Origin of the sequence: Rhodococcus chondri (genome assembly GCF_036327435.1) — a bacterium.
Lineage (GTDB): Bacteria > Actinomycetota > Actinomycetes > Mycobacteriales > Mycobacteriaceae > Rhodococcus > Rhodococcus chondri.
In genome coordinates this window covers 1-57,671 of the sequence record NZ_JAUZMZ010000002.1, presented here as the reverse complement: position 1 = coordinate 57,671, position 57,671 = coordinate 1, and the positions used below count along the sequence as shown (strand labels likewise).

Annotated in this window: 52 protein-coding genes and 1 pseudogene (1 of these 53 running past the window's edge); 27 read left to right on the top strand and 26 right to left on the bottom strand. The window is 66.1% G+C overall.

Annotation, left to right across the window (positions count from 1 at the left end; all coding sequences use genetic code 11):
• From Q8814_RS00895 to Q8814_RS00870, 6 genes are all read right to left on the bottom strand, one after another.
• Positions 1-579 carry the 5' end (the start) of a thiolase C-terminal domain-containing protein gene (locus tag Q8814_RS00895; RefSeq protein WP_330150132.1) on the bottom strand. Its footprint begins 1,080 nt before the window's first position, so 579 of the gene's 1,659 nt are visible here — the first part of the coding sequence; its start codon is at positions 577-579; its stop codon lies off the left edge, out of view.
• A gap of 57 nt (positions 580-636) precedes the next feature.
• Positions 637-1,986 (bottom strand): cytochrome P450, encoded by a 1,350-nt coding sequence (locus Q8814_RS00890; RefSeq protein WP_330150105.1) that lies wholly within the window; start codon positions 1,984-1,986, stop codon positions 637-639.
• A gap of 49 nt (positions 1,987-2,035) precedes the next feature.
• Complete coding sequence (locus Q8814_RS00885; protein WP_330150104.1) at positions 2,036-2,227, bottom strand: ferredoxin; 192 nt, start codon at positions 2,225-2,227, stop codon at positions 2,036-2,038.
• Positions 2,228-2,289: 62 nt separating this feature from the next.
• A complete protein-coding gene (locus Q8814_RS00880; protein ID WP_330150103.1) occupies positions 2,290-3,150 on the bottom strand; it encodes a mycofactocin-coupled SDR family oxidoreductase in 861 nt (286 codons plus the stop codon).
• Between the two features lie 68 nt (positions 3,151-3,218).
• Positions 3,219-3,923: an SDR family NAD(P)-dependent oxidoreductase gene (locus Q8814_RS00875; RefSeq protein ID WP_330150131.1), complete on the bottom strand. Its 705-nt coding sequence runs from the start codon at positions 3,921-3,923 to the stop codon at positions 3,219-3,221.
• Positions 3,920-4,726: a TauD/TfdA dioxygenase family protein gene (locus Q8814_RS00870; RefSeq protein ID WP_330150102.1), complete on the bottom strand. Its 807-nt coding sequence runs from the start codon at positions 4,724-4,726 to the stop codon at positions 3,920-3,922. Before Q8814_RS00870 ends, Q8814_RS00875 begins: the two co-directional genes overlap by 4 nt.
• 222 nt (positions 4,727-4,948) lie before the next feature.
• On the opposite strand from Q8814_RS00870, the gene Q8814_RS00865 reads away from it, so the two are divergent.
• The 10 genes and pseudogenes from Q8814_RS00865 to Q8814_RS00820 all read left to right on the top strand — a co-directional run bounded on the left by Q8814_RS00865 (position 4,949) and on the right by Q8814_RS00820 (position 17,397).
• The gene (locus Q8814_RS00865) at positions 4,949-6,460 is read left to right on the top strand and encodes an aldehyde dehydrogenase family protein (RefSeq protein WP_330150101.1); all 1,512 of its coding nucleotides are present in this window, start codon (positions 4,949-4,951) and stop codon (positions 6,458-6,460) included.
• Positions 6,457-7,660, top strand: a pseudogene (locus Q8814_RS00860) (CaiB/BaiF CoA transferase family protein). The gene Q8814_RS00865 and the pseudogene Q8814_RS00860 overlap by 4 nt, the downstream one beginning before the upstream one ends.
• Before the next feature lie 18 nt (positions 7,661-7,678).
• Positions 7,679-8,908 carry an OB-fold domain-containing protein gene (locus Q8814_RS00855; protein ID WP_330150100.1) on the top strand — a complete coding sequence of 410 codons (1,230 nt, stop codon included), beginning with the start codon at positions 7,679-7,681 and terminating at the stop codon, positions 8,906-8,908.
• Positions 8,905-10,062: a thiolase C-terminal domain-containing protein gene (locus tag Q8814_RS00850; protein WP_330150099.1), complete on the top strand. Its 1,158-nt coding sequence runs from the start codon at positions 8,905-8,907 to the stop codon at positions 10,060-10,062. Before Q8814_RS00855 ends, Q8814_RS00850 begins: the two co-directional genes overlap by 4 nt.
• Before the next feature lie 256 nt (positions 10,063-10,318).
• Positions 10,319-11,272: an ABC transporter permease gene (locus tag Q8814_RS00845; RefSeq protein WP_330150098.1), complete on the top strand. Its 954-nt coding sequence runs from the start codon at positions 10,319-10,321 to the stop codon at positions 11,270-11,272.
• The gene (locus Q8814_RS00840; protein ID WP_330150097.1) at positions 11,269-12,171 is read left to right on the top strand and encodes an ABC transporter permease; all 903 of its coding nucleotides are present in this window, start codon (positions 11,269-11,271) and stop codon (positions 12,169-12,171) included. Before Q8814_RS00845 ends, Q8814_RS00840 begins: the two co-directional genes overlap by 4 nt.
• Positions 12,172-12,393: 222 nt before the next feature.
• Entirely contained in the window at positions 12,394-13,812 is a 1,419-nt protein-coding gene (locus Q8814_RS00835) for an ABC transporter substrate-binding protein (RefSeq protein WP_330150096.1), read from the top strand.
• A gap of 95 nt (positions 13,813-13,907) precedes the next feature.
• A complete protein-coding gene (locus Q8814_RS00830; RefSeq protein WP_330150095.1) occupies positions 13,908-14,855 on the top strand; it encodes an ABC transporter ATP-binding protein in 948 nt (315 codons plus the stop codon).
• Entirely contained in the window at positions 14,845-15,891 is a 1,047-nt protein-coding gene (locus Q8814_RS00825; protein WP_330150094.1) for an ABC transporter ATP-binding protein, read from the top strand. Before Q8814_RS00830 ends, Q8814_RS00825 begins: the two co-directional genes overlap by 11 nt.
• Before the next feature lie 66 nt (positions 15,892-15,957).
• Positions 15,958-17,397: an MFS transporter gene (locus tag Q8814_RS00820; protein WP_330150093.1), complete on the top strand. Its 1,440-nt coding sequence runs from the start codon at positions 15,958-15,960 to the stop codon at positions 17,395-17,397.
• Positions 17,398-17,441: 44 nt separating this feature from the next.
• On the opposite strand, the gene Q8814_RS00815 is transcribed toward Q8814_RS00820, so the two are convergent.
• The 4 genes from Q8814_RS00815 to Q8814_RS00800 all read right to left on the bottom strand — a co-directional run bounded on the left by Q8814_RS00815 (position 17,442) and on the right by Q8814_RS00800 (position 22,046).
• Entirely contained in the window at positions 17,442-17,732 is a 291-nt protein-coding gene (locus tag Q8814_RS00815) for a DUF3263 domain-containing protein (protein WP_330150092.1), read from the bottom strand.
• 124 nt (positions 17,733-17,856) lie between these two features.
• Entirely contained in the window at positions 17,857-19,290 is a 1,434-nt protein-coding gene (locus Q8814_RS00810) for a FadD3 family acyl-CoA ligase (RefSeq protein ID WP_330150091.1), read from the bottom strand.
• The gene (locus Q8814_RS00805) at positions 19,287-20,468 is read right to left on the bottom strand and encodes an amidohydrolase family protein (protein WP_330150090.1); all 1,182 of its coding nucleotides are present in this window, start codon (positions 20,466-20,468) and stop codon (positions 19,287-19,289) included. The genes Q8814_RS00810 and Q8814_RS00805 overlap by 4 nt, the downstream gene beginning before the upstream one ends.
• 39 nt (positions 20,469-20,507) lie before the next feature.
• On the bottom strand, positions 20,508-22,046 hold the full coding sequence (locus Q8814_RS00800; RefSeq protein WP_330150089.1) for an AMP-binding protein: 1,539 nt from the start codon (positions 22,044-22,046) through the stop codon (positions 20,508-20,510).
• Between the two features lie 137 nt (positions 22,047-22,183).
• Here Q8814_RS00800 and Q8814_RS00795 point away from each other — a divergent pair, with 137 nt between their 5' ends.
• The gene (locus Q8814_RS00795) at positions 22,184-22,900 is read left to right on the top strand and encodes an enoyl-CoA hydratase/isomerase family protein (protein ID WP_330150088.1); all 717 of its coding nucleotides are present in this window, start codon (positions 22,184-22,186) and stop codon (positions 22,898-22,900) included.
• A 69-nt stretch (positions 22,901-22,969) separates the two neighbouring features.
• Positions 22,970-24,328 (top strand): cytochrome P450, encoded by a 1,359-nt coding sequence (locus tag Q8814_RS00790; RefSeq protein WP_330150087.1) that lies wholly within the window; start codon positions 22,970-22,972, stop codon positions 24,326-24,328.
• A gap of 45 nt (positions 24,329-24,373) precedes the next feature.
• On the opposite strand, the gene Q8814_RS00785 is transcribed toward Q8814_RS00790, so the two are convergent.
• Complete coding sequence (locus tag Q8814_RS00785) at positions 24,374-25,183, bottom strand: SDR family oxidoreductase (protein WP_330150086.1); 810 nt, start codon at positions 25,181-25,183, stop codon at positions 24,374-24,376.
• A 315-nt stretch (positions 25,184-25,498) separates the two neighbouring features.
• Between Q8814_RS00785 and Q8814_RS00780 the strand changes: the two genes are divergently transcribed.
• Positions 25,499-26,296 carry a M23 family metallopeptidase gene (locus tag Q8814_RS00780; RefSeq protein ID WP_408015794.1) on the top strand — a complete coding sequence of 266 codons (798 nt, stop codon included), beginning with the start codon at positions 25,499-25,501 and terminating at the stop codon, positions 26,294-26,296.
• A gap of 61 nt (positions 26,297-26,357) precedes the next feature.
• On the opposite strand, the gene Q8814_RS00775 is transcribed toward Q8814_RS00780, so the two are convergent.
• The 3 genes from Q8814_RS00775 to Q8814_RS00765 all read right to left on the bottom strand — a co-directional run bounded on the left by Q8814_RS00775 (position 26,358) and on the right by Q8814_RS00765 (position 31,384).
• Positions 26,358-27,347 carry a phytoene/squalene synthase family protein gene (locus Q8814_RS00775; RefSeq protein ID WP_330150085.1) on the bottom strand — a complete coding sequence of 330 codons (990 nt, stop codon included), beginning with the start codon at positions 27,345-27,347 and terminating at the stop codon, positions 26,358-26,360.
• Positions 27,340-28,977, bottom strand: a complete 1,638-nt coding sequence (gene crtI / locus Q8814_RS00770) for a phytoene desaturase family protein (RefSeq protein WP_330150084.1) — start codon at positions 28,975-28,977, stop codon at positions 27,340-27,342. The genes Q8814_RS00775 and crtI overlap by 8 nt, the downstream gene beginning before the upstream one ends.
• Before the next feature lie 436 nt (positions 28,978-29,413).
• Entirely contained in the window at positions 29,414-31,384 is a 1,971-nt protein-coding gene (locus Q8814_RS00765) for a M13 family metallopeptidase (protein ID WP_330150083.1), read from the bottom strand.
• Positions 31,385-31,613: 229 nt separating this feature from the next.
• Between Q8814_RS00765 and Q8814_RS00760 the strand changes: the two genes are divergently transcribed.
• Positions 31,614-32,768, top strand: coding sequence for a serine hydrolase domain-containing protein (locus tag Q8814_RS00760; RefSeq protein ID WP_330150129.1), 1,155 nt, complete (start codon positions 31,614-31,616; stop codon positions 32,766-32,768).
• A 36-nt stretch (positions 32,769-32,804) separates the two neighbouring features.
• Here Q8814_RS00760 and paaK read toward each other — a convergent pair whose 3' ends face one another.
• The 10 genes from paaK to Q8814_RS00710 form a co-directional block, all read right to left on the bottom strand.
• The gene (gene paaK / locus Q8814_RS00755; RefSeq protein ID WP_330150082.1) at positions 32,805-34,106 is read right to left on the bottom strand and encodes a phenylacetate--CoA ligase PaaK; all 1,302 of its coding nucleotides are present in this window, start codon (positions 34,104-34,106) and stop codon (positions 32,805-32,807) included.
• Positions 34,107-34,327: 221 nt separating this feature from the next.
• Complete coding sequence (gene paaE / locus Q8814_RS00750) at positions 34,328-35,425, bottom strand: 1,2-phenylacetyl-CoA epoxidase subunit PaaE (RefSeq protein ID WP_330150081.1); 1,098 nt, start codon at positions 35,423-35,425, stop codon at positions 34,328-34,330.
• Position 35,426: 1 nt separating this feature from the next.
• Entirely contained in the window at positions 35,427-35,945 is a 519-nt protein-coding gene (paaD, locus tag Q8814_RS00745) for a 1,2-phenylacetyl-CoA epoxidase subunit PaaD (RefSeq protein ID WP_408015790.1), read from the bottom strand.
• Positions 35,939-36,856 carry a 1,2-phenylacetyl-CoA epoxidase subunit PaaC gene (gene paaC, locus Q8814_RS00740; protein ID WP_330150079.1) on the bottom strand — a complete coding sequence of 306 codons (918 nt, stop codon included), beginning with the start codon at positions 36,854-36,856 and terminating at the stop codon, positions 35,939-35,941. The genes paaD and paaC overlap by 7 nt, the downstream gene beginning before the upstream one ends.
• Before the next feature lie 10 nt (positions 36,857-36,866).
• Positions 36,867-37,235 (bottom strand): 1,2-phenylacetyl-CoA epoxidase subunit PaaB, encoded by a 369-nt coding sequence (gene paaB, locus Q8814_RS00735; RefSeq protein ID WP_330150078.1) that lies wholly within the window; start codon positions 37,233-37,235, stop codon positions 36,867-36,869.
• Positions 37,232-38,167 carry a 1,2-phenylacetyl-CoA epoxidase subunit PaaA gene (paaA, locus tag Q8814_RS00730; RefSeq protein WP_408015793.1) on the bottom strand — a complete coding sequence of 312 codons (936 nt, stop codon included), beginning with the start codon at positions 38,165-38,167 and terminating at the stop codon, positions 37,232-37,234. Before paaA ends, paaB begins: the two co-directional genes overlap by 4 nt.
• Before the next feature lie 123 nt (positions 38,168-38,290).
• Positions 38,291-39,088, bottom strand: a complete 798-nt coding sequence (locus Q8814_RS00725; RefSeq protein ID WP_330150076.1) for an enoyl-CoA hydratase/isomerase family protein — start codon at positions 39,086-39,088, stop codon at positions 38,291-38,293.
• Positions 39,085-39,966 (bottom strand): 3-hydroxyacyl-CoA dehydrogenase family protein, encoded by an 882-nt coding sequence (locus Q8814_RS00720; protein ID WP_330150075.1) that lies wholly within the window; start codon positions 39,964-39,966, stop codon positions 39,085-39,087. The genes Q8814_RS00725 and Q8814_RS00720 overlap by 4 nt, the downstream gene beginning before the upstream one ends.
• On the bottom strand, positions 39,963-40,700 hold the full coding sequence (locus tag Q8814_RS00715) for an enoyl-CoA hydratase/isomerase family protein (protein WP_330150074.1): 738 nt from the start codon (positions 40,698-40,700) through the stop codon (positions 39,963-39,965). The genes Q8814_RS00720 and Q8814_RS00715 overlap by 4 nt, the downstream gene beginning before the upstream one ends.
• Positions 40,697-41,917: a thiolase family protein gene (locus tag Q8814_RS00710; RefSeq protein ID WP_330150073.1), complete on the bottom strand. Its 1,221-nt coding sequence runs from the start codon at positions 41,915-41,917 to the stop codon at positions 40,697-40,699. Before Q8814_RS00710 ends, Q8814_RS00715 begins: the two co-directional genes overlap by 4 nt.
• A gap of 112 nt (positions 41,918-42,029) precedes the next feature.
• On the opposite strand from Q8814_RS00710, the gene Q8814_RS00705 reads away from it, so the two are divergent.
• The 5 genes from Q8814_RS00705 (at position 42,030) to Q8814_RS00685 (ending at position 47,115) form a co-directional block, all read left to right on the top strand.
• Positions 42,030-42,641, top strand: a complete 612-nt coding sequence (locus Q8814_RS00705; RefSeq protein ID WP_330150072.1) for a TetR/AcrR family transcriptional regulator — start codon at positions 42,030-42,032, stop codon at positions 42,639-42,641.
• Positions 42,642-42,742: 101 nt separating this feature from the next.
• Positions 42,743-44,788, top strand: a complete 2,046-nt coding sequence (gene paaZ, locus Q8814_RS00700; protein WP_330150071.1) for a phenylacetic acid degradation bifunctional protein PaaZ — start codon at positions 42,743-42,745, stop codon at positions 44,786-44,788.
• Positions 44,785-45,099, top strand: a complete 315-nt coding sequence (locus Q8814_RS00695; protein ID WP_330150070.1) for an EthD family reductase — start codon at positions 44,785-44,787, stop codon at positions 45,097-45,099. The genes paaZ and Q8814_RS00695 overlap by 4 nt, the downstream gene beginning before the upstream one ends.
• A gap of 81 nt (positions 45,100-45,180) precedes the next feature.
• Positions 45,181-45,597 carry a hydroxyphenylacetyl-CoA thioesterase PaaI gene (gene paaI / locus Q8814_RS00690; RefSeq protein WP_330150069.1) on the top strand — a complete coding sequence of 139 codons (417 nt, stop codon included), beginning with the start codon at positions 45,181-45,183 and terminating at the stop codon, positions 45,595-45,597.
• A gap of 204 nt (positions 45,598-45,801) precedes the next feature.
• The gene (locus tag Q8814_RS00685; protein ID WP_330150068.1) at positions 45,802-47,115 is read left to right on the top strand and encodes an MFS transporter; all 1,314 of its coding nucleotides are present in this window, start codon (positions 45,802-45,804) and stop codon (positions 47,113-47,115) included.
• 54 nt (positions 47,116-47,169) lie between these two features.
• Here Q8814_RS00685 and Q8814_RS00680 read toward each other — a convergent pair whose 3' ends face one another.
• A complete protein-coding gene (locus Q8814_RS00680) occupies positions 47,170-48,096 on the bottom strand; it encodes a PaaI family thioesterase (protein ID WP_330150067.1) in 927 nt (308 codons plus the stop codon).
• 151 nt (positions 48,097-48,247) lie between these two features.
• Between Q8814_RS00680 and Q8814_RS00675 the strand changes: the two genes are divergently transcribed.
• Positions 48,248-48,709: a VOC family protein gene (locus tag Q8814_RS00675; protein ID WP_330150066.1), complete on the top strand. Its 462-nt coding sequence runs from the start codon at positions 48,248-48,250 to the stop codon at positions 48,707-48,709.
• A gap of 36 nt (positions 48,710-48,745) precedes the next feature.
• On the opposite strand, the gene Q8814_RS00670 is transcribed toward Q8814_RS00675, so the two are convergent.
• Positions 48,746-49,792, bottom strand: coding sequence for a sigma-70 family RNA polymerase sigma factor (locus Q8814_RS00670; protein ID WP_330150065.1), 1,047 nt, complete (start codon positions 49,790-49,792; stop codon positions 48,746-48,748).
• A gap of 241 nt (positions 49,793-50,033) precedes the next feature.
• On the opposite strand from Q8814_RS00670, the gene Q8814_RS00665 reads away from it, so the two are divergent.
• The 7 genes from Q8814_RS00665 to Q8814_RS00635 form a co-directional block, all read left to right on the top strand.
• On the top strand, positions 50,034-51,470 hold the full coding sequence (locus tag Q8814_RS00665; RefSeq protein ID WP_408015792.1) for an ABC1 kinase family protein: 1,437 nt from the start codon (positions 50,034-50,036) through the stop codon (positions 51,468-51,470).
• A gap of 106 nt (positions 51,471-51,576) precedes the next feature.
• Positions 51,577-52,386: a crotonase/enoyl-CoA hydratase family protein gene (locus Q8814_RS00660; protein ID WP_330150064.1), complete on the top strand. Its 810-nt coding sequence runs from the start codon at positions 51,577-51,579 to the stop codon at positions 52,384-52,386.
• Between the two features lie 53 nt (positions 52,387-52,439).
• The gene (locus tag Q8814_RS00655; protein WP_330150063.1) at positions 52,440-53,597 is read left to right on the top strand and encodes an acyl-CoA dehydrogenase family protein; all 1,158 of its coding nucleotides are present in this window, start codon (positions 52,440-52,442) and stop codon (positions 53,595-53,597) included.
• Between the two features lie 2 nt (positions 53,598-53,599).
• On the top strand, positions 53,600-55,168 hold the full coding sequence (locus tag Q8814_RS00650) for an acyl-CoA synthetase (RefSeq protein ID WP_330150062.1): 1,569 nt from the start codon (positions 53,600-53,602) through the stop codon (positions 55,166-55,168).
• On the top strand, positions 55,165-55,785 hold the full coding sequence (locus Q8814_RS00645) for a TetR/AcrR family transcriptional regulator (protein ID WP_330150061.1): 621 nt from the start codon (positions 55,165-55,167) through the stop codon (positions 55,783-55,785). Before Q8814_RS00650 ends, Q8814_RS00645 begins: the two co-directional genes overlap by 4 nt.
• Positions 55,782-56,894, top strand: coding sequence for an acyl-CoA dehydrogenase family protein (locus Q8814_RS00640; RefSeq protein ID WP_330150060.1), 1,113 nt, complete (start codon positions 55,782-55,784; stop codon positions 56,892-56,894). The genes Q8814_RS00645 and Q8814_RS00640 overlap by 4 nt, the downstream gene beginning before the upstream one ends.
• Positions 56,891-57,671: acyl-CoA dehydrogenase family protein (locus Q8814_RS00635; RefSeq protein ID WP_330150059.1), on the top strand; the 781-nt coding region annotated here is incomplete at its 3' end. The genes Q8814_RS00640 and Q8814_RS00635, both read left to right, overlap by 4 nt.

Sequence of the window (57,671 nt, the reverse complement as noted above, 5' to 3'; positions counted from 1 at the left end):
CAAGGTGAGTTCCATCGGAGACCGCATCAGTCGGCGGCCGATATCGGACATTCCGACGCCGGTGAGCGCGGCCTTGTCCTCGAACTTCTCCGGCGTGGCCATCGGCCGCACGTGCAACCGGATCTGCTCGGGACCGATCTCGTCCACCGGTAGGGGAGCGGGCGGGCCCTGCTCCCCTACCGGACGGAACAGTGGAAGCCATACATCCGCGTCCTGCTGGAAGACGACCTCCATGCGCATGCCCAGTTCGAGTTGACCGGGATCGCATTCGACCGCATTGGTCGTCAGCCGGACCCGGGGGTCCTCCTCGATCGCGACCTGCGCCACCACGTAGGGGGCGGGCATGCCGGGCATGCTGAAGCGGTGGTTGACCGTGAAGCCGATGAGCGTCGCGAAGCCGGACACCTCGCGGACGCCCAACTGCTGCCCGCGGCAGTACCGGCAGATCGGCTGGGGCGGATGGATCAGGGCCGCACAGGATTCGCATTCCTGTATGCGCAACCGCCCGTCCGCGCCGGACGTCCAGAAAAACCGGTTCTGTCGGGTCACCACGGGCAGGGGACGACCCGACGCTTTCACCGCGTCGGGTGCCGACTCCACCGGATCGACCACCGCTGAATCAACCACGGATCCTCGTTATCCCTTTCGTGCGGTGATCGGCTCGGCGAGGCCCTGCTCGTCGCAGCTCTGCTGCAACTTCACCAAAGTGGTGGCGAGATCGTCGCCGAGACGCGGTCCCGGAGTGAAGGTCGCGGGAAGCTTCCGCATTCCCTGGATGACACCGATGGTGTCGTAGTGCACTGTACCTTCGGGATCGCACTTGTAATCCGGCATGCGGTCGAGCACGGCGAGAAGCATGCGCTTGAACACCATGCGGGCCATGTTCGATCCGACGCAGCGGTGAATGCCGAGCCCGAAGCTGAAGTGCCGGTTACCCCGTCGCTCCAGATCGATGCTGTTCGGATCGTCGAACAGTGCCGGGTCGCGGTTGGCCATCGCCCAGGACAGCCACAGGCGCTCGCCTTCCTTGAACTCGGTGCCGTCGAACTCGGTGTCGGCGGAGAACGTGCGTCCGTCGCCCGGCGCGGGGGTGAAGTAGCGCAGGAACTCCTCGGTCGCCGGGTCCACCAGCGTGTCGCGCTCGCGGCTGAGCCGCTCCCGCTCGTCCGGATTCTGGCCGAGCCACTCGAGCGAATGTGCCGTCAGCGCGGTGGTTGTGTCGAAACCGCCGCCGATGAGCAGGCTGAGGATGCCGAGCAGTTCCATGTCGTCGGGCTTCTCACCCAGTACCTCGACATTGGCGATCGCATCGATCAGGCCGGGGCGCGGATTCTCGCGGATCTCGAAGAGATTGGTGAGAAGGTCCAGGCCCATGGCACGGTGCAGTTCGCCGATACGCGGGATATCCGGGGAGTCCGGCGGCGTGTAGACGGCGGCGTGCACCGGCTCGTTGTAGATCTCCCACTTGGCGATCGGGATGCCCATCATCGCAAGGGTGAGGACCGCGGGCACGATGTTCGCGAGATCGTCGACGAAATCGATTCTGCCGCTTTCGATCTTCTCGTCGATGGCCGCGCGCACGACCTCGTCGACGAACGGGATCCACCGCTGCACCGCGGCGGGCGAGAGATACGGGTTGAGCAGAGAACGGAAGGCGGTATGTTCGGGATCGTCCATCTCGAGGATGCCACCGCGTACGCCCGACGCGCGCTCCATCGTCGGAATGGCAATGCCCTTGTAGCCCTTGCGCTTACCGTGAAGATCGTGGTCGTTGGATACATTCGCGGAGCGGGCGAGGCCGAACACCTCGCGGCTGCCGGCCGCGACCCAGTGCCCACCGTGGGTGTCGGACCATGCCATCGGGCACTTCGAGTGCATTTCCTCGGTCACGTCGAGGAAGCGATCACGGTAATCCGGGGCATGGCGGTCGAACTGATACTTGATCTTCTTGCGAGTGTCTTCCGATATAACGTCGTCGGCGCTCACGGTGTCACATCCCTTGCTTCGGGTAACATCGGCTTCGAAACGGCATGGCTCAGAAAATGGTGATTGCCTGCTCGGGGCAGGATTTGGCGGCTTCGCGGACCCGATCCTCCTGGTCTGCGGGCACGTCTTCGTTCACGGCCGTCGAATGGCCGTCGATTTCACTGAGTTCGAATACATCTGGAGCAGCCATCGCGCACAGTGTGTGGCCCTGGCAACGCTCGGGATCGACCCGTACCTTCACAGCATTCCCTTCCGGTGACGATTGAAATTGTCATGCGTTGTCGCGCTGGATATTTCGGGGATTCAGATGTGGTAGTCGTACCACTTGAGGTAGCCACCGCCGTCGACGCGCATCTGCATACCGGTCACGTACCGGGATTCGTCCGAGGCGAGGAACAACACCATGTTGCTGCTGTCCTCCGGCTCGATGTACGGGATCGGCATAGCCTGCTGCACACCGAAGACCGGTTCGGCATCCTGCCGGGTCGGGTGCTCGAGGTCGGGACGGAACGAGCGGTACATCGGCTCGCTCTGCAGCATGTCGGTGTTGCAGTTGGTCGGGTGAAGGGTGTTCACCCGGATCATGCGAGGTGCGAGATGGGTGGCCAACTCGTGGACGTACTGTGCGATCGCGCGCTTCGAGAACACGTACGCGACGCCGCCGAGGTCCTTGCCGGGGACGTCGACCTTGGCGATGTCCATGAGCGCGGCGGTCGAGCCGGTCGCGATGATCGACGCGCCCTTCCCGAGGTGGGGAAGTGCGGCCTGGACCGCGTTCATGGTGCCGACGAGGTTGGTGTTGACCACGTCGGTCCAAGCCTGGGTCTGCGGCTCACCCTTCATGCCGGCGACACCGGCCTGCGCCACGACGACGTCGATCTTGCCGAACTCGGCGATGCCCTGCTCGACCGCGGCGTTCATCTGCGCGGCGTCGCGGACGTCGGCCTGCACCGCGACGATGCGGCGGCCTTCCTTCTCCACCAGCCGGACCGTCTCCTCGAGGTCCTCCGGCGTGGCCATCGGGTACCCCATCGAGTCGATGTTCCGGCAGAGGTCGACCGCGATGATGTCCGCGCCCTCGGACGCGAGTTTGACTGCGTGGCTTCGGCCTTGACCGCGCGCCGCGCCGGTGATGAACGCGACCTTTCCTTCGACACGCCCCACTGTTTTGTCCTTTCGATCGGTATGGCTGCGATTCGGCACCGAACCGCGGGCTGCGGCCGGGCGGTGGGTCAGGTGTTGCGTCCGCCGTTGACGCCGAGGATCTGGCCGGTGATGTAGCCGGCCTCTTCGGAGATGAGGAACGAACATGCGGCGGCGATGTCCTCCGGGCGGCCGGCCCGGCGGACGGGGGTGCGCTGGATGTGGTCCTCGATGGTCCCGCCGAGCAGGCCCTTCTCTTCGGAGCGGCGCAACATCGGAGTGTCCACGAAACCGGGGGGCACGGCATTGACCGTGATGCCGTCGGGGCCGTATTCGAGCGCGAGGGACTTGGTGAGGCCGTTGACGGCCGCCTTCGACGAGACGTACGCCGACATGAACTGCTGTCCCGACTGGGCACTCGACGACGAGATGTTGACGATGCGTCCCCAGCCGGCGTCGATCATGTCGGGCAGCGCGGCCTGCACGCAGTGGAAGACACCGCCGAGGTTGACGGCGACAACCTTCTGCCACGTGTCGTAATCGATGTTCCGGAAACGCTTGTACAGCTCGAGACCGGCGCCGTTGACGAGAATTGTGACGGGGCCGAGCTCTGCGCGGATCTCGGCGAACGCCGCGTCGACCTGGTTCTTGTCGGAGACGTCGACCTTGTACTCGAGTTCCCCGCCGGTGGGGTTGAGATCGAGGACGGCGACCCGGTGACCGTCCTTGCGCAGGCGTTCGGCGATGGCCATGCCGATACCCGAGCTGCCTCCGGTGACTACTGCGGTTTTCACGGCCATGCTTCGTCACCGACGATCGTCGTGCGGCGCATCAGCCGCTCGGAGGAGGGGTCGTAGGGCAGTGCGCGATGCAGCATGCCGGTGTTGTCCCAGACCACCAGATCGCCGACGGACCATTCGTGGCTGTAGCAGAAGCGCTCCTGCGTGGTCCAGGCGAGCAGCTCGTCGAGCAGCTCGCGGCTCTCCTCGGGGCGCATCCCGACGATGTGGTCGGCCGTCGCGCCGATGACGAGCGACTTGCGGCCGTCCCGCCGATCCCAGACGAGCGAGGACTCGTGCGGCGGCAGCGCCCGCCACCGGGCGACCATCTCCTCCGGCGGGTCCGGGTAGACGAGACGCTGTGCGGCTTCGAAGCTGTGCACGACGCGCAGGCCCTCGTAGCGCTTCTTCTCGTGGTCGGGCAGGTTCTCGTATGCCGCGTAGGTGCTGGCGAATTCGGTGCCGCCGCCGACCATTGCCACGTGCCGGGCCGTCAGGGTGGTGGCCTTCGCCGGAATGTCGTTGGTGGTGTCGTCGATGTGCCAGTGGAACGTGCCCTTGAGGTACTCGGCCGACGGTGTCTTCGCGGGATCCAGTGAGACCGTGAAGATTTCCTGCCCGGGCGCCGGCATCACGACCTTGCCGAGTCGGCGGCTGAAGGCCAGCTGAGCCTCGTCGTCGAGGTGCAGGCCGCGGATGAGCAGCACGCCCCTCCACTTGAGTGCCTCCAGCAGCCGGTTGACAACTGCCTCGTCCTCGAGGCTGTCGACGCCGGTTACCTCTACACCCAGAGATGGACTGAGCGCTGTAGTCTCCATCACAAGAATCTCCCTTCCATATGCGAGAACCATACTCTCGGGATAAAGGCGGGGGCAAGGCCCGATATGCCCGGTTGTCGCCAGGCAACCTACCAGCACGTCCCGTGGCGTGAATCACGTTTCGGGGTATGCCTGGGGCATTGCGGTTGGTAGAGTTCTCTTCGAACGATCGAATAATTCTCTCTGACGAGAATTAGATTTCCCTACCAGTGAGGAGACGGGATGTCCCCGCAGGACAACGTGTCGACCGCCGTGGCCGACAAGCAGGCCGACAACGCAACCGCAGCAGGCGTCACCAAGCGCCTGCTGATCGACGGGCAGCTGCTCACGACCGAGCGGACGTTCGCGTCCCTCAATCCCGCGACCGGTGAGCTCTTCGGCCACGCGCCGGAGGCCGGTGTCGAAGAGGCAGAAGCGGCAATCGTGGCGGCTCGCCGCGCGTTCGACACCACGACGTGGGCGACCGACGTCGAATTCCGCGTCAAGTGCCTGGATCAACTGCACCAGGCGCTCCTCGACAACCTCGAGGATCTCCGCGAATTGATGATGGCGGAGGTCGGTGCCACCCGGGTGCTCACGCACGGCAACCAGCTCGAGGCGCCCATCGCGATCGTCAAGTACTACGCGGACCTGCTCCGGACGTATGCGTTCTCCGAAGAGCTCGGAGAGGCCGAGGTTCGCGGACAGAAGCACCGCCGGTGGCTCGAGAAGGAGGCCGCGGGCGTCGTTTCGGCCATCACCGCGTACAACTACCCGGTTCAGCTGGCGTTGGCGAAGCTCTCTCCGGCCCTCGCCGCCGGTTGCACGGTCGTCCTCAAGGGCGCGCCGGACACTCCGCTGATCACCCTCGCCCTCGGCGAGCTCATCGCCGAGCACACCGACATCCCGGCCGGCGTCGTCAACATCCTCTCGTCCTCCGAGATCGCCCCCGGTCAGGTGATGACCACCCACCCGGACGTGGATGTGGTGACCTTCACCGGCTCGACCCCGGTCGGTGCCCAGATCATGGCTGCGGCAGCACCCACCATGAAGCGTGTCTTCACCGAGCTCGGCGGCAAGTCCGCGCTCATCGTCCTCGACGACGCCGACCTCGACATGACCGCGCAGTTCGCGGCGTTCAGCATCTGCTCGCACGCCGGGCAGGGTTGCGCGCTCACCACACGGCTGCTCGTGCCGCGCGACAAGCACGACGAAATCGTCGCGCGCGTAGCCGGTTTCATGTCCCACGTGCCGTTCGGCGATCCGACCAACCCGAAGATGTACATGGGCCCGCTCATCAGCGAGAAGCAGCGCGACAAGGTCGACGGCCTGGTGCAGCGCGCCGTCGAGAACGGTGCCACGCTGGTGACCGGCGGCGAGCGCGTCGATCCGGGCTTCTTCTACCAGCCGACCCTGCTGTCCAACGTCGACCCCGACAGCGAGATCGCCCAGGAAGAAGCGTTCGGCCCGATCCTCGCCGTCATCCCGCACGACGGTGACGAGCACGCCGTGCAGATCGCAAACAACTCGAAGTACGGCCTGTCGGGCGGCGTCCTGACTGCCGACGAGGAGCGCGGGATCGCCATCGGGCGGCGCATCCGCACCGGCACCTTCAGTGTCAACGGCGGCAACTACTTCACCCCCGACGTGCCGTTCGGTGGTTACAAGCAGTCGGGTATCGGTCGTGAGATGGGCGTCTACGGTCTGGAGGAATTCCTCGAGGTCAAGGCCTTCGCGGTGGCGGTGAAGGAGTGAAGCCCCTCGACGGGATTCGCGTCCTCGAAGTCGCGATGTACGGTTTCGTTCCCTCGGCGGGCGCGGTGCTCGCCGAGTGGGGCGCCGACGTGATCAAGGTCGAGCACGCCGTCACCGGCGACCCGCAGCGCGGCCTCCGCCAGATCGGAACGATGCGCGTCGAAGGCGATCCGAACCCCAATGTCGAGCACGCCAATCGGGGGAAGCGCAGTATCGGTCTCGATATGGGAACACCCGAGGGCAAAGAGGTCCTGCTCGACCTCGCCCGCAACTCGGACGTGTTCCTGACCAGCTTCCTTCCCCAGGCCCGCACCAAATTCGGGATCGACGTGGACGACATCCGCGCCGTGAACCCGTCGATCGTCTATGCGCGTGGCAGTGCGCTGGGACCGCGCGGCGTCGAAGCCGACAGGGGCGGGTACGACATGACGGCCTTCTGGGCCCGCGCCGGCATCGCGGCCACCCTCACCCCTCCCGGTACGGAAGGCATGATCACCCCTCCCGGTCCCGCGTTCGGCGACACCATCTCCGGCACCAACCTCGCCGGTGGCGTCGCTGCCGCACTGCTCAAGCGCGAACGCACCGGCGAGACCTCGATCGTCGATGTGTCCCTGCTGGGAAGCGGCCTGTGGGCCATGGGTCACGGGATCGCCTTGTCGGTGCACATGGGCGAACACATGGTGGCGCCGGTACCCGGCGCGCACGGCGCACCGACGAACCCCCTCTCCGGTTTGTACGCGACGGCCGACGGACGTTATCTGTCCTTCGTCATGCTGCAACCCGCCAAGTTCTGGGCAGATGTGCCGCCACATCGATCGCCCCGAACTCGCCGACGATCCGCGTTTCGCGGACGCCGCGTCGATCGCAGCCAACACTGCCGAGGCCGTCTCGATCCTCCGCGAGGTGATCGGCTCCCGCACCCTGCCGGAATGGACCGAGCGTTTCGCGACGCTCGCCGGACCGTGGGCGCCGGTGCAGGACTCGCTGCAGGTGGCCGACGACAGGCAGATTCGTGCAAACGAATATCTCGTCAAGGCAGGCGAACTCGAGTTGGTGGGTAACCCGGTTCAGTTCGATGTCACCGCGCCCGAGGTCGGGCCCGGCCCGGAGTTCGCCGCCCAGACCGAGGAGATCCTCCTCGAACTGGGTCTGGATTGGGAACGGATCATCGCTCTCAAGACTGCGGGAGCAGTCACCTAGTTCGGTTGGAGTATCCACATGCCATACATCGCTTCGATCGGTACGTACCTGCCGTGCTGGGGCACACCGGACACACGGGTTGCCGGCGACGACGAGGACGCGATCACCCTCGCGGTCGAGGCGGGCCGTGCCGCACTCACCTCCGGTGGGCCGGTCCAGTACGTGGTCGTCGTCAGCCGCGACCTGCCGCTGACGGAGAGCAGCAACGCAGCGGTGTTGCTCGCCGGTCTCGGACTGGACCCCGAACTCGAGGTGATCGAGCGCCTGGGGGGTGCACCCGCCACGCTCGACGCCCTCGGCTCGGCCCGTCCCCGCACGCTGGTCATCGGCGTCGACCTCGAAGCCGCCGGCGCGGCGGCAGCCCTCACCGCCGATCGCGGCATGGGGGTCCGGACGGCGGCGCGTGTGTCTCGCAGCCTCCCGGTGCGAACCCGGAATGCGTCCGGGGACGTACACGACTACGGTGACCCGCGCCTGCTGAGGAAACGCGGGTACCTGGCGTCGCTGGCAAGTGCGTGGGTGGACACACCGGTCGTCGTGGCCGGACTCGACCACCGGCAGGCGGCGGCGCTGACGGCCGGCGCGCCTACCGCCGCGCAGTCGGTCCGGCTGCCCACCTCCGGAGCGAGTTCGGCGCTGTTCGCGCTCGCGGTCATGGCCGAGTCGGGCATGACCGGTCCGCTGGTCGGCGTCGAGCAGGCAAGTCTGTCGGGCCTCACGGTCGGTGGTGAGGACAGCGCTCAGGTGCATCGTCGGGAGGCAGCCGCCCGGCCGGCGCCGGAAGCGACGTATGTCGCCGACGGGGAGATCCCGATCTCGCTGGCGGCCTACGAGCGGGCATTCGAAGCGAAAGTCCGCTGGGAGGCGGGAAAGTACAGCGACAGCGACAAACTGGATTTCCCTCCTCGCTACCGGGTGAACAGCGACGGCACATTGAACACCGACTACACCCTTGTCGAACTGCCGCGCACCGGCACGGTGTACACGGAGACCACCGTCCATGTGCCGGTGCCGGGCTTGGCAACCCCGTACTCGCTCGTGCTCGTCGAACTCGACGGTGTCGGAATCCGGGCCCTCGTCCGCGTGACGGGCGCGGAGGCGGGAACGGTCGGCATAGGCGACCGGGGCCGGATGGTGCTGCGGCGGGTGGCGGTGCGATCGGGTGTCCCGGACTACGGCTACGCATTCGAACCCGACCCACCCGGACTCGATGCGGTCACCGAGACGGAAACGGAGGACGCGGCATGAGGAACGTGGCAATCGTCGGCGCAGGAATGACTCCGTTCGCGGAGCATTTCGCGCTGGGAACGAGAGATCTGCTGCCCATGGCGTTCGCTGCCTGCGCGGCGAGCATCGACAAGGGGATCGACAAGTCGGACCTGCAGGCCGCATGGTTCGGGTCGATGGGTACCACCGACGGGTTCCCGTCCGGGATTCTGGCCGACACGCTCGGACTCCCGGATCTTCCGGTGACGAGGGTCGAGAACTCCTGTGCAACCGGGCACGATGCCATCCGAAATGCCATGTTCGGTATCGCGTCCGGAGCATTCGACGTCGCTCTCGTCATGGGCGCCGACAAGCTCCGCGAGACGGCGTCGAAGGACATGCTGTGGGAATGGGAAGCGATGACGCGGGACATGGCGTGGGATTACCCGCTCGGTCTCGCCCAGGCCGGCTTCGCGTTGCACGTCCGACGGTATCTCCACGAATCTCCCGCTACGAGAGAGCACATGGCAATGGTGGCGGTGAAGAACCACCGCAATGCCATGAAGAATCCCAAGGCGTGCAGACACTTCGAGCTCACCGTCGAGGAAGTTCTGGATGCGGACACGGTGGTCACACCGTTCGGTGTGTACGACTGCGCGCCGCAGAGCGACGGCGCCGCCGCGCTCGTACTCGCCGCCGAGGGGGTGGCAGACCGCTTCACCGATCGTCCGGTGTGGATCCGCGGTTCCGGTCTCGGTATGGATCACGTTATGCACCAGCACAAGCGGGATATGACCTCCTTTCCGGCAACCATTCGCGCGGCGAAGCAGGCCTTCTCGATGGCGGGCCTGACCCCGGCCGACGTCGACGTTGCCGAGGTTCACGACTACTTCACCGGCATCGAGCTGATCAGCTACGAGGACCTGGGTTTCGCGGACAGGTTCGAGGCCTTCAAGATGATCGAAGGCGGCATCACCGAGGTCGGTGGACGATTGCCGGTCAACCCGAGCGGTGGGCTCAACACCAAGGGTCACCCACCGGGTGCTACCGGCGTCGCCCAATGCGTCGAACTGTTCGAACAGCTTCGGGGCGAGGCTTGCAATCAGGTCGACGGAGCTCGAATCGCACTGGCCCACAATGTCGGTGGTCCGACGGCCGTGTCCGGTGTGACGATTCTGGAGGGCCCCGGAATATAGCCACGTGGTCTCCGAACCCGCGCAACACGATGTGTTGCGCGGGTTTTCGTCGTGGGTGCGAGAGGCCGAAAGTTATTGCAGCAGTGCAAGATTGTCATTCTGTAATTTGTGCACAAGGTTCGCGTTTTCGGTGAACTCGTATTGCCGCATCCACAATCAGCCTCTAGTGTGTGGGTCATCACAGAAGCTCTCCATCGGCTCCTTTGCTCTGCGGGACGGCTTTTCGGTTCCGACGGCACGATGAAAGTTGAGTTGGATGATTCTCACTGTTTCGAAAAAGGTAGGGCGCAGCCTGCTGGTCGTCCTGTTGGTGACGATCGCGGTCGTCGCTTTGTTGAGCCTGGCGCCGGGATCCGTCGCGCAGGTGATTCTGGGGGAGAACGCGACCCCCGAGGCGGTCGCGACGATGAACGCCGAACTCGGCCTCGACGCGCCGTTCTGGTCGCAGTACATCGGCTGGCTCGGGAACGCCGTCACCGGCGACCTCGGAACCTCGCCGCTGACAGGGCAATCGGTCAGCGAAGCGATCGCCGAACGGCTCCCCGTCACGCTTCAGCTCGCCGCGATGGGTCTGCTCATCGCTCTGATCGTCGCCCTCGCGATGGGAGTCGTCTCCGCATCGCGCCCGGGCAGCAAGGTCGACCGCGGTATCAACGCGATGTCGGCGGTATTCCTCTCGGTTCCGGCATTCATCGCCGGACCGGTCCTGATCTACTACCTGGCCATCCAGCTGCAGATCTTCCCGGTCATGGGCTGGTCGCGTATCGGTGAGGGACTCGGCGACAACCTGCGCAGCGCATTCCTCCCGGCAATGGCCATCGCCCTCACCGAAATCGCGGCGTTCCATCGCCTGTTGCGTACGGATCTGATCGGAACGCTCCGTGAGGACTTCATCGCGGCGGCCAGGGCCAAAGGCATGCCGTCCTGGTACGTGATGTTCCGGCACGCGCTGCGGCCCTCGTCGTTCTCGTTGATCACCGTGGCCGGCATCAATCTCGGTCGTCTCATCGGCGGCACCGTCATCGTCGAAACACTGTTCGGCCTACCGGGTCTCGGTCAGCTTGTTGCATCGTCCATCACGTCCCGCGACGTGATCATGGTCCAGGGCATCGTGGTCTTCATCGCTGTCGTGTACGTCGCGATCAACACCCTGGTCGACCTCAGCTACCAAGTGATCGACCCGCGGGTCAGAAAGGTGGTCGGAGCATGACCCAAGTTGCGTTGGGGAAGAGCGGCGCCGCCCCGGCCGTCGAGACAGCGGTCGCGAGCGCTCCCGTCGTTCCAGCGGTCCGGAAGTCCCGGTCGATCCTGGTGTACCTCTCGATGGTGTGGCTGGTGGTCATCATCGGCGCAGCGATCCTCGCGAGCGTGCTTCCCCTGGCTCCGTACGACGTTCCGATCGGTCCACCGAGAACGGCACCGGGCTTCGGGTCCTTCGATATGTTGCTCGGAACCGACACTCTCGGCCGGTCGATCCTGTCCCGAGTGATCTACGGTGCGCAGGTTTCGCTGCTGATCGGTGCGGTCGCGGGAATCGTCGGCTTCGGAATCGGGTCGCTGTTCGGCATGATCTCCGGGTACTTCGGAAAGCGCGTCGATTCCGTGATCACACTGGTGGCCGACGCCATGCTCGCGTTCCCGCCCCTGATCCTCCTGCTCGCACTGGCATCGATCCTCACGCCCAGTATCGGAACGATGCTGTTCGGACTCGGACTGCTGGCGATACCGTCGTTCGTTCGGCTGTCGCGGGCCAACACACTGGCATGGTCGTCGCGGGAATTCGTCCGGGCGGCGCGCAATATGGGCGCCGGCCACGGGCGGATCCTGTTCAAGGAGATCATGCCCAATGTCATCGCCCCGCTCGCCTCGTACCTGCCCATCGTGATGGCGGCGCTGATCGTTGCCGAAGGCTCGTTGAGCTTCCTCGGCCTCGGCATCCCGCCACCGCAGCCCAGCTGGGGCGGGATGATCAACGATGGCAAGGACGCGATCGCCACATCTCCCCACCTGGTGTTCGTGCCTTCGCTCGTCATCTTCTTCACCGTGTTCGCTCTCAACCAGGCGGGCGACTTCCTTCGCACCAAATACGACCGGACGCTGCACGACTGAGCAATCTGCCGTTCGCGGCCGGTTCGTGATCCCGACATCCTTCCATCCGAGAGGTCGAGAGTGATTCGACACAGACGTTTTCTGACAATCCTTGCGGCGACATTTGCCACCACCCTTGTGCTGGGCGCCTGCGGCTCCGGCGACTCCGGGAACGGCAACGCCGGCGGCAATTCGGCGGATGCCGGCGAACCGGTGGCCGGTGGAACCGCGACCATTCTGCAAATGGGCGAACCACGCTCGCTCGACCCGGCGGCGTTGTCCAACACATGGGCGCACCAGGCCACCCTGGGCAACGCGCTCTACGGCTCATTGATGATCAACAACGACGAGACGTACGAGCTCGAGTACAAGATGGCCACCGACTTCTCCACCACCGACGGTGGAAAGACCTTCACGCTCGCGTTGCAGCCCGATCTGAAGTTCAGCGACGGCACCCCGCTCGATGCCGCGGCCGTGAAGTTCAACTGGGACAGACTGAAAGACCCTGCACTGGGCTCGACCACCATCCGTCAAGCGGTGCAGATCGAAGCCACCGAGGTGATCGATCCGGCCACCGTCCGAGTCACGATGGTCAAACCGAACCCACAGTTCGGGCAGGCGGTCGTCGCCGGCGCCCTGAACTGGATCGCCTCACCCGCCGCGCTCGAAAAGGGCCAGCAGTCGTTCGACGAGAACCCGATCGGCGCAGGACCTTTCACGCTTGCCAATTGGATGCGTCAGAACGCGGTCGAACTCGAGAAGAATCCCGCGTACTGGGACGCACCGAAACCGTATCTGGACGGGCTCACCATCCGCACGGTTCCGGACAGCAACCAGCGTCTCAACACCATGAGCACCGCTGCGGCCGAGCTCGCCTCGGAAACCAACTGGTCGAATATCCACAAGGCCGAGGACGGCGGGCTCTCCTACCTCGTCTCGTCGACCGGCGGCGGCCAGGTCGCCGGAATGAACTTCCGGCGCGCACCGTTCGACGACGAGCGTGCTCGTCGCGCGGTGTCTCTCGCAATCGACCTCGAGGCCGTGAACACCGTGGTCTACAATGGTGACGGCGAAATTCCGCGGACGCTCTTCCCGGAGGACTCTCCGTTCTACGCCGACATTCCGATCGGTGAGACCGATTCGGAAGAGGCACAGCGACTGTTCGACGAACTCGCCGCGGAGGGCAAGCCTGTCGCCTTCACCTTCCTGTCGTACCCGACGACGGAAAGCCGCACGCTCGGTGAAGCGATCCAGGCACAGCTCAGCGCCTTCGAGAACGTGGAGGCGCGCGTGGAGGTCGTCGACTATGCCGTCGCGACCGCGCGAGCGGGGGCACGCGATTTCGACATGATCGTGTCGTCGGCCATCACCCAGGATCCCGATTACGGCCTCACCATGGCATTCGACTCGAAGTCCACCGGCAACTTCCTGGGAGTGAACGACCCCGAACTCGACGCAGCTCTGGACCGTGGCCGATTCGGTGAATCCATCGAGGAGCGGAAGGAAGCGTACGAGCAGGTTCAGCAACGGATCGCCGATCTCTCGATCGGTCTCTGGTACACCCGGGCGGTGCCCGGGGTGATCTACGGGAGTGACCTGAACGGGGTGCAGCTCTACACCCTCGGCTCGCCACTTCCGGAAGAGTTCTGGATCAGCAACTAGCCCGACACGAAAGAAAGGGCCGGCTCGTCGTGAATGCCCAGTCGCTTCTCCAAGTTCGAAATCTACGTGCCTACATCGGCACCCCGCGAGGAATCGTGCGCGCCGTCGACGATGTCTCGCTGGATCTGGACGCCGGGCAGGCGCTGGGCGTCGTCGGGGAGTCCGGATCCGGAAAGTCGGTGATGGCCCGCGCGATCATGGGGCTCATGCCTCCGCGTTCCGGTCGTTCCGGCGAGGTCACCTTCCAAGGACGGGATCTGCTGGCGCTGAACAAGAAAGAGAAACTGGAGGTCTGGGGCAAGCAGATTGCCATGGTCTTCCAGGATCCCGGCCGTTCCCTCAATCCTGTGGTCAAGGTGGAGCGGCAACTCACCGAGGGAATGCGCCGGCACCTCGGTGTCGGCAAATCGGAGGCCCACGACCGCGCGCTGCGCCTGCTCGAGGAGGTCGGCGTGCCCGACCCGGAGAAGCGGCTGAGCAATTATCCGCACGAAATGTCGGGTGGCATGCGCCAGCGCGTCATGATCGCGATTGCGCTGGCGTGTGAGCCGGACCTGTTGATCGCGGACGAACCCACCACCGCGCTGGACGTGACCATTCAGCGGCAGATTCTCGATCTGCTGCGCCGCGTCCAGCGCGACCGGAACATGGCCATGATGCTCATCAGCCACGACCTCGCCGTCGTTGCAGGCCGGACGGATCGGGTGGCGGTCATGTACGCGGGCAAGCTGGCCGAGGTCGGTTCCACCCGCGAAGTGTTCGACGCGCCCATGCATCGGTACACGCATGCGCTTCTCGGTGCCACTCCCACCATCGACCACGAGCGGCACGCGCCGCTGCGACTGATCGAGGGTTCGCTGCCCGATCCGACCTCACCGCCCGACGGGTGCCGGTTCGCGCCTCGCTGCGCGCATGCGGACGATGGGTGCGGTGTGGCCCCGCCGACCCTCGAATCCGCGGGTATCGATCATCAAGTGGCCTGTCTGCGCCCTGTTGCCGTCCCGGCGGGTGCTGTTCCCGGAGGTGAATCCCATGGCTGGTAGCGGTAGCGCTCATCTGCGCGGTGAGCAAGCCCTGCTGAGTGTGCAGGATCTGGTGGTCGAGTATCCGACCGATGCGGGGACGGTCCAGGCCGTATCCAAGATCAGTTTCGATATCCTGCCGGGTGAAACCCTCGGTATCGTCGGGGAATCCGGGTGCGGCAAGTCCACTACCGGTCGTGCGGTTCTCCGGCTGGACAGGGTGACGGCCGGCCGGATCCGCTTCGGCGAGGAATGGATCGAGCAGGCGCCGGAAAAGCGCATGCGGTCGCTGCGCCGCGACATGCAGATGATCTTCCAGGATCCCGTCGCCTCACTGAATCCGCGGCGCTCGGTGAAGGACATCGTCGTCGAGGGGATGGCAGTGGCCGGTGCGCCGGCGTCGGAACGAGAATCGACCTCGAAGGCCGTCCTCGACCAGGTGGGTCTGGGCAGCGAGCGCTTCGCCGAGATTCTGCCGCGACAGCTGTCCGGAGGTCAGGCGCAGCGCGTGGCCATCGCCCGTGCGCTGGCACTGAATCCGCGTTTGCTCATCTGCGACGAGCCGGTCTCCGCGCTCGACGTGTCGGTGCAGGCGCAGATTCTCAATCTCATCGAGGAACTCAAGGCCGAATTCGATCTCACCGTCGTATTTATCGCTCACGACCTGGGTGTGGTCCGCACGGTCAGCGACAACGTGATGGTGATGTATCTCGGCAAGGTGTGCGAATTCGGGGATTCGATCGAGCTCTACGACGATCCCGCGCATCCGTACACCCGGGCGCTGCTGGATTCGGTGCCGTTGACCGATCCCGAGAAGGCGTTCGCCGGTCCGGCCCTGGGCGGGGACGTACCGTCGCCGCTGTCACCACCGTCCGGGTGCCGCTTCCGGACCCGCTGCCCATACGCGCAGGACCGTTGCGCCGACGAGGAACCCGAGATGCGTGAGGTCCGGCCCGGCCAGTTCGCGGCGTGCCATTTCCCGCTCCCGTCGGTGCTCGGTCGTGAGAACCTGTTCGACGTCACGGAGACCGAGTTCGCGAAAGCAGATTCGCTGTAGCGGAAGGACCGGACACCGGTAGCGGTGTCGGTCCCCGGCATGTCGAACCCCAACAGAAGGGTCTCAGTGGACACCGCGAGTCCGGTCGGCCGCCCAGGCCGCACGATCTGGGTACTGGTGTATGCCGGCATCGTCACCACCCTCATGTCCACCCTGGTGATCCCGCTTCTCGGCCAACTGCCGAGCCTGCTCGGGACCAGCCCGTCCAACGCCTCGTGGGTGGTCACGGTGACGCTGCTCTCGGGAGCCGTCGCGACACCCGTCACCGGCCGGCTCGGAGATATGTACGGGGTACGCCGGATATTGCTGGTGTGCACGATTCCGCTCATCGCCGGGTCGTTCCTGTGCGCGTTGTCGTCCACGCTGGGACCCATGCTCGTCGGCCGGGCGCTCCAGGGAGCGGGCTTCGGCATCGTGCCGCTGGGGATCAGCGCGCTCCGTTCCCTGGTGCCGCCCGAGCGCCTGGGGTCTTCGATCGCGCTGATGAGTTCGTCGCTGGGAATCGGTGGAGCCCTCGGATTGCCGCTCGCCGCAATCGTTGCGCAGACCACCAGTTGGCGCGTGTTGTTCTGGGGTGTGGGCATTCTGAGCGTGTTGATCGCCGTCCTCATCGGATGGCTGGTGCCGGACACACCCGTTCACGGCACGACGGGCCGGTTCGACGTGTTCGGCGCACTCGGCGTCGCGATAGCACTGGTGTGTCTGCTGCTGGCGGTGTCCAAGGGCGGCGACTGGGGCTGGGCGAGCACCGAAACCTCGGTCCTGCTGGCCGTGTCGGTCATCGTGTTTCTGATGTGGGGACGGTGGGAACTACGGACCCGGACACCGCTGGTGGACCTGCGGGTGTCCGTGGGGAATCGAGTTCTGATGACGAATATCGTCACCGTCCTGATCGGATTCTCGATGTATTTCCAAGCGCTGCTCGTCCCTCAGATCCGGCAGTTGCCCGAAGCGACGGGATACGGACTGGGCCAGTCGATGGTGGTGATGGGACTGTGGTGCGCTCCTGCCGGACTGCTGATGATGGCGGTCTCGCCGCTGGGGGCACGCCTGACGACGGTGCGCGGCCCCAGGGTGACCCTGTGCGCCGGCTGCCTGGTGATGGCCGGGGCGTATGGTTCCTCGGTTTTCCTGATGGGATCCTCGTGGGGACTGCTGGTGATCACCTGCGCCATCGCCGCGGGTATCGGCTTGGCGTACGGCGCGATTCCCACCTTGATCATGAGTGCGGTGCCACAATCCGAAATCTCCTCGGCGAACAGCGTCAACACTTTGCTGCGTTCCGTGGGCGGTACCGCATCCGCCGCCGTGGCCGGGGTCGTGCTGGCGCAGATGAGCGTCGAGTTCGGCGCAGAAGTGATTCCCAGCGAGAATGGTTTCCTCACAGGTCTTCTGATCGGTGGCGCGACCGCACTGGTCGCGGCCGCGGCGACGATGGCCATCCGTGATGCACGACCAGGAGCCCGCGCCCCGCAACGTGTGGTCGCCGGACACGCCTCCCGCTGACGAGATCGCAGGGCCCGGAACGGTTTCCGGATCCGTTGACCTGGTCAGGCCGACAGTCTGCTGAGTGGATGCTCCGACGACACGTGACGCGACCGGTCCCTGTGTCCGATCGTCCGGACCTCGGCCGTGTGGATCCTCTCGTCGCAGATGCGTACGAGTTGTTCCAGGGTCTTCGGTTCGAGCTGATTCCACCGGTGCTTCGTCAGGAGCACGCGCAGGCGGTGGAAGTACTCCTGCGACGTGATCCCGAATGCGACGAAGATGTCTTCGTCGGGGCCGCCGTTCCAATGGCGCCACTTCAGGGCAAAAGCGAGCATCGCTGCTTCGTCGGTCATTTCGCCTCCTTCATCGGATGGATCGTCGAGTGGATCGTTGAGCAGTGTGCGGGGGGCCATCGGGAGACACCTCCGCACACCGAGTTCTTGGGTACTGCGGTATTCGTCTACCGCAGTACTTTGTCTACCGCAGTAGTTCCTTCATGACCTTGCCGGTCGCATTCAGTGGGAGTGAGTCGATGTACTCCACATAGCGCGGCGCCTTGAAACCCGCCATGCGCTCGCGACTCCACGCAATCAGCTCGGTGGGTGGGACAGGGGCGTCCGATACGACGAACGCCTTGCCGACCTGTCCGAGCCGATCGTCGGGAACGCCGATCACGGCGACCTGATCGACGGCGGGATGTTGGAGCAGGAAACCCTCGATCTCGGCGGGGTAGGCATTGAAACCTCCGACGATGAACATGTCCTTCTTACGACCGATGATGCGGAGGCGGCCCTCTGCGTCCATGCTTCCCAGGTCGCCGGTGTGCAGCCAGCCGTCCGGGTCGATCGTTTCGGCGGTGGCCTCCGGATCGTCGAGATAGCCCTGCATCACGTTGTACCCGCGGATGAGGACTTCGCCGTCGTCGGCGATGCGGATCTCGACGCCGTCGCACGGTGTGCCGACGGTCGTGGCGATCTGCTCGAACGTGTCGCCGGGACGCGACGCGGTCGCCGTGCCGGCCTCGCTCAGTCCGTAACCGGTCATGATCGTTTCGAACGGCAGCTCGTTGCGGATCCGGCGGATGAGTTCCACCGGGATGTCCGCGGAGCCGGTCACCGCCGCGCGCAGCGACGACAGATCCCAGCGGCCGGTGGCGTGCGCCGACAGAAGCGACTGGTACAGCGTCGGCGGACCGGGCAGCATGGTCACCTTCTCTCGTTCCACGAGATCGAGAACCCTGTCGACGTCGAGCACGGGTACCGGGAGAACGGTCGCTCCTCGGATGACGGAGGCGATCAGCCCGGCCTTGTACCCGAACATGTGGAAGAACGGATTGACGATCATGTACCGATCGCCCTCCCGGAGATCGGCGAGATCGCACCACTCCGAGAACATTCGGAGTGTCTGACGATGGTTCATCTGCACGCCCTTGGGGCGTCCGGTGGTGCCCGAGGTGTACATGATGTCGGCGATGTCGTCGCCGCTCACCTCGCGTTCGAACGGCTCTCCCTCGGAAAGGAAGCCGGATTTCAGATCGAACACGGGCACATCCGCGGAGACCGGGTACTGCTGGTCGAGGAAGCCCTTCTCGACCAGCACGGCTTTTGCTCCGCTGCGACGGATGATGTCGTCGGCCTCCTGCTCCCGGTACCGGGTGTTGACCGGTACGAGGACTCCGCCGGCGGTCAGCAGCCCGAAGGCCGCGACGATCCACTCGGCGGAGTTGGGAGCCCAGATCGCCACCCGATCACCCTTGTCGATGCCGGCCGCGGCGAAGGCACCTGCGGCCCGCCGGACACGGTGGGTGAGTTCGGTGAAGGTGATCCGGACGTCCCCGTCGACGACCGCTTCGGCCTCACCGAAGCGGTCGCCCGCACTCAGGACCATCCGGGGGATGGTCTGCCAGTTCATACCTTCAGAAGCCTCGCGAGGTTTCCACCCATGACCAGAGCCTGGTCTTCGAGGCTGAGGTTCTGGATGTGGCTGATGTAGGTGGTCGGCTCGGCAAGGCCTTCCGGATGCGGGTAGTCGGAACCGAACAGCACACGCTCGGCGCCGATGAGCGCGGTCAGCTTGCTGAAGTCCTCTTCCCAGAACGGGCTGACGTGGATGCTGCGCTTGATGGCCGCGACCGGGTCCTGCATGCCGAATCCCTCCGGCGCCTTCTTGTAGACGTCGGCGAGTGTCTGCAGCACGTGCGGGAGCCAGGAGGCGCCGTTCTCGATGACCGCGATCCGCAGCTCGGGGAAGCGGAACAGTGCACCGTGGCACACCCACGACGCGACGGCGTCCTGGATCGGGCGCCATTCGCTGACCATCCGGAATGCGTTGGTGACGAACGGGAGCATCTCTTCGCCCGTGCCGTCCCACTCCTGGTTGTACCGTGCGTAGCCGCTGTCGGAGGAGTGCTGGGTGACCAGGACGTCGAGCTCGACGACCCGCTTCCAGAACGGATCGAACTCGGGGAGTGCGAACGAGCGCGGTCCCTTGTAGCCGGGCACCGGTGCGGGACGCACCAGGATCGCCTTGGCGCCGCGTTCGACGCACCACTCCAGCTCTTCGATCGCCTTCTCGACGATGGGCAGGCTGATGACGGGGACGGTGAAGATGCGGTCCTTGTAGTTGAAGCCCCAGGTCTCGTACAGCCACTGGTTGAGCGAGTGGACGACCGCGTGGATCAGTTCGGGGTTGTCGCGCATGCGCTCCTCGACGAGGCTGGCCAGCGTCGGGAACATGAGGGTGCGGTCGATGTTGAGCTCGTCCATGAGTTCGAGGCGCGCGGCCGGCTCGCGGAAGGCGGGGATCGACTTCATCGGCTTACCGAAGATCTCGCGCTTGCTCTTGCCCTCGGGGTTGCCGTTCTTGAAGTAGTCCTCCATCGCGCCGGGTCGCGCGACCACCTCGAAGGTGGGGTTGGGGATGTACTCGCTGATCTGGCCGCGAATCGCGATCTTGGTGCGGCCGTTGACCTGGACGTACTGGATCGCCCCCTTGTACTTCTCCGGGAGGAACTTGGTCAGGGCTTCCTCGGTCTCGTACAGGTGGTTGTCTGCGTCGAACAGCGGGTACGGCAGATCGTTCGTGGTCATTTAGATCCTCCTTCTCCTGTTGCGAGAACAATATTCTCTTTATCTGACCGTGGCAATATCCCGCCGAACCACGAATTTCTGGATCTTGCCGCTGGCAGTGCGGGGGAAGTCGTCCACCTCGTGGAGCTCTTCGGGCCACTTCTGCTTCGCGAGCCCGGCGGCCTTGAACTGTGCCCGTACCTCGTCGAGCGTCGGAAGGGTGTGTCCGGGACGCAGTCGCAGCACCGCGGCGGCATGCTCGCCGAGACGCTCGTCGGGCACTGCCACCACGGCCGCCTCGGCGATTCCGGGCATGCCGAGCAGGACTTCCTCCACTTCGAGCGCGCTGATGTTCTCGCCACCGCGGATGATGAAGTCGGCCTTGCGATCGGTGATGGTGAGGAAGCCGTCCGCGTCGAGAATGCCGATGTCGCCGGTGTGGTACCAGCCATCGGCATCGAACGCCTTCGCGGTCAATTCCGGATTCGTGTACCCGGCACACAGATCCGGTCCGCGACTGAGGATCTCGCCGTCGTCGGTCAAGCGGATTTCGACTCCGGGCGCGGCGTTTCCGTCGGTGTAGAGCCGCTTGTCCTCCGGGTCGGTGACCAGCGAGCTGGTGATCGACGGATGCTCGGTACTGCCGTACGCGCGGAACACGATCATCCCCAGGTCGGCCAGGCGGCGCGTCACCGTGGCGGGAACGGTCGAGCCGCCGAGTCCCACGTACTTCATGTACTGCCGATGCCGTTCCGGATCCCAGTTCGGATGATCGATCAGACTCGTGATGAAATACGTTGCGCCACCGCCGACCACGAGCTCGTCACTCTCCATCAGTTCGATCGCCCGGGCGGGGTCCCACACGTCGATGAGGTTGATCGGGCTGCCGTCGAGTACCGGAATCAGGAACGCGTTGACCATTCCGATGAAGTGCCCCACCGGTGCCCCGGTGAGTTGCTTGCCGCGATCCGCCGGATAGCGCGCGGCGAGTTGACGTGTCTCGCAGCCGAGACTCCGGTGGCTGTGGATCACGCCCTTCGGGTCGCTCGTCGTACCGGAAGTGAAGGCCAGCAGGGCGGGCCCGGCCGGATCCGCCGGCTGGACACCTTCGAACGGTGCGTCGTCGAGCAGGTCGTCGAAGTCTCGACCGACTACGCCTACGATCGGCACGTCCGCGCACAGGTCGGGCTGGAACTCCATGTGCCCGAATCGCTCTGCGCCCACGAAGACCTTCGGCCGGGCCTCGCGCAGGATGTATCCGAGTTCCTTGGGGCCGTAGAAGTGGACGATCGGAACAACGGCGGCGCCGAGGAACGACGACGCCCAGAAGACCGCTGCAGCCTCCATCCAGTTGGGGAGTTGGAACGCGATCACGTCTCCGGCGCCGACTCCCCGCCTGTGCAGTCCCGCTGCGAGCCGGCGGGCAACGTGTTCGACATCGGCGAAGGTGCCCTCCCACGGGCGCACCGCCGAGTGGATCCGGAATTCGGTGTCCGGTGTGGCCTTCAGGCCCCGCGCGAGGAGGTCTCCGAGCGTGTCTCGCGTCCACCACCCTTCTCTTTCGTAGCGTTCGACCAACTCGGGAGGTATCTGCCGCATGGTGAGAGCTCCAGTGTCCGGGGTCGGAGCCACGCCGAGGTGGCCGCGGCGCAGCGGAGTCCGGCTGACGTTCGTCAGCAGTGAACATGTTATTCTCCTACAACTAGAATTCCAATATCATCTGGGAGAATGAAGCCATGGTGGAGCTCGAACTCGACGACGGCCTCGCGATCGTCACCATCGACCGGCCACACGCCCGCAACGCGATCGCGCCCGAGACCATGGACCAGCTGGAGAAGGTGCTCGATTCCGCCGAGGGAGCGCAAGCCCTGGTCATCCGCGGCGCGGGCGACCGCGCCTTCGTCTCCGGCGGTGATCTCAAGGAGTTGAGCCGCCTGCGTACCCTCGAGCAGGCTGCCGACATGGCACGCCGGATGCGCTCGATCTGCGACCGGCTCGGTGAATTTCCCGCACCCGTGATCGCCGCACTCAACGGCCACGCCCTCGGCGGCGGCGCCGAGGTCGCCGTAGCGGCAGATATCCGGGTCGCGGCGGACGACATCAAGATCGGGTTCAACCAGGTGTCCCTGGCCATCATGCCTGCCTGGGGCGGCGCCGAACGCCTCGCTGCCCTGGTGGGACGCGGCAGGGCCCTCATGCTCGCCGGATCCGGCACCATCCTCGGTGCCGAAGAGGCCCAGCGCGTCGGCCTGGTCGACAAGGTGCTGCCGCGCGAGTCCTTCGACGAGGGCTGGCGCACGCTCGCACGGTCGCTGACCAACAGTCCCGCGGGAGAGATCAAGCGGATCCTGAAGGGCGCCACTCCGGCCGAAGCCGTCGACGCATTCGCCCGGCTGTGGGTTGCCGACGAGCACTGGGAAGCGGCAGACAAGGTGCTTCGCCGCAGCAAGTGACGTGGGTTTGAGGGTTCACGCGACCGGCCATCCTGTCGTTACCCCGACGCCGACACGCCAGGAGCGACCGTGCCTGTACCCACAGCGAAGACCGACGCCGACCTGCGGGAGCGGCGTGCCTCAGCGGCCGACACAGCCCGACTGTTCGGCACCGTAGTCGCACCGTTCGTGGCGGTCGGGCCGATCGCGCGGCGGCGGCGGATGATGGGGCTCGCCGAGAAACTGCAGTCCGACGCGGCGGTCGTCGGCGCCGTCCCCCGGTTGCGCGACCGGTATGGGGAGGGGCCGCTGCCCATGTCCGTTCCGGGACGCGCGCTCGCGATCGTGCTGTCGAGCCGGGATGTCGACAGGATCCTGCGCACCGAGACCCACGCCTTCACGGCCGCCAACAAAGAGAAGGTCGCGGCGCTGAGCCCCTTCCAGCCCCGTGGAGTGCTGATCTCCCGCGGAGACATCCGCGCGCAGCGCCGTGCGCTCAACGAGTCGGCGCTCGAACCCGAGCACGCGCTGCACCACCTGGCAGGGGAGCTGACGCCGATCATCGAGGTCGAAGCGCAGACGCTGGTCCGGCACGCCGCGTGCAGAGGCGAAGTCGCCGCGCCCGACTTCGTCCGCGCCTGGTGGCGCCTCGTCCGGCGCATCACCTTCGGGGACGCCGCGCGCGACGACACGACACTGACCGACGAACTGTGGACACTGCGCTCCAACGGCAACTGGTCGTTCGCGCACCCCGTCCGGCACCGTCTCCGCGACCGTTTCGGTGAACGGCTCCACAGGTCCGTGGCCGACGCGCCGTCGACGAGCCTCGCGGGGGTGATCCGCGACCTGCCGGCACCGGCCTCGGTCGACGCGGTGGGGCAGATACCGCACTGGCTGTTCGCGTTCGACGCGGCAGGGATGGTCGCGGCCCGCACGCTTGCGGTGCTCTCCACTCACCCCGAACAGCGCGCCCGCGTCGCGGCGGAGCAGGCCGCCGCCGCGCCCGGAGCTCCCCGCACCTTGGACTACCTGCGTGGATGCGTGCTGGAAGCGACCCGGCTGTGGCCCACGACTCCGGTCATCCTGCGTGATTCGGTTACCGAGACCACGTGGGAAGACTCGAAGGGCAGCTACACGATCCCGGCCGGCACTGCCTTCGTCATCTTGTCGTCGGCCTTCCACCGGGCCGACGACCTGCCGTTCGCCGACACGTTCGAGCCGGAGATCTGGCTCGACGGCCGTGCCGAACAGTATCCGCAGCTCGTGCCGTTCAGTGCCGGTCCGACGGCATGCCCCGGCCGCAATATCGTGCTGTTCGCCGTGAGCACCTTTCTCTCCCGGCTGCTCGACGATGCGGAATTCACGCTCGTGTCCGACGTGAAACCCGATCCGGGCGCCCCGTTGCCCGTGACGTTCGACAACTTCGGCTTGCGTTTCGCGGTGCAGTGACATTTCTCGGTACAGGGACGATGCGGTGGGGTGGCCGGCGCGGTCTCACAGTTCGCGCCACGCGGACCCGGCGTTGTCGTGTCCGTGGGCGGCCATGAGCGTGAGTCCGCCGTCGACGGTCACCGAGGATCCGGTCACGTAGGAAGACCGCGGTGACGCGAGGAACGCGACCACCGCTGCGACCTCGTTGACGTGGCCGGGTCGACCGACGGGATTGCCGGGGCGCTCCTCGTGATAGGCCTGGGATTCGTCCATTCCCGTCATCGGCGTCGAGATTTCACCGGGAGCAACCGAATTGACCAGTACTCCGTGCCGGCTCAGTTCGAGGGCGAGGCAGCGGGTGAGCATTCCCAGGCCCGCCTTCGCGCTGCAGTACGCCGCGGCTCCCAGGCGCGGTACATGCTCGTGCACGCTCGTGACGTTGATGATGCGCCCGCCCCGGCCGGAGTCGACCATGCGCCGAGCGGCGCGCTGTGCGCACAGGAACGGGCCGTCGAGGTCGGTCGCGAGGACTTCACGCCACCGCTCGTAGGTCACGTCGAAGATGTGGTCGCTGTGGCCGGTGCCGGCGTTGTTCACCAGTACGCCGAGCCCGCCGAGCTCGTCCGCGAGGGTGTCGATGACGTCGGCAGTGTCCGGACGGGTCAGATCCTGCCGGTGCACGACACAGCGGCCGCCACGCTCTTCGATTGCCGACCGGGTGTCGTGTGCGCCGGTTTCGTCGGTGTGAAAGGTGATGCCGACGTCGAATCCGTCGAATGCGAGTAGTTCCGCCACGGCGCGACCGATACCCGAGTCGGCGCCGGTCACTATCGCGAACCGCTCCGGGGCGGGGACGGGCGTGGAGTTCGTCATGAGTGCGGGCTACCCGCCTCAGGGAGGGTTACACGCAGTCTCCGCAACCCCGCGAGTACCCACCGCCGGAACCTTCGAAGCCATGACCTCCGTCACTTTCGCGTGGCCGCGGGCCGAAACCGACGAGGTCGTGTGTGGTTCATGTGACTCGGGTGAAGCCGCAATCGGGCGGTTCATTCCCGATCGGTCTCTTTTTTGTCAACACGACGCGCTCTGAATCGCGGGTTGGGTAGTAGTCTGTGACGAAATCGTAACCCGTTCGTTATTGAGGGCCCGTCGCAGAGGAAACCTGTTTTGTCTTTCACCCCCGAGAACATCACCAACGCCCGCCCCACCCGGCGCCGTCAGGCAGCTCGTGTGGGCAAATGGGCATCAGTGGCGCTCGTCGCCGGAACCGTGACCCTGACCGGAACCACCGCAGCACACGCCACCAACCAGCCTGCCCGCGTCGAGACGGGTGCTGCATGGACCGGCACGACCGAATCGCTGTCCACCGCGCCGCAGGTCTTGAAGGTCGCCGGCGTCGAGTCCGCCGACTACGCCGAGAAGTTGCGCCGCGCCACCGAGCGTGAGGCACAGCGTCTCGCCGAGGCTGCCGCTCTCCAGGCCGAAGCGGACCGTATCGCTCGCGAGGCGGCCGAGCAGGCGGCGGCGCAGGCTGCACGTGAGGCGGCCGAGCAGGCGGCGCGTGAGGAAGCGGCGCGTCGACCGGCCGTTGCGTTCCCGGCGGCCGGTACCTTCACCTCCGGCTTCGGGCCGCGGTGGGGCACGAGCCACAACGGTATCGACATCGCCAACTCCATCGGCACCCCGATCCTGTCGGTCACCAACGGCACCGTGCTCGAGAGCGGTCCCGCCTCCGGATTCGGACTGTGGGTGCGCATCGCACAGGACGACGGCACCATCGCCGTCTTCGGTCACATCGACCGGTCGCTGGTCTCGGCCGGACAGCAGGTCCATGCGGGACAGCAGATCGCCACGATGGGTAACCGCGGCCAGTCGACCGGCCCCCACCTCCACTTCGAGGTGTGGCACGCCAACGGAACCAAGATCGACCCGGCGCCGTGGCTCGCGGCGCGCGGTGTGCCGATCAACGGTGGACGTCTGGGCTGACCGGCCTCGGCCGGACAGAACCTCCGCGAGCGCGGAGTGCACGGTCGCCGGTCGGCGTCGGTCAGGTGCCGGGCTGTCCGGAGCGGGTGCGGATCCTGCCTCGCAGCGCCAACCGTGCGTGGAGGGCGACCCACCCGGCTTCTGCCAGCCGAGGCGCCGCCACCGACAGTCGGCGCCGCTGGGGTACGCGTGCCCGCTGGTGGAGCACGCGGTATCCGCTGTCCTCCACCTCTCGCAGGATGTCGCCGTACAACACGAATGCGGTGCGCATCGCGGGCCGCACCACCGCGTCGAGCATGTCGATGCCCGGTTCGGCCTTCCGGTACACCGTCCGGGTGTGTGCGATCAGGTGTGCGAGTGCGCGGTCGAGTCTGACGTCGTTGCGACCGGTGGTCCGGCAGTAGTGCAGTAGATCCTCGTCGACTCCGAAGGCGTTCAGTTCGTCGGTCGGCAGATAGATCCGGTCACGGTCGAGATCCTCGCCCATATCGCGGATGAAGTTCGTCAACTGGAAGGCTTCGCCCAGCGCGGCCGCCGGCTCGGCGGCTGCGTCACGGTCTGCTTCGGTGCCCAGAATGGGGAGCATCTCCAACCCGATGACAGCGGCAGAACCGTACATGTACTCCGACAGTTCGTCCATCGTGCGATATCTCGACCGGAACATCTCCGTTCCGGGTATGTCCATCCGCATCGAGTGCAGGAAAGCGTAGTAGTACTCGTGCGAAATGTTGTACCTCGCAGTGGTATCCACCAATGCGCTGAGTACGAGGTCGGATCTGCTGCGCCCCAGGGGCCGCCCGTCGAGTGCTTCCCTGATGCGGTGTTCGAAGGCGTCGAGTTTCGCGGCGGCGACGCGATCCGATTCGACATCGACGTCGACGATGTCGTCGACCATGCGCGCGAAACCGTAGAGCGCATGCACGCCCGCCCGCTTGGCGGCGGGCAGAAGCCTTGTCGCGAGGAAGTATGTCTTCCCGTGGCGCTCGTTCAGTTCGCGGCACAACCGGTAGGCGTGGTGGAGCCTCGGGTCGATCATGTCGAGTTCACCCACGATCGACTCCGATCGGTGAGAGGCCTGAGTGTGCGATGCTGCGTGCTTGCGACGGTTCATTCCCGCTCGACCCGGTGATCCGTTCGGCGGCAAGCCTTCCCGAGATGAGAACCGTCGGTACACCGACACCGGGGGTGGTGCCCGATCCGGCCAGGACGACGTTGCCGAGGCCTCGAACGAGGTTCTTGCGCCGGAACGGTCCGGTCTGACGGAACACGTGTGCCGCGGAGAACGGACTGCCGTCGAGCATTCCCTTGTCCAGCCAGGTTTGCGGGGTGTCGAGACGGTCGACAACCATCGATGTCGTCAAGTTCCGGTAACCCCGCTGCTCCAATGCGATCTGAATCTCCCGCATGTACGGCACGCCCATCCTGGTCCAATCCAGTGGAGCGCCGGCAAGGTTCGGACAGGGCGCCAGGATGGAGACCGGTTCGCTCCGGACACCGTCGCGGACGACGTGCAGCGCCGGATCGGTCACAGCGGGCCGGGTGATCAGCAGGGACGGGTCCTCCATCAGTTTTCCGCGACCGCGGGGCGCGGTGATGCGGGCGAACGTCTCGGACCACTGTTCGCCGAAATCGATGGTGTGGTGGGCGGCCGACGGCCACGACTCCGTCACCTCGGTGGGAACCGTGCCGTGGAAGACGACGGCCGACGGCGACGCGACGGAAGAACCCCGCCTCCGGCCCGCGGAGGTGACGCCTGCGCGGTCGAGCAGTCGGTCGACCACCGGAAGGTCCGGGGTGAGCACGAGTGCATCGCACGCGAACCGGCGACCGTCCGCAGTCCGGACGCCCGTCGCGCGTTTGTCCTCGATGTCCAGCCCGGATACCTCTGCACCGGTATGCACCGATCCACCGTGGCGGATGAGCGCATCGGCCATTGCCTCGGCGATGGCGGACATGCCGCCCACCGGAAAGAAGACTCCGAGCGAGGTGTCCATGTGCGCGATGGCGCCGTACACGCCCAACGCCTTCGACGGGGCCATTCCCGCATACAACGCCTGGAACGTGAAGATGCGTCGCAGCCGTTCGTCTCGGACGAAGGATCCGACCCGCGGTCCGAGACGGCCGAAGCCCCCCAGCCGTGCCAGAGTGGCCGTGTCGCGCAGGGCCGAGGGGGACGACACGAGATCGAGCGGTGAATCGAAGTTGGAATCGATGAAGCGGTCGAACTCGGTGTCGAAGATCGATTCGAGCCAGCGCCGCAGCTTACGGTATCCGTCGGCTTCGTCGGGGCCGCAGACTCTTTCGACCTCGGCTGCCATCAGGGACGGATCGGAGTACACATTCAGGGAACTGCCGTCGGCGTAGCGGGCGTGGTAACTCGGGGACAGTTCGGCCAACGTGAGCGCGGGCGTGGTCGAATCGAAGGACTCACCCACTGCGGCGAGTGCGTCGGCGATCAAGGTGGGCATGGTGAGGACGCTGGCGCCGTTGTCGATGTCGTACAGGTAACGACCGGAATCGTCGTGTACCCGGTAGGTGCCGACCCGTCCGCCGACCGTGCTCTCCCGCTCGAGGACGGTGACCTGTTTTCCCGCGCCGGTGAGATGGAGCGCAGCAGCGAGACCGGCGAGCCCGGCTCCGACCACGACTACCGAATCGACACGGCCCGTCACGGCCTTCATGATCGACCGCCGGTCGCGTGGTGCGTGTGCACCGAGGAGGTTCTCATGGGAGCCGCCGATCGTCCGTGGCGAAGGTTTCCTGGAATGATTCGTCCCTCGATTCGGGCAACGTTCTGTTCTCTACACGACGGCTTGCATCCATGAACATCTGAAGAAATCCCACTCCTGCCGTGGCCGGGTGCAGACCACCGTTCCGAGGAGAATCAGCGGTGGGAGTGGCCATGGTCAGGTTCCTGCCCGTGCGCGCATGAGGACTGCTCCTTCTCGTTGTCACCGTACCGACCGAGGTCGTCAGGTCGCCGGCACTGCGCCGTCTGTGGGGTATTCGGAGCCGCGACACAGGGGGATGGGTGACAACTCGAAAGAGATTTTTCGACGGTTCGTCAACAGGGCCCCACGCATGCTCGATGCGCGGGGCCCTGTCTGCTTTGTCTGGTTACCAGATCTTCACGCGCTCCGCGGGTTCGAGGTAGAGCGCGTCGTCGGGCTCGACGTCGAATGCGTCGTAGAACGCGTCGATGTTGCGTACCACGCCGTTGCAGCGGAACTCGGGGGGTGAATGCGGGTCGACCGCGAGGCGTCGCAGCGCCTCCTCGTCGCGGACCTTCGTCCGCCACACCTGTGCCCACCCGAAGAACACCCGCTGCAGACCGGTCAGGCCGTCGAGCACCGGCGCCTGCTTGCCGTCCAGTGCGATCTCGTACGCCTTCAGTGCAATCGACAGTCCACCCAGATCGCCGATGTTCTCGCCGATCGTGAAGCTGCCGTTGACGCGGTGCCCGGAGAGCGCCTTGGGCTCGAACTCGTCGTACTGCGCGATCAGAGCGGCGGTGCGCTTACCGAATTCGGTGCGGTCCGAATCGGTCCACCAGTTCTCGAGATTTCCGTCGCCGTCGTACTTGGCGCCCTGATCGTCGAACCCGTGCCCGATCTCGTGGCCGATGACCGCACCGATCCCGCCGTAGTTCGCGGCGTCATCGGCATGCAGGTCGAAGAAGGGCGGCTGGAGAATCGCTGCAGGGAAGACGATTTCGTTCATTCCCGGGTTGTAGTAGGCATTGACCGTCTGCGGCGTCATGAACCACTCGTCGCGATCCACAGGCCCACCGAGCTTGCCCAACTCCCGGTCGTACTCGGCTGCGAAGCCGCTGCGATAGTTGCCGACCAGATCGTCGGGCGTGATGTTCACGGCCGAGTAGTCGCGCCACTTGTCCGGATAGCCGACCTTCGGGGTGAACTTGTCGAGCTTGCGCAACGCGGCGTCGCGCGTGGCGGGACTCATCCACTCGAGGTCGGTGATGCTGCGCCGATACGCTTCCTTCAGGTTCTCCACGAGCACCTGCATGCGGGCCTTCGCCTCCGCCGGGAAATGACGTTCGATGTAGAGCTTGCCGACGGCTTCTCCGAGAAGGTCCTGGACCAGCGACACCCCGCGCTTCCAGCGGTCGCGGATCTCCTGCGCGCCGGTCAGCGTCCGGCCGTAGAAGCCGAAATTCTCCTCGACGACGGCCTCGGTCAGATACGGGGCACGGGCCCGCAGCACATTCCATGCAGCCCATGCCTTCCAATCGTCGAGCGATTCGCCGGCCCACAGCTGCGCGAACGTGTCGAGGAAGCTCGGTTGCCGGACCACGATCTCGTTCCACTGCTCGGTGGTCGCGCCGGTCGCGCCGATCCATCCGGTCCAGTCGAACTGCGGATGATCGGCGATCAACGAGTCGAGGGTGACCAGGTTGTAGGTGAGGTCGGCGTCGCGGCGCTTGACCACGTCCCAGTGACCCGCCGCCAGCTTCGTCTCGAGCGTCAGCACCCGCGCCGGGTCATGGTCCGATCCGGCGAGCGCGAACATCCGGCCGATATGCGCGAGGTATTGGTCGCGTATCTCGGCGTAGTTCTCCTCGCGGTAGTACGACTCGTCGGGCAGTCCCAGGCCGGCCTGCGCGATGTGCACGAGGTAGCGCTCGGAGTTCTTCGAATCGGTGTCGACATAGTGGCCGATCGCGCCCCCCACCCCGACGCGCTGCAACCGGCCGAGCACCGCGGCCAGCGCGGCGCGATCGTCGGCGCCGGCCACAGCCGCCAGTTCGTCGGCGATCGGCTCGAAACCGGCGGCCTCGACCGTCTCCGTGCCCATGAAGCTGGTGAACAGGTCGCCGATCTTCTGCGCATCGCTACCGGGAGCGGCGTCCGATGCGGCGGCCTCCTCGATGATCGTGCGCACATCCACCTCGGCCTTGTCGGCCAGTGTGCGGAACGCGCCGTCGAGCGCCCGGTCCGCGGGAATCCGATGTTCGGCGAGCCATCGGCCGTTGACGTGCTCGAACAGGTCGTCCTGGGCGCGGGTGCCCTCGTCGACGTGGGCGAGGTCGATTCCGGATCGGGTCTCCGAGTTCTGCACGATCGTCATGACGTCCATCCTTACACCGAATGAGGCGGGTGTGCAGGGACCGGCCCCGAGGGACGAACTCCCGACGCCGAACCGGTCGAACGTCCCCGTCCGTCGACAGCTGGCCCTACCATCGGGTCAAGGAGCGATCACGCGTGCTGGTTTCGGTGTATACGCGGTCCGATGCACGGTTCCGGTGCATACGGTGAGGAGACGGTGGGTGAGCGCGGAGGAGTTGCCGGCGACACAGATGCTCGTCGACCCCAGGTTCATGCCGGTGGTGGACCTGTTTTTCCGGATGTTCTACAAACCGGCGCAGGGCGGCGGTGCACTTGCCATCTATCTGCACGGCGAACCGGTGGTCGATGTGTGGGCGGGATGGGCGGCCCGCGACAGGCGCTGGACCCGCGACACGGTCGTACTGTCCTTCTCGACCGGTAAAGGGGTGGCCAGTACGGTGCTGCACCGGCTGGCCGAACGCGGTCTCGTGGCGTACGACGACCCGGTGGCCGAGTACTGGCCGGAGTTCGCGGCAGCCGGCAAGGACGACATCACGGTGCGCCAACTCATGTCGCACCGCGCCGGCCTGCACCGGGCACGCGGCTTGGTCCCGGGCCGATTCGGGCTGCTCGACTCGGACGCTGTGGCCGCCGCGCTCGCAGCCACGCCCCCGGACCCGCGCAGGCTCACCGGTCCCGGCTATCACGCCGTGACGTACGGCAACCTCGTCGCGGAAGTAGCGTCACGCGCGTCCGGGCAGTCCTTCGAAGAACTCGTGTGCCAGGAGATCGCCGAGCCGCTCGGCATGAACGAGTTCTGGTACCGGGTGCCCGACGAAGAGCGCCATCGCATCGCCCGCGTCTTCCCGAAGGTCAATTTCCTGCCGGCACCGTGGACCACCACCGCGACGGTCATGTCGCGTCTGCCCGGTGTCCGCGGGCTCGCCGAAGCGGGAATGGCCGAAGGATTCGACGAGCTGATGCGCAGCCCGCAGGCACACGACGCCGTGATGCCCGGATGGAACGGTGTGTTCACGGCCCGCGCCCTGGCACGGATGTATGCGGCGCTCGCGAACGGCGGCGCGATCGACGACGTCCGACTGCTGAAGGAAGACACCGTCGCGCAGCTACTCGAGGTGCAGACCCGCCGTCGCGACTATGTGCTCGGGATCCGGGCAAACTGGCGACTCGGCTACCATCCCGGCTGGGTTGCGTTGCGGGAGCAGCCGTTACGTTCCGTCGGGCATTACGGATTCGGTGGCTCGGGGGCCTTTGCCGATCCCGAAACCGGTCTGTCGATCGCGTTCGTGACGAACCGCATGGGCAACACGTTCACCACGGTCTCGGACGGCCGCTTCCCGAGGCTCGGGGCAGCGGCCGTCACCGCCGCGCGCCGCGCCGGATAGGTGCGGCCGATTCGGTAGCCGAGACGACCTACGAGTTCAGTCCGGCCGGTTGTCGATGAGACGGCGCGCTTTGCCGAGGGAACGCTCGAGACCGGAAGGATCGATGACCTCGACAGCCACGGTGACACCGATGCGGTTCTTGATCAGCTTCTGGAGGGCATCGCCGGCGGGGGCACGCAGTCCGGTGGGGACATCGGGCCGGGCTTCGACACGGACGGTCAGGGTGTCCATCCGTCCCGGCCGGTCGAGGACGCACTGGAACTGTGGGGCCAGGGCCGGCACGTTGAGAATCAGCTCTTCGATCTGGGTGGGGAACAGGTTGACCCCGCGCAGAATGATCATGTCGTCGGTGCGGCCGGTGACCTTCTGCATCCGGCGCATCGACCGGGCGGTGCCGGGCAGCAGGCGGGTGAGGTCACGGGTGCGGTACCGAATGACCGGAAGTGCTTCCTTGGTCAGCGAGGTGAACACCAACTCGCCCTCCTCTCCGTCGGGCAACACCTCCCCGGTGATCGGATCGATGATTTCGGGGTAGAAGTGGTCTTCCCAGATATGCAGTCCGTCTTTGCTTTCGACGCATTCCATCGCCACACCGGGGCCCATGATCTCGGACAACCCGTAGATGTCGACAGCGTCGATGCCGACCTGCTGTTCGATCTCGGTGCGCATCTGTTCGGTCCACGGTTCGGCGCCGAACACGCCGTTCCGGAGAGATGTGGAAGCGGGGTCGATTCCCTTCTTGATCATCGCGTCGATGATGGTGAGCATGTAGGAGGGCGTCACCATGATGGCGTCCGGCCGGAAGTCCTCGATCAACTGGATCTGCCGGTCCGTCATGCCTCCGGACATCGGAATGACCGTGGCGCCGAGCCGCTCCGCTCCGTAATGGGCGCCGAGCCCGCCGGTGAACAGGCCGTATCCGTAGGCCACGTGCACCTTGTCGCCGGGACGGACACCACCGGCACGCATGCTGCGGGCGACCAGATCCGCCCAGTTGTCCAGGTCTTTGGCGGTGTAACCGACGACGGTGGGCCGACCGGTGGTACCGGAGGAAGCATGAATTCGCGCAACCTCGTGCTGCGGAACGGCAAACATGCCGAATGGATAGTTCTGGCGCAGATCGGCTTTGGTGGTGAGTGGATACTTCGCCAGGTCCTTCAGATCCTTCAGTTCCGACGGGTGTACTCCGGCGGCGTCGAAGGATGCACGGTAGTGCGGCACGTTGTCGTACGCATGCTGCAGTGACCAGCGCAGTCGTTCGAGTTGCAGGGCCGAGATCTCGTCGCGGGAGGCGAACTCGATGGCGCTGGTCGTTGCTTGTTCCTGCAGCACGGTCATAGGGTGCTCCTCAATGTTTTCGCTCGGAAGGAATGTGTTCGCTCGGAAGGCCGCGGCGCAATGCCTTCGGTGGCCCGCGGAATCTGTGTCCGGGAATGTGGACGGGGATGGTTTTCGTCGTGGCACATGGCCGTGGCACATGTTCGGTGTCTCTACGCCGACAACCGGGCGTCGATCACTTTTCGGTTCGCCCTGCGTGCGAAGGCGAGCTCACACCGGGGTCAGGCGTCGAAATCGATGGTCACCGCGTCGCCGGTCGGGAGGGTTTGGCAGGTCAGGACAAATCCGGCAGCAACTTCGCTTTCTTCGAGTGCATAGTTGCGAAGCATCTGTGCCGTGCCCGAGGTGACCTTTGCGCGGCAGGTGCCACACACCCCGCCCTTGCAGGCGAACGGCATGTCCGAGCGCATCACTTCGGCCGCGTCGAGGATGTTCTGTTCTCGGGGGAGTGTGCCCGTGGTGCTGCGTCCGTCGAGAATGATGGTGACCTCACTGGAGGGACCTTCGACGCCGGGTTCACGGTGGATCTCTTGCGCCGGGGGAACGTCGTCGACATAGAACAGTTCGTGGTGGATACGACTGCCGGGGATGCCGAACTCGCCGAGCACCTCCTGTGCGTCGGTCACCATGCCGTAGGGGCCGCACAGCCACACGTCGTCGATGTCGGAGGTGGGGACGACCGCGGAAAGGATGCCGCGTAGACGGTCGGCGTCGAGCCGGCCGCTGAACAGTTCGACGTCGCGCGGCTCGCGGGACAGCACGTGGATGACTTCGAGTCGGGAGCCGTAGCGGTCTTTGAGATCGGCGATTTCCTCTGTGAACATCACCGAGCGGGTGCGCCTGTTGCCGTAGATCAGCACGACCCGGGAGTCGGGGTTCTCGAGCACGGACGCCGCGATCGAGAGCATCGGCGTGATTCCGGACCCGGCGGCGATCAACAGGTGGCGCGCGGCGACGTCGGGATCGGCGACGAAGGTGCCGGTGGGTACCTGGACATCGATGCGGTCGCCGGCGCGGACGTCGTTGACGAGCCAGGTGGAGAACAGGCCGCCGGGAACCTGCCGGGCCCCGACACGCGGGGAGTGACCGGCCGGTGAGCAGATCGAGTAGGACCGGCGGTGTTCGACACCGTCGATCACACGGCGAAGGGTGAGCGACTGTCCGGGCTCGAAGTCGAACTCGGCAGTGAGATCGCTGGGGACGGCGAAGGTGACTGCGACGGCATCGTCGCACAGGTGTTCGATGTCGGCCACCTCGAGCTGGTGGAAGTCGCGCTTGCGGGATGCGCGGCGGGTGCCGGGAGATTCGACGGTTGTCATCTCAAATTTCCTTCACGTGGTCGAACGGTTCGAGGCACGCCGTGCACCGGTAGTGGGCCTTGCACAGGGTGGCTCCGAACTCCGAGATCAGTTCTGTGCTGGGTGAGCCGCACTGAGGGCAGGTCAGCGCGCGGGACCGGGTGGTCAGGGTGAGCGGCACGGGGCCGTTCGTGCGGAGGGGCGCGGGACCGGGGGTCGAGTACCCGGCTTCGCGCAGCTTGCGCCGGCCGGCTTCGCTGATCCAGTCGCTGCTCCAGGGCGGGGTGAGGGTGGTATCGACGCGGACGTCGCAGTAGCCGTGCCGAGTCAGGCGATGTTCGATATCGGCACGCATGGTTGCGATTGCGGGACAGCCGGAGTAGGTCGGAGTGATCGTGACGATCACCGAACCGTCCGCGTTCACCTCGACGTTGCGGACGACACCGAGATCGGCCAGGGTCAGCATCGGCATCTCGGGGTCGGGAACCGACTCGGCCAATTCGCGAGCGCTCACGCGCACCGGGGCGGCCACGATCACCACTTCCCTTCCGGGTGGGCCCGCGCAACAGACTGCATTTCGGCGAGCAGCAGTCCGAGCGCTTCGGTATGCATACCGCGCCGGCCGGCACGCCCTCCGACGGTGCCGACGGAGGAAGGCTGCGGCAGAACGAGTTCCGCAGCATGGAGTACCCGGCCGATCACCGCATCGAACTCTTCGCGGACAGTGCCCGGATCGACGGCCACGCCCGCGGCCGAGAGCGTGAGTTCGTCCTCGGTGGGAGTGAACAGTTCGGGCGTGTACGGCCAGACGAAGTCGAGGGCCTCGTGCATGCGGCGACGGGATTCGGGCGTGCCGCAACCGAGGACCACGGTCCAGTGCGCGGCGTAGTCGCGGTGATAGGTCAGTTCCTGGGTGCCCTTGGCGGCGACGGCAGCCAGGACGGGATCCCTGCTCTCGCGCAGGCGGCCGAATACGGCCAGACGCCAGGTTGCGAGGACGAGAATGCGCACGATGGTGCGGGCGAAGTCGCCGTTGTCGATTTCGCACAGGCGGACGCAGCGCATCTGCGACTCGGACCGGAAGTAGGCCAGGGCGTCCTCTGCCGGGACGGGGGAGGTCTCGGAGATGAACGGAACGACGGTCGGGTCGGCGGCAGCGGCGCGCGCCAGGAGCAGACGGGCCTGTCCGAGCAGGTCGAGCCCGATGTTGGCCAGGGCCATCTCTTCTTCGAGTTCGGGTGCGCGGGCGCACCATTCGGAGAGCCGGTGCGAGGAGATCAGCGCGTCGTCCCCGAGCATGAGGCAGTACCGGGCCAGTGCTGCGAGGTCGACGTCGTCGGGGACGGAGGTGTCGACGCCGGCGAGGGGGTCATCGAAGTTGGTGCCGAAGGCCCACTGTCCGTGGTTGTCTTCGTCCACCAGGCCCCCGTAGGCGTTGTCGTGATCGATCATGGTGTGCGCCTCACATGTGGGGGATGTTGTCGGGGATGTCGTAGAACGTGGGGTGGCGGTAGACCTTGTCTCCGCTGGGAGCGAAGAACGGGTCCTTCTCCGAGGGGCTGGACGCGACCATCGCGGTGGAGGGCACGACCCAGATACTGACACCTTCGTTGCGGCGGGTGTAGACGTCGCGGGCGTGGCACAGTGCCATCGTGTCGTCCGGGGCGTGCAGGGATCCGACGTGGACGTGGTTGAGGCCTCGCTTACCGCGGACGAATACCTCGTACAGCGGCCAATCGGCTTTCACCTGTGCCGTTTCGGTGTTCACCGGCACGCCGGCGATGGGGGCGGCGCCGTGGCCGTCTGCTGCTGTGAGCTGCGTATCTGTCATTTCTGCGAGCCTTCTCGTTCACGGGCGGCGAAGACCGTTGCGGCCTCGCGTACCCAGGCGCCGTTCTCGTGTGCGGCGCGGCGATTGGTGATGCGTTCGACGTTGCAGGCGCCGTTGCCCTCGATGACGGCCCGGAATTCGCTCCAGTCGGGCTCGCCGAAGTCGTAGTGCCGGCGCTCTTCGTTCCAGGAGAGGTTCGGGTCGGGGAAGGTGACACCGAGCGCTTCGGCCTGGGGGATGCTCATATCGACGAATCGCTGACGGAGTTCATCGTTGGTGTGGCGTTTGATGCGCCAGTTCATCGACTGTTCGGTGTTGGGTGATTCGTCGTCCGGTGGGCCGAACATCATCAGCGCCGGCCACCACCAGCGGTCGACCGACTCCTGGACCATCTCTCGCTGGGCGTCGGTCCCCTGCATCATGGTCATGAGCAGTTCGTAGCCCTGGCGCTGGTGGAACGACTCCTCCTTGCAGACCCGGATCATCGCGCGGCCGTAGGGCCCGAAGCTGCTCCGGCACAAGGGAACCTGATTGCAGATTGCGGCGCCGTCGACGAGCCACCCGATGACGCCGACGTCGGCGAAGGTCAGGGTGGGATAGTTGAAGATCGACGAGTACTTCTGCCGGCCGGAGATCAGTTTTGCGGTGAGGTCGGCGCGGTCGGCGCCGAGGGTTTCGGCGGCGGAGTACAGGTACAGGCCATGTCCGGCTTCGTCTTGGACCTTGGCAAGCAGAATCGACTTGCGTCGCAGCGACGGGGCGCGGGTGATCCAGTTGCCCTCCGGCTGCATTCCGATGATCTCGGAGTGTGCGTGCTGGGCAATCTGCCGGATCAGGGTCTTGCGGTAGCCCTCCGGCATCCAGTCGCGCGGCTCGATCCTCTGATCGTCGGCGATGGTGGTGTCGAAGAGTTCCTGAAGGTCCTCTGACATTGTCGCGGTGGTCACATGGCCTCATTTCATTACCGAATATTCGGTCAGTATTAGTATGCGTGGAGAACTGCCTACATGCAAGAGCCGGATCGGGATTTTCTTGCCGAGCCGGCGGATCGGCCGTCAGTGACCGGTGAACACCGGCCGGGACTTGGCCAGGAATGCCTCCACAGCGGCACTGTGGTCGGCGCTGGCGGCGAGCGACTGCTGTGCGAGTCGCTCGCGTTCGAGGGCATCGGTCAGTCCCGGTGATGCGGCTCGCAAAAGCTGCTTGACCTGCCGATATGCCTGAGTGGGACCCTGGGCCAGCCGGAAAGCGAGATCGCGTGAGGCAGTGTCGACGTCCTCGTCCGCCACCACGCGGTGCACCAGCCCCCACGCGGCGGCGTCGGCTGCGCCGAAGTGGTCACCGAGCAGCATCAGTCCGGCGGCCCGGGCGGCGCCTACCGCGTGGACGAGGGTGTGGCTCAAACCCGAATCGCCGGCCAGACCGATACCGGTGAAGGCGGTCGCGAACTTGGCACTCCGGCCGGCAACCCGGATGTCGCCGGCCAGGGCCAACCCGAGCCCCGCACCGACGCACGCGCCGCGAATGGCCACGACGACCGGTACGGACAACTCGGCGACGGCCTGCAGAAGTGGGTTGTAATGCTCACCGACCGTGTCCATCGCGGTGTGCGGGTCGGCGCGCAGGGAATCGACATGCTCACCCAGGTCTTGCCCGACGCAGAAGTTCTTCCCTTCCGCCGTCACGAGCACCGCCCGTACAGCGGAGTCTGCGGCGACCGCTCGGACCGCCGCCAGCAGGGCTTCCTTGGTAGCGACATCGAGTGCATTCGACGCGGCGGCCCGGGTGAGGCTGATCGTCGCCAGTCCCTGGTCGATGTCGACGGTCACGGTGGGGATCTGCGCGGTGGTCATCGTTGCACTCCTGTCTCGGTGGTGGTCCAGTCGAAGAAGCCGTGTCCGCTCTTGCGACCGAGTTCGCCGCGAGCCACTTTCTCTCGCAACAACCGGGGCGGCTCGAAGCGCGGTCCGATGGTGGCTGCGAGGTGCTCGGCGATCGCCAGACGTACATCGAGCCCGACCAGGTCGGTCGAGCGCAGTGGACCCATGGGATGGCGGTAGCCCAGTTCCATGGCGCGGTCGATCGCAGCGGCGTCGGCGACACCGTCTTCGAGCATTCGAATCGCCTCGAGACCGAGGTAGACGCCGAGGCGGCTGGTCGCGAAACCGGGGGAGTCGTTGACGACGACGTCCGTCTTGGCGAGTAGGCCCACCCAGGACACCGCGCGTGCGACCACGGCCGCGGATGTCGCAGGGGCGGTGACGATCTCGACCAGTTCGGAGACCGGAACCGGGTTGAAGAAGTGCATGCCGAGGAACCGCACCGGATTCTCCAGGTTCTTGCCCAGTTCGGCGATGGAGAGGGAACTGGTATTGCTGGCGAGCACCGCGTCGGGCCGCACGACCTTCTCTGCCGCGATCAGAACCTCGACCTTGAGGGTGGCGTTCTCCGGCACGGCTTCGATGACGAGGTCCGTCTCGGGATGCAACTCCGACGGTGAGGCGACGGTGGTCACTCGTTCGAGGATGTCGTCCGGCGTGGAGCCGATGATCTTGCCGCGCTCGTCGGCGCGGTGCAATCCGGTGGCGACTCGCTCGTGGGCGGCGGCCCGGTCGCCCGCCTCGGCGATGACTACTTCGCTGCCGAGGGTGGCGAAGACCTGGGCGATGCCGGCTCCCATGCGGCCACCACCGATTACGGCGACGCGGGTCGGGGCTTGTGTGTCGGTCATTTCTTCTTCTCCAGGAAGGAAGACATGCGGGTGTGCTTGTCCTCGGTTTCGAACAGCACCGCTTGGGCGATGTCGTCGGCGAACGGGTGGGTAGCGGGAGAGTCGACGATGGTTTTGGTCAGGCGCAGCGCCAGCGCAGAGGAACGCCCGATGCGATCGAGCAACCGGTGCGCCGCGTCGAGGTGTTCGCCGGGCTCGACGACGTCGATGACCAGGCCGGTGCGCAGCGCGGTGTCGGCATCGAGGATGTGCCCGCCGAGCAGGACCTGCTTGGCCACCGAGGTACCGACGAGCCGGGGCAGACGATAGGTTGCGCCCGCGGCGGCCATGATGCCCAGGCCGGGTTCGGGATTGCCGAATTTGGTTGTGGTGGTGGCGATTCGGATGTCGCAGGCGTACGCCAGTTCGGCACCACCACCGAGTGCGAATCCGTTGACTGCGGCCACGGTCGGCAGGGGTAGGCGTCCGATCCGGTCGAACAACGTGCGGTTGATACCGGAGAGCGCGTCGTTCCGGGTACGGTCTCGCAATTGCCTGATGTCGGCTCCGCCGGCGAAGTGGTCACCGCGTCCGGTGAGGAGCAGCAGTTTCGGGCGGGCCTCGAGGAGTGCGCACACGGTGTGCAACTCGGCGATCATCTCGGCGGTGATTGCGTTGCGCTGCGCGGGGCGGTCGAGGGTGACGACCACCCGGTCGTCGCGCTCGTCGAGTTCGAGGGTGGTGAAGTCTGTCATGGTGCCTCGATGAGCATGGCGGTGCCTTGGCCGACTCCCACACACAAGGTGGCGAGTCCCCGGCGGGCGTTCTCGCGTTCCATCCGGCCGACCAGGGTCAGCAGGATTCGGGCACCCGAGCAACCGAGGGGGTGGCCGAGGGCGATGGCACCGCCGTCGGCGTTGACGATTCGTTCGTCGATTTTGAGCCGGCGGAGTACGCCCAGCGATTGGGCGGCGAAGGCTTCGTTGAGTTCGACGGCGTCGAGGTCGGCGGTCGACCAATTGGCGCGGTCGAGCACCTTTTGCGTCGCCGGGACCGGCCCGAGACCCATGATCTGCGGTGGTACTCCGGCACTGGCGGACCCGACGATCCGTGCGCGGACGGTCAGGCCGTAGCGCGCGACTGCTTGCTCACCGGCCACCACCAGCGCGGCCGCTCCGTCGGCGAGCGACGAGGACGAGCCTGCGGTGACGATGCCGTCCTTGCGGAACACCGGCTTCAGAGCGGCGAGCTTGTCGAGAGTCGTGCCGCGTCGAGGAGTCTCGTCCACCTCCACCAGTCCGTTCTTCACGGGGACGGGCACGATTTCGCGGCGGAAGTGGCCGGCGTCGACGGCGGCCACCGCGCGTTGCTGGCTGCGCAGGGCGAATGCGTCGCTTTCTTCCCGGGTGATGCCTTCGAGGAGTGCGACCTCTTCGGCCGTTTCACCCATGGGCAGGGTGATTTTGCGGGTGTCGGGTCCGGACCCGGCCGGAACGGTCCTGTCGGCTGCGCTGAATTTCGGGTTGGTGAATCGCCATCCCAGGGAGGTGTCGGCGACCTCGCCGGGGCGTGCCCACGGGGTTCCCGGTTTGGCCATCACCCACGGTGCCCGGGTCATGGACTCGACGCCGCCGGCGACGACGATGTCGGCCTCACCGCTACGGATGAGAGCTGCGGCCTGGGCAACGGCGGTAAGTCCGCTGGCGCAGAGTCTGTTGACCGTGAAGCCCGGAACGGTGTCGGGCAGGCCGGCCAGCAGCACGGCCATGCGGGCGACGTCGCGGTTGTCTTCTCCGGCTTGGTTGGCGGCGCCGAGGATCACCTCGTCGATCGCGTCCGCGGGGACTCCTGCGCGGCGTACCGCTTCGCCGACGACGAGGCCGGCGAGATCGTCGGGACGAACCTGCGCCAAGGCGCCACCGTAGCGACCTTGCGGCGTGCGTGCGCCGTCGACCAGAAAAACTTCGGCCATCCTGTGCTCCTTGTCTGGACTACAGTGAATTTATAACCGAATATTCGGTCGGTAACAAGCTCTGATCCAGTTTTTTTGACATGACATCGGGCGGATAGGACAAGATGAAGCCATGACATCGGCGCGAGTAGTACACCGGACGGGACGCCCGGGCAGGCCCGGATACGACCTCGACTCGCTACTGGCGGTCGCCGTGAAAGTGTTCAACGAAAAAGGCTACGACGGCACCAGCATGGAAGTGCTCTCCCAGCGCCTGGGCATTTCCAAGTCGGCGATCTACCACCATGTCTCCGGTAAGGCCGAACTGCTCGAACTCGCGCTTTCCCGCGCACTCAACGCACTCTTCGCCGCGACCACCGAAGAAGGCGCCGTCACCGGACCGTACATCGACCGGCTCGAGTACCTGGTCCGTCGCGGTGTCGAAGTCCTGGTCGCGGAGCTGCCCTATGTCACGCTGCTGCTTCGCGTGCGCGGCAACACCCAGATGGAACGGCGCGCACTGGCGCGCCGCCGCGAGCTCGACGCGTTCGTCAACGGGCTCGCCCTGGCGGCCGCCGAGGAGGGCGATCTGCCTCCCGGCGTCGATCCGGCCCTGGTCAGCAGGCTGACGTTCGGCATGGTGAACTCCATCGTCGAGTGGTATCGCCCCCGCGCCGACGGTGACGCCGACAACCTCGCCGACACGGTCGTCGCCATCGTCTTCCAAGGCCTGCGGGGTTCCTGAGGTCGGTTCCGTTCGGAGCCGATCGCGATTGTCCCCTTGACAGAGTGGCGGCGCTCACGGATGGTAATTACTGACCGAACGTCCGGTGATATGGAGATACCGTGAGCACTTTGCTTCAGAGCTATGTACAGGGGCGCTGGCACACCGCGCCCGACGAGGGCACCCCGTTGCTCAGCGCCGTGGACAGCCACGAAGTCGCTCGAATTTCGTCGACCGGCGTGGACGTGCCGGGCATGATCGACTACGCCCGCTCGGTGGGAGGGCCGGCTCTGGCGAAACTGACCTTCCACGAACGCGCCGCGGCACTCAAGGCGCTTGCGCTGACCCTGATGGCGGGCAAGGACGAGTTCTACGCGCTCTCCGCTGCTACAGGGGCGACCCCGCGCGACTCGGCCGTCGACATCGACGGCGGCTTCGGCACATTGCTCAGCTACGCGAGCAAGGCCCGGCGTGAACTGCCCAACGACACCGTCTGCCTCGACGGCGATCTCGAACAGCTCGGCAAGAAGGGCACCTTCCTGGGCCAGCACATCTACACCTCACGCCGCGGCGTGGCCGTGCAGATCAACGCCTTCAACTTCCCGGTGTGGGGCTTCCTCGAAAAGCTTGCCCCGGCGTTCATCGCCGGCGTGCCCTCGATCGTCAAGCCGGCCAGTCAGTCCGCGTACCTCACCGAGTTGGTGTTCCGTCGCATCATCGAGTCGGGCCTGCTGCCCGAGGGATCGGTGCAGTTGCTCTGCGGCAGCGCCCGGGGGGTTCTCGACCACCTCGGCGGCCAGGACTCGGTGGCATTCACCGGTTCCGCCGAAACCGCGGCAACGCTGCGCGCGCACCCGAACGTGGTGGGGGCCGGGGTCCATTTCAACGCCGAGGCCGATTCGCTCAACGCGTCCATTCTCGGCACGGACGTCACCCCGGACAGCGAAGAATTCGCCCTCTTCGTCAAGCAACTGGTTACGGAGATGACCGTCAAGGCCGGTCAGAAATGCACCGCGATCCGCCGTGCCTTCGTTCCGGAGTCGCTGGTCGACGACGTCATCGCCGCCGCCGGCGCCCGCCTCGACAAGGTCGTCGTGGGTGCCCCGGGCGTCGAGGGCGTGACCATGGGCGCCCTGGCAGGCATCGACCAGCGCAACGAGGTCCTCGAGTCCTTGCGTGCACTGACCAAGAGCGCCCGCATCGTTCACGGCGACCCGGACAGGGTGGAGGTGGTAGGCGCGGATGCATCCACTGGCGCCTTCCTGTCCCCGATCCTGCTGTGCTGCGACGACCGCGACGCCCACGAACCGCACGAGGTCGAAGCGTTCGGCCCGGTGAGCACCATCATCGGCTATCGGGACAACGCCGATGTCATCGAACTCGTCGCGCGGGGCAAGGGAAGCCTGGTGGCGTCGCTGGTCACCGGCGACACCGCCATCGCCCGTGAGATCGTCCTCGGCCTGGCCCCGTACCACGGTCGTGTTCTCGTGCTCAACCGTGACAACGCCCGCGAGTCAACCGGCCACGGGTCTCCGCTGCCGGTGCTGGTCCACGGGGGTCCCGGTCGCGCCGGTGGCGGTGAGGAACTCGGCGGCATTCGCGGCGTCCTGCACCATATGCAGCGCACCGCGGTCCAGGGCACCCCCAACGTTCTCACCGCTGTGGGGCAGCGCTGGGTTCCGGGGGCCGACCGCACCGAAGGCGTGGTCCACCCGTTCCGGAAGAACCTCGCCGAACTCACGCTCGGTGACACCATCGTCGGTGGTCCACGCAAGGTCACCATCGCCGACATCGAGCATTTCGCCGAGTTCACCGGTGACACCTTCTATGCGCACACCGACGCCGAGGCCGCGGCGGCCAATCCGCTCTTCGGTGGCATCGTCGCCCACGGATACCTCGTGGTGTCACTGGCAGCCGGCCTGTTCGTCGATCCCGCGCCCGGGCCGGTGCTCGCGAACTTCGGCGTCGACCACCTGCGATTCCTCACACCGGTGAAGGCGGAGGACGAGTTGACGGTCACCCTGACCGCGAAACAGATCACCCCTCGCAACAGCGCCGACTACGGTGAAGTCCGCTGGGATGCCGTGGTGAGCAACCAGAACGGGGACGCGGTGGCGACCTACGACGTCCTCACCCTCGTCGCCAAGTCGAGCGGAGAACAGCGATGACCCACCAGATCGTCGTGTGCTACGGCACACCCGCAGACTCGGCGGCATTCGACGAGTACTACCGCACCGTCCACATCCCTCTGGCCGCCGAGGTCCCGGGCCTGTCCGGTTTCACGTGGGGCAAGTGCGCTTCACTGGACAGCGCGGAACCGCCCTACTACGCGGTCGCGCATCTCCGGTTCGACACCGAGCAGCATCTTCGGCGTGCGCTTGCTTCGGACGAGATGAGGGCTGCCGGTCGCGACGTCCGCAACTTCGCCACCGGTGGAGTGACGATGTATACCGAGCATCCCGAAACTGTCACGCGTTGAACGACATACGACGAACTGTCTACGCCGGCCGCAGGGTGTCTCGCACCCTGTGGTCGCCGTACTCGATCCCAGGAGCGTGCCATGACCACCGTCGACCATGACCCGTGCCGCGTCGCTCGGGAGATGTTCGCCGCCGATACCGCTTCCCGGGCGTTGGGCATCGAGGTGCTCGAACTCGAACAGGGCCGTGCCACCGCATCGCTGGCCGTGACCGAGACCATGGTCAACGGTCATGGAATTACTCACGGCGGATATGTTTTCCTGCTGGCAGACACCGCGTTCGCCCTGGCGTGCAACAGCTACGACCTGCCTGCCGTCGGCGCCCGCGCCGACATCCGCTACCTGCGCCCGACCCGACTCGGTGACACCCTCACTGCCGTCGCGGTCGAACGTTCCCGATCCGGGCGCAACGGCATCTACGATGTGACGGTCACCGACTCCGCCGGCGCCGTCATTGCCGAATTCCGCGGTGACAGTCGCGTCATCACCCCGCGTTGATCCCCCGCCCACTTCGGGCCGGTTCCTGTGTCCGCATCGCGTCGAGTGAAATTCCGAATCGATTGGGTTGCAAGATATTCGGCATTTCTGCAATCGCGTGGTGACGGTCCGGGCCTTCTTCCGCCGCCGGATACTCGGTCGGTGATTCATTTCGGGTCGTTACAGCTGTGGCGACCCCACCCTTCGGTTGGAGACGACACACCGATGCACACCCATACCCTTGCCCCTTCCACCTCGGCGGTGACGGTGCGCCGCGACTACAAGCGGGCAGCGTTCGCCAGCACGGTCGGCACCACCGTCGAGTGGTACGACTTCTTCATCTATGCCCAAGCGGCCGCGCTCATCTTCGCGGACCTCTTCTTCGCCCCGATGGGCGGCGCCGGCCAGCTCGTCGCCTACGTCACCGTGGGCATCAGCTTCGTCTTCCGTCCCCTCGGCGCCGTCCTGGCCGGCTACTTCGGCGATCTGATCGGCCGTAAGGCGGTACTCGTGGCCACTCTGGCGATGATGGGAATCGCCACCGTCGGCATCGGTCTGCTGCCCACATACGCCAGCATCGGCGTCTGGGCACCGATCGCGCTGATCGTCCTGCGTATCGTGCAGGGCTTTTCCACCGGCGGCGAATGGGGTGGTGCGGCACTGATGTCGGTCGAACACGCTCCGCCCACTCGGCGCGGCATCTTCGGTGCCTCGACCCAGATGGGTGTTCCGCTCGGCATGCTCTTGGCCACCGCCACGCTGACCTTGTGCACGGTGACGACCACCGACGAGCAATTTCGCGAGTGGGGTTGGCGCTTACCGTTTCTCGTCAGCATCCTGCTCATCGTGATCGGCTTCTACATCCGCCGGCGCGTGGAAGAGAGCCCCGTGTTCGTCGAACTGTCCGAACGTAAGCAGCGCAGCCATGCCCCTGTTCGTGCACTGCTGCGTCGTCACCCCAGACAGGTGATACTTGCGGCGCTGTCCTTCATCGGCACCAACGGCAACGGTTACATGGTCATCGGCGGGTTCCTCGTGGCGTACGCGTCGAAGACCTTCGGCCTGGGCCGCACCGAACTGCTGATCGCCACGCTGGCCAGCGCTGTGGTGTGGGGCGCGTTCACCCTGATCGGAGCGGCATGGTCCGATACCGCCGGCCGTACGCGGGTGATGAATGTCGGCAATGCTCTGCTGGCGCTGTTCGCAGTCCCGTTCTTCTTCATGGTCGACACCGGAAGCCTCGCATGGATCTATGTCGCCCTGATCGTCTTCGCCGTGGGACTGGGTCTGTCGTACGGACCCCAGCCGGCCTTGTTCGCCGAGATGTTCCCGGCTGCAGTGCGATACAGCGGTGCCTCGATCGCGTACGCGATCGGAGCGATCCTCGGTGGAGCCTTCGTGCCGACCGTGTCGCAGTGGCTGCTCACCTGGACCGGAACGACCACTGCGATCGGGATATACCTCGGGGTTCTGGCAGTGATCTCCTTCGCTGCGACCCGGGCGATCAAGGACCGTTCCGGAGTCGATCTGTCGCTGTAGACACCCGTCCGCGATCACCTCGTCCGGGTAGAACGGAATCGAGTCGTCTGCGGGCTACCCGGCGGGGAGGAGTTGCGCGTTGGCGTGCGCTCGGACGTACACGGTGCCGTCGGGGCCGGTGAGCACGGTTTCGAGCGAGGCGAGTCGTCGGCCCGCGCGCACCACGTCGGACTGCACATGGACCACCGGCCCCGGAACGGCGGGGGAGCGCAGGTAGTCGACGGAGAGTTGCAGGACCCGGTACTGCTGACCGATGTCGGTGAGGGTTTGTACGGCCAGTCCGGTCACGGCATCGGCGATGGAGACGAGCACGCCGCCCTGTACCGAGCCGAGTGGATTGGCCATCCACCCACTCGGCGTGAGATCGGCGCGAACGGTGCCTCGTTCCACACTGCGCACCTCCAGGCCGAGCATCCCGGCCAGCGGGCCACGCGGGACGGAGCCCGCAGCGATGCCGGCGACAACGTCGAGTCCGGACAGCTCGGCAAGAACGCCCGGTTCCGCGGACGGCTCCGGCGCAACTTCCGCGGCACTGCCCGGGTGGGTGTCGTCGGAGACGAGTTCCACCGCGCCGCGGCCCACGGCTATCGTGCGGCCGATCAGATGGACGACGAGGTTTCCTTCGTCGTCGTGGATCTCGGCACTCGCGAGACCGGCGGTTTCGTCGAAGTGGAGGCCCCGCCCGACACCGGCGACAACGCCCGTGGTGGGAAGGTGGTGCGCGGTGGACGCAGTGAGCTGCGCAATCACGGCCTGCTGCCGTACACCGGTCCGGTTGAACCGGGCGAGCCCGACGGGGGTGCCCACAGCGAGGTCGGTCAGTACACCGATCGAACCGATCGTGGTGTGACCGCGATGATCGTGGAAGCGCGGCCCGACGGCCTGTCTCAGCGACAACGACTCGGGGCCGGAGACCGAAACTTCGATGCCGGTGAACCGGGTGGGTCGGTCGAGCGGGAAGGACAACGCTTCGGTGGTCATGCCTACTTCTCTATCAGCCCGCTCGGCTCGGGTTGCCGGGGGCCTTCGAATCCGGGCCGCGATGAGTTTTGCCCCGGCGCGGTGTCTGTCTTCTGCGAACGCTTTCGACCGGATCGGTACACGGCCCGATCGGTAACCAGAAGGAGAAAATATGTCCCGCATGTTGTTCGCCAACCTGCCCGTCGAGGACATCACCGCCACCCGGGTGTTCTTCGACCGACTCGGATTCACCTTCAACGAGATGTTCTGCGACGAGAACACCGCGTGCCTCGAAATCAACGAGCAGACCTTCGTGATGCTGCTCGAAAAGCCGCGTTTCCAAGACTTCATCAACGACGAGATCTGCGACACGAGCTCCGCGCGCGAGGTGTTGCTGTGTGTCTCGGCGGACAGTCGTGATGCCGTCGACCGGCTGGTCGACGACGCGATCACCGCCGGCGGCACCGAATGGGTGACCGCCGGCTCGAAGAAGGCGCAAGAGGAGATGGGCGAGTTCTCGCACACCCGCGCGTTCCGGGATCTCGACAATCACGTGTGGGAAGTGATGTGGATGGATGTCGCGGCCGCCGCGAAGCAGTGGGCACCCGAGAGCGAGGCCGCTACGCAGGCCTGAATCCCACGCCGACCGAAAGGTCGGGGTCTTTCCCGCTCAGCTTCGGGTTGCCGGATCTTCCGGTAGCCCGAAGCGCGCGAACAGCGCGGGAAGGTCGTCGTCGAAAAACGCGGTCACGTGCACGACCCGACCCTCGACGATGTCGAGGACCTGGAGCTGAAACGGGTGATGCTGCCCGTCGTCGCCCCTCATGTAGAGACCGAGTGCGGGCTGTCCGTTCGCGACGGTCGGTAACAGAATCTGGTCGCCCGGCCCCTTCGCCGGGCAATTGACCTTGATCAGTGTCACGATCGTGCCGGCACCCTGATACCAGCCGTCGAAAGGCGGCATCTCCCAGATCGCGTCCTCGGTGAGCATCTCGACGAGTGAGTCGATGTCGTACTTCTCGAACCCCTCCACCCACCGCTGGACGAGGGCCCGTGTTTCCGAACTGTCGGGTTCGGCGAGATCGTCGCTCGTGACCCGAGCATCGCGTAGTTGCGCCCGGGCGCGTTGCAGCAAACTGTTGACCGCAGCAGTCGATGTATTGAGGGCCTTCGCCACCTCCGTTGCGCGCCATTGCAATACGTCGCGCAACAGTAGTACGGCGCGTTGGCGCGCGGACAGGTGCTGTAGTGCGGCGATGAACGCCAGCCGAATCGCGTCGCGGGACACGACAATTGCGGCCGGGTCCGTCGGGTCGTCGGTGTGCCCGTCGTCGGTGAACGCGCCGGGGATGGGTTCGAGCCAGGGGACCTCGCGCCGTACGACGAGGTCGTCGGTCGGATCCGAACTCGGTGCTCCCAGCCCCGTGGGCAGCGGTCTGCGGTTGCGCCCTTCGAGCGCGGTCAGGCACACGTTGGTTGCGATGCGGTGCAGCCACGTCCGAAGCGACGACCTGCCCCCGAAATTCTCGTATCCCCGCCACGCGCGCAGGTAGGTTTCCTGCACGAGGTCTTCGGCGTCGTGGATCGAGCCGCTCATGCGATAGCAGTGTGCGAGCAGTTCGCGCCGGAACGGTTCGGCCAGGCCCATGAACTCGGCCTGCTCACCCCCGATACCTGCACTGCCCGGAAGTTGATTGTCCAGAAGCTGTTCGGTCATGGTTCCACCCCGTATTCGGTAACCCGCCCGTACGAACTACCTGTCAGAGCGTAGTCGGGGGGTCCGACAGTGAACAGTCCCCGGAAGTTGCACAGTGGGTTGCGCCGGGGGGTCGGTGGGCCCGAGTGATGTGTCGGGTGGGGCCCGTGCGACGGGGGCTCGATCGGGCACGCCACGGCGGGTACCGTGCACGAAGCTGCGCCGTGGTGGGCGCGTCGTGAACGGATTCGGGGGCCTTGCCTTGCACGAGGACACGCTGCGCGAGGACACGTCGGGAGACTCGGAGGACACCGGTCCGGTGGGGCCGTTCTCGTACGGCCCGCCACCGGCGGCGCTGGCGGTCGGGACGCCCCGACTGGATCGCTTCGGTGTCGCCGAGCTCGGACGCGCCGTCGTCGTCGCCGTCGTCCTCGTGGCTTTCGTGACGTGGGGGGTGGTGCGGTGGATCTTCCGGCCGCAGCAGCGCCGTCTGGTCGACGCGGCCGCTCATGGCACCGTCGACGCCTTCGAGCACCTCGGTCCGACGTTCGTGAAGCTCGGTCAGCTCATCGCGTCGTCGTCCGGGCTGTTTCCGGCTCCACTCGCCGAGGCGTGCCTGCGCATGCTCGACGACGTCCCGACGTTTCCGGCGGAACAGGCGCGCGCGGTGATCGAGGCCGACCTCGGCCATCCGATCGGCGAGATGTTCCGTTCCTTCGACGACGTTCCGCTCGCAGCGGCGTCGGTTGCCCAGGTGCACGGGTGCGTCCTCCGCGACGGGCGCCATGCGGTCGTCAAGGTGCAGAGACCGGGAATCGCTCGTCGGATGCTCGTCGACCTCCGGGCGGCGTACATGGGGGCGAAGTTGCTGCAGGTGTTCGAGTTCTTCCGGATCGCGAACACCCCGGCCATCATCCGCGATCTCTACAACGCGACGATGACCGAGCTCAACGCCGCCGTCGAAGCCGACCGGCAGGACAGGTTCCGCCGCAACATCGGCGCGTTCGGGGACAACCGGTTCGTCGCCGTTCCCGAAGTGTTCTGGAACTGGTGTGGTCCCCGAGTGATCTGCATGGAGCGGCTGTACGGCAAGCCGATCGACCGGGTGACCCCCGGACACGACGGCCTCGACACCACGCTTCTGGTGCGCCGAGGGGTGAAGGTGTGGATCGAGGCGGTGCTCGTTCACGGCCCGTTCCACGGCGACGTTCACGCGGGCAACCTGTGGTTGCTCGACGACGGCCGCGTGGCCATGCTGGACTTCGGGATCGTCGGTGAACTTCCGGAGAGGTGGCGGTCGCTGCTGCGCGGTTTGTTCCGGGCCGCGCTGCTCGACGGTGATTTCGCCTCTGTTGCGGGCGTCGTCCGGGAGCTGGGGGTGGCCGCGAATCTCGACCTCGACGATGCCGAGGTCGGCCGTCAGATCGCCGCGACGTTCGCCCCGCTGCTCGGCAGTGACGTGGGGGAGTTGCGGCTCAGCGAGCTGATCTACGCGCTCGTGTCGCTGGGACGGAAGTGGAACGCGACGAGCCCTGAAGAACTGGTGCTGTTCGGCAAGCAACTCGGCTATTTCGAGCGTTACGCGACCGCGCTCGCACCCGGATGGGTGCTGGGACGGGACCCGTTCGTCTTCCGCAACGTGTTCCCCGACGAGGTAGCCATAAGAATTGCCGAATCGGGCGTGAGCCTGCCCGACTGAGCGGGATCCCGCGAATGTCTTTACAGTTCCGTGCGCACCCCGTAGTTTAACGATCGTTCGACCAAACTATGGTGCGAACCACACGCTACGGAAGGACCGCGACCTCATGGGAGCAGCGCAGGACGTCGTACTCAGCGAACGCGACGGAAACATCGTGACGTGGACGGTCAATCTCCCGGAGGCACGCAACCCGATCTCCGGTGACGAGGTCGTCGACCGGCTGGTCGAGCTCGTGGACGAGGCGAACAACGATCCGGAGACGCGCGTCGTCATCCTCACCGGTGCCGGCACTGCGTTCTCCGCCGGCGGCAACGTCAAGGACATGGCCGACCGCAAGGGCATGTTCGGTGGTGCGCCGTACGCGCTTCGCGACGGCTACCGGCGCGGCATCCAGCGGCTGCCCAAGGCGATCTACCACTGCGAGGTGCCGATCATCGCCGCAGTCAACGGTCCCGCCGTCGGTGCGGGCTGCGACCTCGCGATGATGTGTGACATGCGGGTCGCGTCGACCACCGCCTTCTTCGCCGAGAGCTTCGTCAAGCTCGGCATCATTCCCGGTGACGGTGGGGCCTGGCTGCTGCCCCGCGCGATCGGTGCCGCCCGCGCCGCCGAGATGGCCTTCACCGGCGACCGCGTCGACGCCGCGACCGCACTCGACTGGGGGATGGTGTCGCAGGTCGTCGAACCGGAGAACCTGCTCGACACGGCCCGCGCGCTCGCCGACCGCGTCGCGGTCAATCCTCCGCACGCGCTGCGCATGACGAAGAAGCTGCTCCGCGAAGGCCAGCGCGTGGACCTCGACACCATCCTCGAGCTCTCCGCATCCTTCCAGGCGCTGTCGCACCACACCGAGGACCACAGCGAGGCGCTGACCGCATTTCTCGAGCGCCGCACCGGAAACTTCTCCGGCAACTGACACACCGCACTGCGGGCACCGCCCCACCGAACATTCGAAGGAAGACGACCGCCATGAAGCGCACGATACTCACCGAAGACCACGACCAGTTCCGTAAGATGTTGCGCGACTTCATCGAACGCGAGGTCGTTCCCCATCGCGAAGAATGGGACGAGGCCGGCCGGCCCCCGCGGGAATTCTTCGAGCGCCTCGGTGAACTGGGCATCCTCGGCATCCAGGTACCCGAGGAGTTCGGCGGCGGCGGCGAATCGAGTTTCGTCTACAACGCGATCGTCTTCGAAGAAGTGGCCCGCGCCGGGGTCTCGTTCGGCTCGTACACGGTTCACACGTGCCTGATCCTGCCCTACCTGCTCGAATACGGCACCGAGGAGCAGAAGAAGCGCTGGCTGCCGGGCTTCGCCGACGGCTCGATCATGACCGCCATCGCCATGACCGAGCCGGGCACCGGTTCGGACCTCGCGAACATCGCCACCACCGCCAAACTGTCGGCCGACGGCTCGCACTACCTCGTCAACGGTGCCAAGACCTTCATCACCGGTGGCGTGACCGCCGACCTGATCCTGACCGTCTGCCGCACCGCGCCGTTCGATCCCGAGAACCGTCGCGGGGGCCTGTCGATCATCGCGGTACCCACCGACACCGAGGGATTCTCCGTCGGCCGCAAGCTCGACAAGATCGGCCTGCACCAGCAGGACACCGCGGAGCTGTCCTACGACGACGTCAAGGTCCCGGTCGAGAACCTGCTCGGTGAGGAGGGCGCGGGCTTCGGTTACCTGACCCACAACCTTCCGCAGGAGCGCCTGAGCATCGCGCTCAACCAGGTCGGTTTCGCCGAGGCGGCGATCGCGCACGCGATCGCATACACCAAGGACCGCAAGGTGTTCGGCAAGCCGGTCGCGGCCTTCCAGAACACCAAGTTCGTCCTTGCCGAATGCTCCGCCGAAACCCAGGCCGCACGCGTCTACGCCGACCACTGCCTCGAACTGCTCGACCGCAAGGAACTGACGGTCGCCGATGCCGCACGCGCCAAGCTGTTCTGCACCGAGATGGCCGCCCGCGTCATCGACAAGTGCCTGCAGCTGCACGGCGGATACGGGTACATCACCGAATACCCCATCGCCCGGCTCTACGCCGACTCCCGCGTGTCGCGCATCTACGGCGGCACCAGCGAGGTCATGAAGACGATCATCTCCAAGGATCTGGGGCTGTAACGATGTATCCCGGCCGCTACGCCGCCACGGACCCCGACCGGCCCGCCGTGTACGAGGCCACGAGCGGACGGACCCTGACCTATCGGCAGCTCGAGGACGCGTCGGTCCGGTTAGCGCACTGGCTGCGTGCCCACGGCGTCGGCGTCGGCGACCACATCGCGGTCATCACCGTCAACGACGCCACGGTATTCGAACTCTACTGGGGGGCAATGCGGTCGGGCGTGTACATCACGCTCGTCAACACGCACCTCGCGCCTGCCGAAGCGGCATACATCGTCGACGACTGCGACGCGAAGGTCCTCGTGGTGGCGGCGCAGCTCGCCGAGCTCGCCGAGGAGATCGTGCCCCTCACCCCGAACGTGATCCACCGCCTCGCGTTCGGAGGCCCGGTTCCGGGCCACCTGCACTACGAGGACGAGGTAGCGGATCTGCCCGTCACACCTCCGGCCGATCAGCCTCGCGGCAGCGACATGCTGTACTCGTCCGGCACCACCGGCCGGCCCAAGGGCATCAAGCCCGCTCTCACCGGGGCGCAGGTCGGTGACGAGCCGGGATCGCCGCTGCTGAAGCAGGTGCGGCAGTTCGGGTTCGACGAGACGTCGGTGTATCTTTCGCCCGCACCGATCTATCATGCGGCGCCGCTGCGCTACTCGGCCTCGACGCAGGCCCTCGGCGGCACCGTCGTGCTCATGGACCGGTTCGATCCCGAGCGCAGCCTCGAATACATCGAGCGGTACCGGGTCACCCATACCCAGTGGGTTCCCACGCATTTCGTGCGGCTGCTGAAGCTGCCCCGCGAGGTGCGTGAGCGGTACGACCTGTCGTCGATGAAGTGCGCCGTGCACTCGGCGGCGCCCTGTCCGGTCGAGGTCAAACAGGAACTGATGCGCTGGTGGGGCGAAATCGTGTACGAGTACTACTCGGCGACCGAGGCGATCGGCAACACCCACGTCACCCCGCAGGAATGGCTCGGCAAACCGGGCACCGTCGGGAAGACGGGCGGGCCGGGCACCCTCGGGCTGGCACGCATCTGCGACAGCAGCGGACGGCGTCTCCCGGCCGGCGAAATCGGCACCGTGTATTTCGAACGCCCGGACTTCTCGTTCGAGTACCACAAGGACCCCGACAAGACGGCGTCCACCCGGCATCCGTTCGAGGAGAACTGGTTCACCACCGGCGATCTCGGCTATCTCGACGACGAGGGCTACCTGTTCCTCACCGGCAGGGACAAATTCACGATCATCTCGGGTGGAGTCAACATCTATCCGCAGGAGATCGAGAACGTCCTCACGCTGCACCCACTCGTCGCCGATGTCGCCGTGGTCGGTGTCCCCGACGACGATCGTGGCGAACGGGTCGAGGCGTTCGTGCAGCTTGCCGCCGGTGAAACCGGCAGCGAGGAGACCGAACGCGACATCATCGCGTTCTGCCAGGAACGGTTGTCGCGCTTCAAATGCCCACGGTACGTCCGGTTCGTCGACGCACTGCCGCGCACGCCCACGGGCAAGATGGTCAAGGGGCAGCTGCGCGAGCTGATCGCCGGATACGCCGACGCGGGAGCGACACGATGAGAGTTCCTTCCCCGAAGCAACGCGTATTCATCGAGACCGGCCGCAAGGAGTTCGTGCGCAACGGATACGGATCCTCATCGATCCGCACCATCGCGCAGGAGGCCGGCGTGAGCCTGTCCGCGCTCTACTACCACTACAAGAACAAGCAGGATCTGTTGCTGGCGATCCTCATGGACGGCGTCGACACCTACGACGCGGTGTGCGATGCCGAACTGGCCCGGGCAGGCGACGACCCGGTCGAACAGCTCTGCGCGTTCGTTCGGGGAAACGTCAAGTTCCGCACCCAGTTCCCGGACCAGGGCCGCCTGATCGCGACGGAAGTGCGCAACCTCGAACCCGAGGGAGCGCGCTTGTACGAAGAACGGCGACGCGTGGGCCGCAGCCGGATGCGCGACATCGTCGAGGCGGGTGTCGCGGCGGGATTGTTCACCACCAAATATCCCGACGACTGCCGCCGCTCGATTCTCGCGATGGTGTCCGCCATCGCGAACTGGTACGACCCTGCCGGACCCGACACTCCGGACATGATCGCCGATCGATACGCCGAACTGGCGCTGAACCTGCTGTGCCCGAACGGGTTACCGCGTACCCCGAACGACGGGAGAGAACAAGAATGAGTAGACGACTGGTGCCGCCTGCCGGTGCGCCCGACCCTGCGCTCGCGCAGTTGCGGGCCGAGGTGCGGGCATTTCTGAAGGAACAGATCGAGGCCGGAGTCTTCACCCCCGGCATCGATACGTGGCTGACGCAGTGGAACGGCGATTTCACCCGCTCGCTCGCCGCCAAGGGCTGGCTGGGCATGACCATTCCCACCGAGTACGGCGGTCACGGTCGCACCTTCATGGAGCGGTTCGTCGTCACCGAAGAACTCCTCGCCGTCGGAGCCCCGGTCGCGGCGCAGTGGGTGGCCGACAGGCAGGCCGCGCCGTCACTGCTCAAGTACGGCACCGAAGAGCAGAAGAAGCGGTTCCTCCCGGGTATCGCCGCAGGTGAAATCTGCTGGGCCATCGGCATGTCCGAGCCCGAGTCCGGTTCGGACCTGGCAAGCGTGAAGACGCGGGCAGTGCAGGTCGACGGCGGCTGGAATATCACCGGCACCAAACTGTGGACCTCGGGAGCCCACCACGCCGACGCGTTCTTCGGGCTGGCGCGCTCCGCGCCCCTCGATCCGGCACATCGCCACGACGGGCTCAGCCAGTTCATCGTGCTGCTCGACTCGCCCGGCGTCCACCACTTCAACGAGGTCATCCTCGACGACGTGTTCGTCCCCGACGAGCTGGTTCTCGGCAGCATCGGTTCCGGCTGGGAGCAGGTGACGAGCGAACTCGGGTTCGAGCGCAGTGGCCCGGAGCGCTTCCTGTCGACCTTCGGTGTCCTCGAAGGCATGGTTCGCGGGGTTGCGGCCGGGACCGCCGAACCGGACACCCGTATCGGCGCGACGATCGGCCGCGTGGTCGGGTTGCACCGCATGTCGTCTGCCGTATCCGAGTCCCTCGGCCGCGGCGAGAACGCCGAACTCGCGGCGTCCGTGGTGAAGGTGCTCGGCACTCAGCTCGAAGGCGACCTCGCCGACCTGGCGGACGAGACGGCCGGCTACGTCTCCTCCGACGATCATCTCGCGCAACTGATCCGGGCGGGCGTCATGCAACGTCCCGGCTTCACGCTGCGCGGCGGAACCAGCGAGATCCTGCGTGGGGTCATCGCACGAGGATTGGGACTTCGATGACACAGTCACCCGAATTGCGCGACTTCGCGCAGATGCTTTCCGACGTATTCACCATCGGCGACGATCACCGCATCGGTGCGGTCATCGAGCTCGACCGCCCGCTGTGGTCGACCCTGAAGGAACTCGGTCTCGATCGGCTCACCGGCGACGAGGCCGCCGGCGGCAGCGGCGCGGGCTGGACCGAAGCCGCGCTGCTCCTCACCGCGACGGGCGCCTCCGCAGCTGCGGTGCCGGTGGCCGAGAACGACCTCCTCGCCGGGTGGCTGCTCGAACAGGCCGGCCTCGACGCCGGCGACGGTGTGCGCACCGCGGCCCGTCTCGACGCAGACGGCAGCGCACGGCACGTTCCGTGGGCCCGCGACGCCGATTCGATCGTCCTGCTGTGGAACGCCGCCGACGGCACGTGGCGGGTCGCCGACGTGCCCCGCACGGACGTGGAACTCACCGAGGCAGTCAACCTGGCGTCGGAACCACGCGACCACATCCGGGTGGACACGTCTGCATTCGACGGCAGCGAGGTGCCCGCGTCGGTCGTGGAGCAGTTCCGTTACCGCGGCGCCCTGGCGCGAGCGCTGGCGTCGGCCGGTGCGATGGATCGGATCCTCGAACTCGTCGTCGAACACACCACGGCGCGGGTGCAGTTCGGTCGTCCGCTCGGGAAGTTCCAGGCCGTGCAGGCCCTCGTGTCGGATCTCGCCTGCGAGTCGGCGCTCGCGCATGCCGCCGCCGACGCCGCGGTCGATATCGTCGTCGAGCACGGTTTCGACAGTGCCAAGA

Coding starts and splice junctions, on each gene's coding strand:
- paaA (WP_408015793.1), bottom strand. CDS start 38,167: ATGTCAGAGGACCTTCAGGAACTCTTCGACACCACCATCGCCGACGAT.
- Q8814_RS00675 (WP_330150066.1), top strand. CDS start 48,248: ATGTCCCGCATGTTGTTCGCCAACCTGCCCGTCGAGGACATCACCGCC.
- Q8814_RS00850 (WP_330150099.1), top strand. CDS start 8,905: ATGAGGAACGTGGCAATCGTCGGCGCAGGAATGACTCCGTTCGCGGAG.
- Q8814_RS00650 (WP_330150062.1), top strand. CDS start 53,600: ATGTATCCCGGCCGCTACGCCGCCACGGACCCCGACCGGCCCGCCGTG.
- Q8814_RS00710 (WP_330150073.1), bottom strand. CDS start 41,917: ATGGCCGAAGTTTTTCTGGTCGACGGCGCACGCACGCCGCAAGGTCGC.
- Q8814_RS00825 (WP_330150094.1), top strand. CDS start 14,845: ATGGCTGGTAGCGGTAGCGCTCATCTGCGCGGTGAGCAAGCCCTGCTG.
- Q8814_RS00810 (WP_330150091.1), bottom strand. CDS start 19,290: ATGAACTGGCAGACCATCCCCCGGATGGTCCTGAGTGCGGGCGACCGC.
- Q8814_RS00785 (WP_330150086.1), bottom strand. CDS start 25,183: ATGACGAACTCCACGCCCGTCCCCGCCCCGGAGCGGTTCGCGATAGTG.
- paaE (WP_330150081.1), bottom strand. CDS start 35,425: ATGACAACCGTCGAATCTCCCGGCACCCGCCGCGCATCCCGCAAGCGC.
- Q8814_RS00660 (WP_330150064.1), top strand. CDS start 51,577: ATGGGAGCAGCGCAGGACGTCGTACTCAGCGAACGCGACGGAAACATC.
- Q8814_RS00870 (WP_330150102.1), bottom strand. CDS start 4,726: ATGGAGACTACAGCGCTCAGTCCATCTCTGGGTGTAGAGGTAACCGGC.
- Q8814_RS00855 (WP_330150100.1), top strand. CDS start 7,679: ATGCCATACATCGCTTCGATCGGTACGTACCTGCCGTGCTGGGGCACA.
- Q8814_RS00695 (WP_330150070.1), top strand. CDS start 44,785: ATGACCCACCAGATCGTCGTGTGCTACGGCACACCCGCAGACTCGGCG.
- Q8814_RS00765 (WP_330150083.1), bottom strand. CDS start 31,384: ATGACGATCGTGCAGAACTCGGAGACCCGATCCGGAATCGACCTCGCC.
- Q8814_RS00715 (WP_330150074.1), bottom strand. CDS start 40,700: ATGACAGACTTCACCACCCTCGAACTCGACGAGCGCGACGACCGGGTG.
- paaI (WP_330150069.1), top strand. CDS start 45,181: ATGACCACCGTCGACCATGACCCGTGCCGCGTCGCTCGGGAGATGTTC.
- Q8814_RS00800 (WP_330150089.1), bottom strand. CDS start 22,046: ATGCGGCAGATACCTCCCGAGTTGGTCGAACGCTACGAAAGAGAAGGG.
- paaC (WP_330150079.1), bottom strand. CDS start 36,856: ATGATCGATCACGACAACGCCTACGGGGGCCTGGTGGACGAAGACAAC.
- Q8814_RS00680 (WP_330150067.1), bottom strand. CDS start 48,096: ATGACCACCGAAGCGTTGTCCTTCCCGCTCGACCGACCCACCCGGTTC.
- Q8814_RS00760 (WP_330150129.1), top strand. CDS start 31,614: ATGCTCGTCGACCCCAGGTTCATGCCGGTGGTGGACCTGTTTTTCCGG.
- Q8814_RS00640 (WP_330150060.1), top strand. CDS start 55,782: ATGAGTAGACGACTGGTGCCGCCTGCCGGTGCGCCCGACCCTGCGCTC.
- Q8814_RS00865 (WP_330150101.1), top strand. CDS start 4,949: ATGTCCCCGCAGGACAACGTGTCGACCGCCGTGGCCGACAAGCAGGCC.
- crtI (WP_330150084.1), bottom strand. CDS start 28,977: ATGAAGGCCGTGACGGGCCGTGTCGATTCGGTAGTCGTGGTCGGAGCC.
- Q8814_RS00725 (WP_330150076.1), bottom strand. CDS start 39,088: ATGACCACCGCGCAGATCCCCACCGTGACCGTCGACATCGACCAGGGA.
- Q8814_RS00815 (WP_330150092.1), bottom strand. CDS start 17,732: ATGACCGACGAAGCAGCGATGCTCGCTTTTGCCCTGAAGTGGCGCCAT.
- Q8814_RS00705 (WP_330150072.1), top strand. CDS start 42,030: ATGACATCGGCGCGAGTAGTACACCGGACGGGACGCCCGGGCAGGCCC.
- Q8814_RS00805 (WP_330150090.1), bottom strand. CDS start 20,468: ATGACCACGAACGATCTGCCGTACCCGCTGTTCGACGCAGACAACCAC.
- Q8814_RS00835 (WP_330150096.1), top strand. CDS start 12,394: ATGGGCGAACCACGCTCGCTCGACCCGGCGGCGTTGTCCAACACATGG.
- Q8814_RS00840 (WP_330150097.1), top strand. CDS start 11,269: ATGACCCAAGTTGCGTTGGGGAAGAGCGGCGCCGCCCCGGCCGTCGAG.
- Q8814_RS00720 (WP_330150075.1), bottom strand. CDS start 39,966: ATGACCGACACACAAGCCCCGACCCGCGTCGCCGTAATCGGTGGTGGC.
- Q8814_RS00845 (WP_330150098.1), top strand. CDS start 10,319: ATGATTCTCACTGTTTCGAAAAAGGTAGGGCGCAGCCTGCTGGTCGTC.
- Q8814_RS00645 (WP_330150061.1), top strand. CDS start 55,165: ATGAGAGTTCCTTCCCCGAAGCAACGCGTATTCATCGAGACCGGCCGC.
- Q8814_RS00655 (WP_330150063.1), top strand. CDS start 52,440: ATGAAGCGCACGATACTCACCGAAGACCACGACCAGTTCCGTAAGATG.
- paaK (WP_330150082.1), bottom strand. CDS start 34,106: ATGACCGTGCTGCAGGAACAAGCAACGACCAGCGCCATCGAGTTCGCC.
- Q8814_RS00795 (WP_330150088.1), top strand. CDS start 22,184: ATGGTGGAGCTCGAACTCGACGACGGCCTCGCGATCGTCACCATCGAC.
- Q8814_RS00685 (WP_330150068.1), top strand. CDS start 45,802: ATGCACACCCATACCCTTGCCCCTTCCACCTCGGCGGTGACGGTGCGC.
- paaB (WP_330150078.1), bottom strand. CDS start 37,235: ATGACAGATACGCAGCTCACAGCAGCAGACGGCCACGGCGCCGCCCCC.
- Q8814_RS00670 (WP_330150065.1), bottom strand. CDS start 49,792: ATGACCGAACAGCTTCTGGACAATCAACTTCCGGGCAGTGCAGGTATC.